The following is a 57,671-nucleotide window of genomic DNA, read 5'->3' on the forward strand; positions in this document are numbered from 1 at the left end:
AATAATAAGCCTTTTATGTGATGTGTATTATTCCAGTTTTCACTCCAACTAAGTACCTCATCTATTTGTTCCGAAGTTAGGTTAATGTCTGCAGTGCTAACATAACTTATTGCGTAATTCATTCCAGTCATTTAGTGTTTCATATAAAAATAATGAAAAATTATGAGTTGTTTAATTAGATCCATACCGTAAAAAGTAAATTTTTTATATTAAAAAACCCCGGTCATCACTCCGGGGTTCATTCATCAATCAAAAAACGAACAGTTACCCCCGATAGATATCGGGACTATACTGTTGTCATCGTCTATGGGATGATTATCCCAAATATGTTTTTAATATTTTACTTCTAGAAGTATGTTTTAATCTTCTAATCGCTTTCTCTTTAATTTGTCTTACACGTTCTCTAGTAAGGTCAAAAGTTTCACCAATTTCTTCCAAGGTCATCGGGTGTTGATCTCCCAATCCAAAGTAAAGACGAATCACATCGGCCTCACGTGGAGTTAAAGTTTCAAGAGCACGTTCTATCTCAGTACGTAAAGATTCATGTAATAATTCTCTGTCTGGGTTTGGAGATTCTCCAGAACGCAATACATCGTAAAGGTTAGAATCTTCCCCTTCTACCAAAGGAGCATCCATAGACACGTGACGTCCAGAGTTCTTCATAGACTCTTTTACGTCATTAATGGTCATATCTAGTTCCTTCGCAATTTCTTCTGCACTTGGTGGACGCTCGTGAGATTGTTCCAAGAAAGCAAAAGTTTTATTGATCTTGTTAATAGATCCAATTTTGTTAAGCGGTAAACGTACAATTCTAGATTGCTCAGCCAAAGCTTGCAAAATAGACTGACGGATCCACCATACAGCGTAAGATATAAATTTGAAACCACGAGTTTCATCAAAACGTTTTGCTGCTTTGATCAAACCTAAGTTACCTTCGTTAATTAGATCGGGAAGAGTTAATCCCTGATTTTGATATTGTTTAGCTACAGATACCACAAAACGTAAATTCGCCTTTGTGAGTTTCTCCAAAGCTCGGTCATCACCCGCTTTAATTCGTTGCGCTAATTCTACCTCTTCATCGGCAGTAATCAGGTCAACTTTACCAATTTCTTGCAAATACTTATCTAGCGAAGCAGTCTCACGGTTGGTAACCTGCTTCGTAATCTTAAGTTGTCTCATCTATCTTCTCCTTGGATTTTTAATTATGAATAGCTCCTGTATTAAGTTATACGTAAAGAGAGCTTGAAATGTTACAAAACTCTTATTATTTTTTATTTGGGCGTTTCCCTACGGGTCGGGCTATGCGCTTCAAGTCCTCGCTCCCTGCAGTCGCTGCGGGCTTTTCGCTGCTATCCCTAACGCAAAAATTAAACAAAAAAAATGCTCTGAAATTTTCAGAGCATTTAATATATTAGAGAAGAAACTAATTAATCGTTTCTGTTTTCTCTTGGTTTTCTGTCATCACGACCTCGGTTGTCTCTAGAACCACCTCTGTTGTCACGACCTCTATCATTTCTATCATTTTCTCTTGGTGGTCTTGGTTGGTAACCTTCTGGTTTTTCCAATAAAGCCTTACGAGAAACTTTTTCTTTGCGTGTTTTTGGATCTACTCCAAAGTATTTAACATCCATAACGTCTCCAATATTTACAATATCAGTTACATTATCGGTACGTTCCCAAGCTAACTCAGAAATGTGTAATAATACTTCGTTTCCTGGTGCATCTATATATTCTACTACCGCTCCAAAATCAAGAACTTTAATAACTTTCACTTCGTAAACGCTACCTTTTTCTGGTTTGAAGGTAATAGATTCTATTTTAGCAAGAACTTTATTGATTCCTTCTTGTCCAGTTCCTAAGATCTCAACAACTCCTTCTTCGGTAACAGGATCTTCGTTAATAACGATAGTTGTTCCTGTAGATTTTTGAAGTTCTTGAATCACTTTTCCTCCTGGTCCAATTAAAGCACCAATAAATTCATTCTTAATACGAACAGATACCATTTTAGGAGCATATTCTTTCACATCTTCGCGTGGAGCAGAGATGGTTTCAGTTAATTTCTCAAGAATGTGTAAACGTCCATCTCTTGCTTGTTTTAATGCACTTACAAGAATTTCGTAAGAAAGTCCTTTTACTTTAATATCCATCTGGCAAGCGGTAATTCCATCTGCCGTTCCGGTTACTTTAAAGTCCATATCTCCTAAGTGATCTTCATCCCCAAGAATATCAGAAAGCACTGCATATTTCCCAGAGTCACCATCAGAAATTAATCCCATTGCAATACCAGAAACAGGTTTCTTCATTTGGATACCTGCATCCATCAATGCCATTGTTCCGGCACAAACAGTTGCCATAGAAGAAGAACCGTTAGATTCTAATACCTCAGAAACAACTCTTACAGTATAAGGACAATCTGAAGGTATCATTCCTTTTAATGCACGTTGAGCTAAATTTCCGTGTCCAACTTCTCTACGGGAAGTACCTCTAATTGGGCGAGCTTCTCCAGTTGAAAAAGGAGGGAAGTTATAATGTAAATAGAATGTTTCTTCACCTTCAAAAGATGGCATATCTATTTGGTTTGCTTCTCTAGAAGTTCCTAAAGTTACCGTAGCCAAAGCTTGAGTTTCCCCACGTGTAAAAATAGAAGATCCGTGTACAGAAGGTAAGTAATCTACTTCACACCAAATTGGTCTAACATCTGTAGTTTTTCTACCATCTAAACGTAATCCTTCATTTAAAGTAAGATCTCTTACCGCAGCCTTTTCAGCTTTGTAATAATATTTAGAAACCATCCCACCATATTCTGAAAGTTCTTCTTCAGAAAATGTTGCTTTGATCTCTTCTTTTATAGTATCGAATGCTGCGCTACGTTCGTGCTTAGCAGAACCTGCTTGAGCTACTGCATAAACTTTATCATAAGCCATATCATGGATCTTTTTCTTAAGATCTTCATTCTCTGGCTCTGCGTCGTATTCTCTAGTTGCTTTTTTACCAACTGCTTCTGCTAATCTTACTTGAGCTGCGCATTGAACTTTAATAGCTTCGTGTGCTGCTTTGATAGCTTCCGTCATTTCTTCTTCAGAAATTTCGTTCATCTCACCTTCAACCATCATAACTGAATCTGCAGATGCACCAATAACCATTTCCAAGTCAGATTCTGCTAGTTGCGCTCTAGATGGGTTAATGATGAATTCACCATTTACTCTACCTACACGTACTTCAGAAATTGGGCATTCAAAAGGAAAGTCTGAAAGTTGAATAGCTGCAGATGCTGCTAATCCTGCCATTGCATCCGGCATCACGTCATCGTCATGAGACATAAGTTGGATCATCACTTGAGTTTCTGCGTGATAATCTTTAGGGAATAATGGTCTTAAAACACGGTCTACTAAACGCATTGTTAAAACTTCACCATCACTAGGGCGTGCTTCTCTCTTAAAGAAACCACCAGGATAACGACCTGCTGCCGCAAATTTTTCGCGATAATCTACCGTTAATGGAAGAAAATCTACATCGCTTTGTTTGTAGTTTGAAACTACAGTACATAACAACATACATTTTCCAGATTGCACAACTACTGAACCATGTGCCTGTTTTGCTAATTTACCGGTTTCGATAGAGATCTCTCTACCATCACCAAGGTCAATAACCTCTTTAAATGTTTTTGGAATCATAATGTTTTTGAATTCTACACCTGTAATAATAAACAGGGATTGTTAAACAAAGGTCTCCCGTGAACTGTCTCATCGGGATTGTGTTGTGTTGTTGTTGTAGTGTTGGTTGACCAATGAAAAACTACTCTTATTCTAATCTAAGAGCGACAATTTTAAGAAAGAACATTAAGCAAATCTACGTGCTTATTATATATAAAAAAAGGGGGCATGAGCCCCCTTTAAAATTTATTTTCTCAATCCTAATTCCTTAACAATAGCACGATATCTCATGATATCTTTTTTCATTAAGTAATCAAGGAGTCTTCTTCTTTTACCTACTAGTAATACTAGAGATCTTTCTGTGTTATAATCTTTACGATTAGTTCTCAGGTGATCTGATAGGTGGGAAATACGGTGAGTAAATAATGCGATTTGCCCTTCAGCAGAACCGGTATCATTTTTACCTTTACCGTGTTTAGCGAATAGATCTTGTTTTTCTTCTATGGATAAATACATTCCAATATTAATTTTAATGATTTTTATGTATAAACAGATTTTCTGTCAAGCGGCAAAGATACTATATTTTTCTTATAAATTATTCTCAAGTCAAATTTTAATATTTCAGCCTTTCTATAGATAGCATTCTGATATATTATTTTCTAACCGGTTGATTAAGAACCAAGTCTAAGTATAAGTTAATCTTATCTTTTAATTCTGATCTTGGAGTTATAAAATCTAAAAATCCATGCTCTTTTAAATACTCTGCAGTCTGAAAATCCTTTGGTAGATCTTGACCTGTAGTATCTTTTACAATCCTTGGTCCAGCAAATCCAATAAGTGCTCCAGGTTCAGAAATATTAATATCTCCTAGCATTGCGAAAGAAGCCGTGGTTCCTCCTGTTGTTGGATCTGTGCATAAAGAAATGTAAGGAATGTTAGCATCTGCCAATTGTGCTAATTTTACAGATGTTTTAGCCATTTGCATTAAAGATAGTGCAGCTTCCATCATTCTTGCCCCTCCAGATTTAGAGATCATCATAAATGGCAATTTGCGTTCTAAAGCATAATCTGCCGCACGAGCAATCTTTTCTCCTACTACAGATCCCATAGAACCTCCAATAAAGCTAAAATCCATACAAGCTATCACTATATCTTTACCTTTAGATTTTCCAACCGCGGTACGAACAGCATCTTTCAATCCGGTTTTTTCTTGTGCTTCTTTTAACCTATCTGTATATTTTTTAGTATCCTCAAAATTTAAGGGATCTTTAGAAGAAATGTTTTTATCTAATTCCTTGAACTTGTTATCATCAAAAAGAATTTTAAAATATTCTACACTTCCAATTCTAACGTGATAACCATCTTCCGGGCTTACATAGAAATTGTTCTCCAGTTGCTCTGCATCTACAATTTTACCTGTTGGAGATTTATACCATAATCCTTTTGGTACATCTTTCTTTTCTTCGGTAGGGGTTTGTATACCTTTTTGAGTTCTTTTAAACCAGGCCATAGTCTTAATTATTTTAAATTTCTTGAGTATATCTAAAAGAGAGATAACTTAATCAAGAAACCTATTAGAAAGAGAACAGCCGGAATAGTATATATTCCAGCTGTCAATAATTTGTTTATTATAAAGTGTTTACGTTATTAAGGTCTTCAAAAGCTTGCTTTAATCTAGCTTTAAAAGTTAATTCGCCTTCACGTAACCATACTCGTGGGTCGTAATGTTTTTTATTTGGTACTTCTGCACCATCAGGATTTCCAATTTGAGCTTTTAAATAATCTTTTTTGTCGCCCATATAATTGCGTATACCTTCTGTAAAAGCATATTGAAGATCTGTATCAATATTCATTTTAATAACTCCGTAACCAATAGCTTCACGAATTTCTTCTAAAGTAGATCCACTACCTCCATGAAATACAAAATCTATGTGGTTTTCTTCAAGGTTATGTTTTTCACTCAAAAATTCCTGAGAGTTTTTCAGAATCTTTGGAGTAAGTTTTACGTTTCCTGGCTTGTAAACTCCATGAACATTTCCAAAAGCAGCAGCAATTGTAAATTGGTCACTTACTTTACTTAATTCTTCGAAAGCATAAGCAACTTCTTCTGGCTGGGTATATAATTTAGAATCGTCTACATCAGAATTGTCTACACCATCTTCTTCACCACCGGTAATTCCCAATTCAATTTCTAAGGTCATTCCCATTTTTTTCATTCTCTCTAAATATTTCTTAGAGATCTCTATGTTCTCTTCAATAGGTTCTTCAGAAAGATCTATCATATGAGAGCTGAATAAAGGAAATCCAAACTGTTCAAAATTCTTTTCACTTGCATCTAGTAAACCATCAATCCAAGGTAAAAGTTTTTTTGCGCAATGGTCTGTATGTAAGATCACAGTAGCACCGTAAACTTTTGCTAATTCATGAATATGTTTAGCTCCTGCAACGCCACCAGCAATTGCAGCTTGTTGATTTTCGTTAGACAGACCTTTCCCTGCATTAAATTGAGCTCCTCCATTTGAGAACTGTATAATTACCGGAGCGTTCAATTCTGCCGCTGTTTCAAGTACAGCATTTATTGTATTAGATCCTGTAACGTTTACTGCGGGTAAAGCAAAACCTTTACTTTTTGCGTATTTAAAGATCTCTTGAACTTCTTTTCCTGTGGCTACACCGGGTTTTATATTGTGACTCATAATATTGTATATCAAATTAAGGTTTACAAAAATAAGAAAATAACTTTGGTTAGAACGGATAATTGATACCTACATTATAAACAGCATGGCTAAAATTATAATTTCTAAACCATCTATTTCCAAGGTCTTGTTCTGGATCATACGTTTTAAAACCTACATCAAACCTTAGAACAAAAAAGTTAAAATCATATCTTAATCCAGCGCCAGATCCTACTGCAATATCTCTAAGATCTGAGAATGATGTGAACGTTGCGGCAGGATCTGTAACTACATCTTCCACATTCCAGATATTTCCTACATCTATAAAAAATGCTGAATTTAGAGCGCCAAATAAGTTGTATCTATATTCTGCATTAAAAGCCAACTTCATGTTTGCTTCATTAAATTCATTTCTTCCACCTGTACTTCCAGGTCCTAGATCGTATGCTTGCCACGCTCTGTTATCATTAGGTCCCCCAGCAAAGAAACTTCTAATAAAAGGGATACTATTGGCATTTCCAAAGGGTACAGCAATACCTCCAAATGCTCGAACGGCAAAAATATTTTTATTTCCAAGGTCCCAATGTTTGATATAATCTATTTCTGTTTTTAGGTATTGTGAGAAATTTACGCCCACTATGCTATAAACTCCATTTTCATCCTTTTGGGCGCCAGATAGTTCTGATAGAGCCCATAAAAAGTTTCCTGCAGACTCAATTTTAAATCGAAATCTTGAGAAATCATTATCGTATAAATTCTCTTTGTTATTGTTGATGTAAGTGAAATTAGTAGCAAAGATCAAATTATTCTCCGTAAGTCTATTTTTTCTCTCGTTGATATTATCGATCTCTTGAATTTGATCTGAATTTAATCCGGTGGTAGAAGAATTCTCTGAGGTAACATCTTTCAAGAAATTATCTGCACCATTAGGGATGCTCAAATTCCCATCACTATTTAAATAATTTGGATTAGTGCTAACCCCAGGAGTATTTATTATTTCATTTAAATTGATGTAAGAATTCTGATACACATTAAAGTAATTATCAGTATTTAAATTCCGAACATATTGAATGTTTAGCAAGTCTAATTTGTCTGAAATATTCTTGGATGGATTCCAGCTATAATTTAAGATCCCATTTAAATTACGTTTGTCTAATCCTATATTATTCTGTGTACTAACTCCCAAACTTAAGCTGGTAAATGGCGACATATATTTTGGAATGATCCTATCTGTTTTTATCGGTAAGAAAATTCTAGGGATTACTAATTTAATGTCTGCTCCCAATTCAGAGATATTGAAGAATTGATCTCTTGAACTTCCCTGTGCTGCATCTGTAGAAGAACCTACACTTCCTCTTCCCGAGATCTCGAAAGTTTCTGCACCTTTAAAGATATTTCGAATAAGCAGGGAACCTCCAAAGCCAATTCCAAAATCTTGAATATTACTTTGAGAAATATCAAAATCAAAGCTCAGTGAATACTTTTGTTGGGGAGTAAGAAAAATATTAGCTACTAGATCTGTATTTGTGCTATCTGTAGGATCTGGAACGTACTCAATATTTGGGTATTTAAAGATTCGTAAAGAACTCATTCGGTTATAAGTTCGGGTTCTATCGGTATCTTTAAAGATCTCGCCGGGTTTTATGAAAATAGCATCTGTAATTGCCTGCGGTTTATAATTTAGTTCATCAAAACTATAGATCTTATACCCCTTATATGAGGCACTATCTGTTACCGGTTTATATCTGTTCTCAAACGTATAATCTGTGAAAACATTTACCTTGCTTATCTTATGAATTTTAAAAGGTACGCGAGAAGTAGTATCGCCACGTTCTACCATTCTATCTTTTACAATGATGGTCGTATTAACTTTATGATCTGTACCAACAGTATCTGCTTCAAAACTCAAATATTCCTGATCAAAATAATACACTCCATTATTTCTGAAAATAGTATTAAGCCTGTCTCTTTCAGCATTATAATCTAAAGTTCTGTATTGAACTCCAGATACAATTTTAGATTCATCCGTATGTAGATTGTATAATGAATCAATAACTTTTGATTGCATTCTTTGTTTGATAGAATCTACAATGTAAGGGTCGTGGCTATTTACAAAAAACTCGATCTCACCTCGTTTTCTATCTTTTGGATTAATGGTGAAATCTGTCTCTGCATTAAACCAACCATTATTGAAATACCAAGATTTTAATCTATTGCTAGATTTTTTGGCAAGTTCTTTATTAATAATAACTGGAGCTTCTCCTGTGTTCTCTATCCATTTATTAATTCCAACATAAGATTCTCGCATGCGCTGAACCTGTTTCTTAGAATAAATGGAATTCAATGTTTCAATTCTATTCGGTTTTTTATTCAACCAATCTATAAATACAGAGTCGGGGTCTGGTTTCGCTAAATTGTAAAAATGGAGCCTTAGAGGTACTCCTAATAATTTTGCGTTAGGTTCTTGATACAGCTGACTGTAGATTCTTGAGTCTTTTGATTTCTCACCATTCAGGAAAATAGTGTTCTCTGTAAGAAGTAATTCATTAGCGTCAACCCTTTTTACCGCGTTGCACGAAACTATTATAACCAGGATTAAAATAAATAACGATATTTTTGCAAGCAAGCGTTTCAATAAGGCAGAATTAAGAATTCAAAAATAGATTATTTGTATGGTAAGCAAAAGCCAAATTAAGTTAATAACAAGTCTTGAGCAAAAAAAAAACCGAACTAAAAATGGCTTATTTGTAGTTGAAGGTAAAAAAGGAATTAACGAGCTTTTAAAATCTAATGTAGCGTTAGATTCTTTATTTACAACAGAATCTATTTTTAATGCTCCAAAGGTTAAAACGCATTTAATTAGCGAGCAAGAACTACAGAAGATTAGTAGACTTAAAACTGCTCAAACAGCGGTAGCCTTGTTTAAAATTCCTGTAGAAATCTCAATTAATTTAGAGGGTCTTGTAGTTGCATTAGATGGGGTAAGAGATCCAGGTAATTTGGGGACAATAATAAGACTTTGCGATTGGTTTGGAATAGAACAGCTGATTTGTTCTGTAGATACGGTAGACTGTTATAATTCAAAAGTAGTGCAAGCCACAATGGGAAGTATTGCAAGAGTAGCTATTTCTTATGTAAATCTTGAAGAATTTTTGAAGGAGCAGAACTCTTCACAGGTGTTGGGTGCTTTTCTAGAGGGAAGAAATATTTATGAAACTAAACTTCCTAAAAAAGGAATTGTAGTATTGGGAAATGAAGCTAATGGAATTTCTTCAGATATAGAAAATCTGGTAACTCAAAAAATTAATATTCCTCAATACGGAAAATCTGAAGAAACTGAAAGTTTGAATGTGGCAACTGCAACGGCTATACTGCTAGGCGAATTTAGACGACAGGAGAATTATTGAAAAGTGAAATTTAAAAATATACCTCTAGACCTCATTTTATCTACATTTCCTGTAAATATACTATTTGGATCTGAATCTCTAACCAGTTCATCATTTATAGCGAAAACACCACGTAGTGAAGGTGAAAGTTTAAAATAATAGAAATAAAGGTCTATGCCAATTCCAACTTCATAGTAGTATGTAAGAGTTTTCATTCTAAACTGTCCTACACTATTATCGTCAGGATTATTTTCATTACTAGAAAGGTTTAAAGATGATGATAATCCTCCCACTACAAATGGTTTGAAATTGTACATCCTATCTGCAGAGAATTTTAGCAATAAAGGAACATGAACATAAGTTGCGTTTATTTCTCTTATGGTATTTTGATCTGCTTTTAAAAGTTGAAAATTTCTACGGTTAAAGCTAACTCCAGGTTCAAGTCTAAGATCTAAATTGTTGTTCAATTTAAGATTTCCAATTAGTCCAACATTAAAACCTATAGTACGTTCTACATTATAGCCTTTATCTTGAAAAGGTTTATTAGGTTGAAACTCTTTAAGGTCAAAATCCAGGTCATACGTGTTAAAACCTAAAAAATATCCCCAGGACCATCTCTTATTATCAAAATTCTCATTATTGATAAGTCCATCAGAAAAGATCTGAGCGTTCCCTTGCAAACTGTATAAGAACAGCGCTATAATGGCAAAAAAATTTTTCATATTAATTTTTAGAAGCAGTGTAAATTGTGGCAACTCCAAATGTTTGAGGTCTATCTTCTACATTTATAAACCCAATTTTGCGCAAAATATTGTTGAACTTTTCACCATATGGAAAAGCGGCAGCACTCTCACTTAGATAAGAATAAGCTACTTTGTCTTTAGAAAATAATTTTCCGATTGCAGGGAGCATAACAGTAGAGTGGAATTTATAGCCTTGTTTGAAAGGAAATTTTGTTGGAACAGAAGTTTCTAGAACCACAAAGATTCCTTTTGGTTTTAGTACTCTATATATTTCTGTGAGCCCTTTTTCAAGATTTTCAAAATTCCTAACCCCAAAGGCTACAGTAATGGCGTCAAAACTATTATCTTCAAATGGTAAAGCTTCAGAATCTGCCTGTACCATTTTAATTTTATCAGATAATTTCTCTGAAGCGATCTTTTTCCTTCCAACAGAGAGCATTCCTTCAGAAATATCTAAGCCTATAATTTCGGTTGCACCAGTTTTTGCTAAGCTTATAGCGAGGTCTCCAGTTCCTGTGGCAATATCTAGTGCAGATTTTGGTTTTGTAGCCTCAACGAGTTTTATCACCTTTTTTCTCCATTTAACATCTATTCCAAAAGAAATAACGCGGTTAAGGCCGTCATAATTCTCAGAAATATTATCAAACATCTGCTCTACTTGCTCTTTTTTGTTGAGGGAAGAACCTTTATAAGGGGTGATTTTTTTTTCCATTGGGGCAAATTTAGCTCAAAGATAATGGATAAGAAATAATTGTACAGATAACTTTCTAACTTTCTTACATCTACAAAGTATAAAAAAATCTAAACATAAGGTATAAATTGATAATACGGTTTTTTCCTCTTCAGAATTAGTTCGTACTAAAAGTCATTTTAGAAAATAGATCCCAAATAACAATTCCAGTACTTACAGAAATATTTAAAGAATGTTTACTACCTAATTGTGGGATCTCAATTACTCCATCACAAAGATTTACCACTTTTTGTTGAACACCTTTTACCTCATTTCCAAACACAATAGCATATTTACTATTAAGATCTGTCTTAAAATTATGTAGCATAGTGGAATTTTCTGCCTGCTCTATGGCATATACTTTTATTCCTTCTTCTTTCAGCTTAAAAATAACATCTAACGTATCTTCAGCATAGCTCCAACTTACGGTTTCGGTTGCTCCAAGTGCTGTTTTGTGAATATCTTTATGAGGAGGTTGTGCCGTTATGCCACACAAATATATTTTCTCAATTAGAAATGCATCAGAAGTTCTAAAAACAGATCCAATATTATTTAAACTTCTAATGTTGTCTAAAATTACGATGATTGGAGTTTTTTTAGCTTCTTTAAATTCAGAAATACTTTTCCTGTCTAACTCGCTATTTTTAAGCTTTCTCTTTTCCATAAGAGCAAAAGTAACAATTATCATTTCAATTTTTCAGAGCAATATCTGCTTTATGATAGTATCGATTATTTAAATTTGATACTACTATATAAAGTGATAATAATCTTATATTTAGGCAACTTTAATCAGCCATACAATGAAGAAATATTATTTTATACTTAGCATTTTGATGCTTACTTCCAACTTAATTTTTGCTCAATCAGAAAAAGAGAAAACTCAACAAACGGTAAATAAAAATGTTATTAAAGGGCATATCTATTTTTTAACAGATGATCTATTAAGAGGTAGGGAAACAGGTACTTCAGAAAATAAAATTGCAGCTTCTTATTTGGCGAACGTGCTAAGAGGTTATGGTGCAAAGCCAAATCCGTTAACCGGAACTTATTATCAAGACGTTATTCTGAAAAAGACAGAAGCACCTATATCTTTTGCTGTTTCTTTAAATAATATGGATAGGAAGGATGCTATTGCATTAGTGCCTGCAAAGCTGGATTTTAACGGTAGAGGTATATATGTAGGACATGGGCTGGAAGAGGATTATAAAGATCTTGATGTAAAAGGGAAGTTGGTTGTTTTGCTCTCCGGAAATTCAAAAAATAATGAATTAAGGACTGCGTTTGGCTTAACATCACAAAAGACAGATTTAGCTAAAGAGGCAGGTGCTATTGGAATTGTAGAAATGGTTAGTAATGGAGAGGATGATTGGAGTGCTATAGCTCATCATTTCAATGCTGATAAATTAGAGAATATTAAGAAAAATGATACCTTAGAAAGGTCTAACGATATACCTTATGTTTGGATCAAAGAATCTGGAGGAGTGCCTTCAGATTTAAAAATTGGGCAAGAGATCGCTGTTAAATTAGAAATAAATGCTCCTAAAGAGACTGAAGTACATTCTCAAAATGTAATTGGGATCATAGAAGGAACAGATCCAAAGTTAAAAAATGAGTACATTATTTATTCTGCACATTATGATCATGTAGGGATTGGTGAGCCAGATGCCACAGGAGATACTATTTATAACGGTGCCAGAGATAACGCTGTAGGTACCACAACCGTTTTAAGTGTTGCAGAAAATCTATCAAAACATCCAACCAAACGTTCCGCTCTGTTTATTTTGTTTACTGGGGAAGAAAAGGGGTTGTTAGGTAGTTCTTACTACACAGAAAATCCGGTTTTACCTTTAAAACAAATGGTATACTGTTTTAATAGTGATAATGGAGGTTATAATGATACTTCTATTGCCACCATTGTTGGTCTGGAAAGAACTACTGCTAATAAAAATATTAAGCAAGCCGCTAAAGAATTTGGACTAACCGCAATAGACGATCCAGCTCCGGAGCAGAATTTATTTGATAGAAGTGATAATGTAAATTTTGCTAAAAAGGGAATTCCTGCTCCAACCTATTCGTTAGGATTTAGATCTTTTGATGGGGAGGTTACTAAATATTATCATCAGGCTGGAGATGAGGCAGAGAGTTTGGACTATGAATATTTACTTAAGTTCTTTCAATCCTATGTTTTATCTGCGAGATTGATTGCTAATGATCCTAAGACACCGTTTTGGATATCGGGAGATAAATATGAAAATGCAGGCAAAGCTCTTTATATTGAATAAAAATGATCGAAATAAAACTTTTTACCTTTTATATCTACATGCTTTTAAAATAAATTTATGAGAAAAATTCTACTAACTTTTGCTCTAATTGGTTTTTCATTTCCTTCAATTAACGCACAGGATAAAACTGTGAGAGAAGTAACCAAAGATGATTATGAAAGAGCTACAAAATATCTCGGAGCCAGTGTAAGAGATCTAGTAACTCATGGAGGTGTAAATCCAAATTGGTTAAAGAATGGAAATTTTTGGTATAATGTGAATACGGCAGATGGAACACAGTATATATTCGTAAATGCTAATAATGGAAAAAAATCTAGTTATAATTCTGTAGAATCGCTCTTAAAAGTCCATTCTCAATCTAAGGAGGAAAAGTCAACGACTGCATCTTATTATGATGTGGTTTCACCAGATGGTACGAAAGCAGCTTTTATAAGAGATTGGAATTTATGGATAAAAGATCTGAATTCAGATGAAGAATTTCAATTAACCACAGATGGAGTTGAAAACTTTGGATATGCTACAGACAATGCCGGATGGCGTAAAAGTGATAGGCCAGTTTTGCTTTGGTCTCCAGATTCAAAGAAAATAGCTACTTATCGGCAAGATCAAAGACATGTGAGCGATATGTATTTGGTTTCTACAAATGTTGGAGCCCCTAAGCTACAGCAATGGAAATACCCAATAGCGGAAGATTCTGCAGTTATTCAGATAAAACGTGTAATTATAGATGTAGAAAATTCCACCATAATACCTTTAAAAGTGGAAAACGATCCTAGAAGAGGAAGTTTATGTGATGATATTTCTTGCTCAGGATCTTTTGATGATAATGAATGGAGTGCAGATTCTAAGCAGCTAGCCTTTGTTTCAACTTCTAGAGATCATAAAATAGCAAAACTAAGAATAGCCAATGCCGCCACAGGAGAAGTACGTGATATTTTTGAAGAAACGGTAGCTACGCAATATGAGTCTGGTCAAGGTGCAATTAATTGGAAATTCTTACCAAAATCAAACGAGATCATCTGGTATTCTGAACGTGATGATTGGGGGCATCTATATTTATATGATGCTAGATCTGGCGAATTAAAAAATCAGATTACCAAGGGAGATTATGTGGTAACAAAGGTTTTAAAGGTAGATACAGATAAACGTGAGATCTATTTTGAAGCTAATGGAAGAGAGAAGGATTCAGATCCATATTTCAGTCATTTCTATAAGATAGATTTTAAAGGTGAAAATTTAAAACTATTAACTCCGGAAAATTCAAATCATTCTATCTCTATTTCTCCTGAAGCACGGTTTTTTGTCGATAATTATTCAACTCCTTCAAAACCAAATACAGCGGTTCTTAGGGACATGAATGGAAAGCTAATTTCTAACTTAGAAAAGGAAGATATTTCTAGTTTAAAGCAAATTGGATGGAAAGCTCCAACACAGATCACTGTAAGATCTAAAAATGATAAATGGGATCTTTATGGATTGATGTTTACTCCATCAGATCTGGATAGTACAAAAACATATCCGGTGGTGAATTATATCTATCCCGGACCGCAAGGAGGCGGAGTTGGAAGTAGATCTTTTTCAGTTTCCAGAAGTGATCATCAAGCTTTAGCCGAGTTGGGTTTTGTGGTAGTAATAATCGATGGAGCCTGTAATCCGGGTAGATCTAAATCTTTTCATGATGCTTGTTATGGTAATATGGCAGATAATACTTTAGAAGATCAAATCTCAGGAATCAAACAATTAGCTAAAAAATATTCATTTTTAGATCTCAATAGCGTTGGAATTTGGGGGCATTCTGGTGGAGGTTTCGCTACTGCAGCCGCAATGTTCAAATATCCTGAATTTTATAAAGTGGGGATTTCAGAATCTGGAAATCATGATAGCAGAAATTATGAAGATGACTGGGGAGAAAGATATATTGGGCTTTTAACTAAGGATGAAGCAGGGAATTCTAATTATGATGATCAGGCTAACGCTAAATTTGCGGAAAATTTAAAAGGGAAATTGTTACTGGCGCATGGGGGATTAGATGATAATGTTCCTCCTTACAACACCTATCTGGTTGTTGATGCTTTGGTAAAAGCTAATAAAGATTTTGATCTGATAATTTTTCCTAATGCCAGACATGGGTTTGGGAAAGATAGCTACTATATGATGCGTAGAAGATGGGATTATTTTGTAGAAAATTTAATGGGGGCAAAACATCCAACTGAATTTAAAATAGAGCCAAATAAAAAATAGAAATTTTCAACAAGTAAGTTTCTGACGATTTCTCGTCTTAATTTTCATTAGATAGGGTGAGAATCAATACTTTTCATCCTATCCTTAATTAAATTAATTCCATTTGCCAAGACAAAAATTATCCATGCAGCCAAATAAGATCAATCTTCGGGAGAGTTTTGCTTCCCTGAAGTTTGTGCCTAGATTCTTTAAAGAGATAAGAAGAGTTAATCCGGGCTTGTTCTATATCAACATCCTATGCAGATTTATCAATGCGATTTTACCGCTAATTTTATTATGGATAGGTAAAATTATTATTGACGAAGTAGTGGTGCAAATGGCTGCTGATCTTAAAGATTATGATAGACTGTGGCTTTTTGTTGGAGCCGAATTTGGCTTAGCAATACTCTCAGATTTAATGAGCAGAGCTATCAATTTAACAGACGCTTTGCTTGGAGACCAATATTCTATTGATACTTCGGTAAGGATCATAAAGAAAACTGCAGAGCTGAATTTAGATCAGTTAGAAGATTCAGAATTCTATGATAAACTGGAAAGGGCACGTCAACAAACTACTGGTCGAGTAGGGTTGATGTCTAATATTCTAACCCAAGCAGAAGATGTGATTGTGATAATCTCATTATTGGGTGGGGTAGTAGTTTTTGAACCTTGGCTGCTCATTCTGCTGGTGGTTTCCATCATTCCAACCATTATCAATGAAATTAAATTCAGCGGAACAAGTTATTCGCTTGCTAGAAGCTGGACACAGGAACGTAGAGAATTAGATTATTTAAGATATGCAGGTGCGAGTGATGTAACTGCCAAAGAGGTGAAATTATTCGGACTTTCGGGATATCTGGCGGAAAGGTTTAAAGAATTATCAGATAAATATTACAAAGAAAGTAAGAAGCTTGCAAAACAACGCGCTAGTTGGGGTTCTATGTTCAACGTAATTGGAACCGGAGCTTATTATGGTGCGTATGTATTTATAGTTTTTAGAACGGTAGCAGGATTTCTAACCTTGGGTGATCTTACTTTCCTTTCCGGATCTTTCAACAGGCTTCGTGCAAAATTACAAGGCTTCTTTACCAGATTTACTGCGATTACGGAAAGTGCCCTTTATCTTCAAGATTACTTCGAATTCTTAGATCTTCAATATGAAGAAAATCAGGTTGATGAAGCTTTGCCTCTTCCGAAGAAGATTCAAAAAGGATTTGAATTCAAAAATGTAGGTTTTAAATATCCAAAGTCTGAAAGATGGGTGGTTAGAAATATTAATTTTGACTTAAGAGCTGGTGAGAAATTAGCTTTTGTAGGTGAAAATGGAGCCGGGAAAACTACATTAATAAAATTGTTGCTTAGATTCTATGAACCTACCGAAGGTGAAATTCTGTTAGATGGAGTTCCAATCAACAAATATCATCAGGCACAATATCAGCAATACTTTGGAGTGATCTTTCAGGATTTTGTAAAATTTGAACTGACCTTGAGAGAGAATATCGCTATGGGAGAGATTTCAGAAATTGGCGATCAGAGTAGGATTGATGGCGCTGCCCAGAAAAGTTTGGCAGATGAGGTGGTTTCAGAATTACCTGGAGGTTATGATCAGCAACTTGGAAAACGGTTCAAGAATGGTAAAGATCTTTCCGGCGGACAGTGGCAAAAGATCGCTATTGCCAGAGCTTACATGAAGAATTCTGAAATTCTTATTCTCGACGAGCCTACTTCAGCCTTAGATGCAAGAGCAGAAACCGAAGCTTTTGACAGATTCATTAAGCTAACCGAAGGAAAAACGGCCGTTATTATTTCGCATAGATTTAGTACGGTGAGAATTGCAGATAGAATTATGGTACTTAAACACGGGGAAGTTCTTGAAATTGGAACTCACGAAGAGTTGATGAAGAATGATAAGCTGTACGCAGAATTATTTAATCTTCAAGCGGCAGGATATCAGTAAAACACATCAGAATTTTATGTAATTTAAAGGAATGGTATTTTATAAATCAATCCTTTACTTAGATATGAAAATTTTAAGCCTTCCGAAGTTATTAGTATTGCTAATTCTTTGTTCTACCACTGTTTTTTCTCAGAACAAATCCGATAGTAAATTAGATTCGAAAACCAGCGATTATCTTACGTATACAGATCCTGAGATAAAATTTACTGGAGGCATCAAGATGATCTCTATCACTACAGATCAAGGCACTTTTAATGTGTATACCAAACAAGTTGGTAATAATCCCACTATGAAAGTGTTGCTGCTTCATGGAGGCCCGGGTGGGACTCATGAATTCTTTGAAAGTTTTGATGGCTTTTTACCTGCAGAAGGAATTGAGTATTTTTATTACGATCAGTTAGGATCTTATTATAGCGATCAGCCTTCAGATAAAAGCCTTTGGACTAATGAAAGATTTGTGGATGAGGTAGAGCAAGTTAGAAAAGCTTTGGGTCTTGATGAGGATAATTTTTATTTGTTCGGACAGTCTTGGGGTGGAATTCTTGCAATGGAATATGCTTTAAAATATCAAGATCATTTAAAAGGACTTATAATTTCCAATATGATGGCCAGTGCGCCGGCGTATAATAAATATTCGGAAGATGTTATAGGGCCACAAATGGATCCTAAAGTTTTAGCTGAAGTGAAAGAGCTAGAAGCGAAAGGAGACTTCGAAAATCCGCGATATATGGAATTGCTTTTAAAACATCATTATGCAGAACACCTGTTAAGAATGCCTATTGAAAAATGGCCAAATTCTATCAACAGAGCTTTTGATCATTTAAATCCGGAAGTGTATGTTTATATGCAGGGTCCGAGTGAATTTGGTATTGCCGGGGATGCTACCTTAAAAGATTGGGATGTATCCAAGAGATTGAAAGAAATTAAAGTACCCACCTTAGTTATTGGTGCAAAATATGACACTATGGATCCTGAGTATATGAAATGGATGTCTATTGAAGTTCAAAATGGGCGTTATTTATATTGTCCCAATGGAAGTCATCTTTCTCAATATGACGATCAAGAACATTTCTTTCCGGGCTTGATAAAATTCATCAAGGATGTAGATTATGGAAACTTCGGTAAATAATTAAATCGTGTAAATTTCCGAAGAGGTGTTCATGGAAAATAAGCGAAAATTTTATAGATGTCAGGTTGAGTATTTCGACTTCGCTCAATACAGGCTATAGTCGAAACCTAAATCTTTACTACCAAATAGTTCTCGACTTCGCTCGAACTGACAATGAAAGATTTACTTTAAAGTTTAAACGAACCTTTTTGTGCATAATTTTAATATAAATGCTTCCGCTTAAATTTCAATTAAAAAATGGAATAAGTACTTTAGCAGCAAATTAATTCATTAGATTTTGGCAGCCAAAAAAGCAAAAGAAACCACCCCGTTAATGAAACAATATAATAGCATCAAGGATAAATATCCCGATGCCTTGCTGTTGTTTCGCGTAGGAGATTTTTATGAAACTTTTGGAGAAGATGCAGTTAAAACCGCTCGTATCTTAAATATAGTTCTTACTAAAAGAGGTAATGGGAGCGAAGTGGAAACCGCTTTGGCAGGATTTCCACATCATGCTTTGAATACTTATTTGCCAAAACTGGTAAAAGCAGGTTTACGTGTGGCCATTTGCGATCAATTAGAAGATCCAAAAATGACCAAAACCATTGTAAAACGTGGTGTTACCGAATTGATCACTCCCGGTGTTTCCATGAATGATGAGGTGTTGAACAGCAAGACCAATAATTTTTTGTGTGCTATTCACTACGGTAAGAAGATCATGGGAATTTCATTTCTTGATGTTTCTACCGGTGAATTCTTAACTGCTCAGGGGAATGCAGAATATATAGATAAGTTGCTTCAAAATTTTGGTCCGAGTGAGGTGCTTGTTCAGAAAAATCATAAGAAAGATTTTACAAAGACCTTCGGAGATTCCTTTCACTGTTTTTATTTGGAAGACTGGATCTTTAAATTGGATTATGCCTATGAATCTTTAAATGAACATTTTCAGACCAAATCTTTAAAAGGTTTTGGAATAGATCATTTAGCGGAAGGCATCATAGCTTCCGGAGCTATTTTATATTATCTAGGAGAAACTCAGCATCACAAACTTCAACATATTGCTTCCATCACAAGAATTGCGGAAGAAGAATATGTATGGATGGATAGATTCACCATCAGAAACTTAGAATTATATCATTCCAACGCCCAAAATGCGGTTACTTTATTAGATGTTATAGACAAGACTATTTCCCCAATGGGAGGGAGAATGATGAAACGCTGGCTGGCACTTCCGCTTAAAAACGTTCAGAAGATAAAGGCAAGGCACAAAGTTGTTGCGCATCTTATAGAGAATAGGGCGGAGCTGGATAATATTCAGAAAAATATTAAAAAGATCAGTGATCTGGAACGTTTGATCTCTAAAGTTGCTACAGGAAAGATCTGTCCGCGGGAAGTACTTCACCTTAAAAATTCATTAGACGCTATTGCTCCGGTAAAAGAGCTGGCTATGAATAGCAATGAAGAAGCTCTAAAAGTTTTAGGAGATAGGTTGCAAAGTTGCGAAGTGCTGAGAAATAAGATTGAAGAAACCTTACATGAAGATGCTCCTGTAAATATTGTAAAAGGAAATGTGGTTGCTAAAGGTTTCCATGAAGAGTTAGATAATTTAAGAAATCTTGCTTTCTCCGGGAAAGATTATTTAGATGGAATGTTGCAAAGAGAAAGTAAGGAAACCGGAATTACTTCTCTTAAAATTGGAAGCAACAATGTTTATGGATATTATATAGAAGTTAGAAATTCTCATAAAGATAAAGTTCCTGAAGCTTGGATACGCAAGCAAACTTTGGTGAATGCCGAAAGATATATCACCGAAGAATTAAAAGAATATGAAGGGAAAATTCTGGGGGCAGAAGAAAAGATCCTTCAGTTAGAACAACAAATATTTGGAGAGCTTGTAACTTGGTTGGCAGATTATATTCAGCCGGTACAACAAAATGCACGATTGATAGGGGAGTTGGATTGTTTGTGTTCTTTTGCTATACATGCAATTACCGAGAAATATTCAAAACCTGAAATTGAAGATTCTTTTGAACTTGACATTAAAGAAGGAAGACATCCGGTTATAGAAAAGCAGTTGCCACACGGGGAAACTTATGTTACCAATAATGTTTTTTTAGACAGAGATGCCCAACAGATCATTATGATCACCGGGCCAAACATGAGTGGTAAGTCTGCTATATTAAGACAAACTGCATTGATAGTGCTTTTGGCTCAAATGGGAAGTTTTGTGCCGGCAGAATCGGCTAGAATTGGTTTGGTAGATAAGATCTTTACCAGAGTAGGAGCCAGCGATAATATTTCTATGGGAGAATCTACGTTTATGGTGGAGATGAATGAGACTGCAAGTATCTTGAATAATATTTCTGAAAGAAGTTTAGTGCTACTTGATGAAATTGGTCGTGGAACTAGTACTTATGATGGAATTTCGATTGCTTGGGCAATCACAGAATATTTACATGAGCATCCTGCACATCCAAAAACTTTATTTGCTACTCATTATCATGAATTGAATGAGATGGGAGAAATCTTTAAGCGGATCAAGAATTATAATGTTTCTGTAAAAGAGTTAAAAGACAATGTTCTTTTTCTAAGAAAATTGACTCCGGGAGGAAGTGAGCATAGTTTTGGAATTCATGTAGCTAAAATGGCGGGAATGCCACAGCAGGTATTGAACAGGGCAAATAAGATCATGAAAAAACTAGAAAAATCTCATCAGATGCAAGATTCGGGAGAAATTTTAAAAAATTCTGCAGAAAAAGATATGCAGTTGAGCTTTTTTAATTTGGACGACCCATTGCTTCAAGATCTTAAAGAAGAATTGTTGCATATTGATATTGATACACTTACGCCTGTGGAAGCTTTAATGAAGCTAAGTGAAATTAAACGCATGCTTACCAGCAAACAAAAAACGAAGGCCTAAAAGTGTATTTTTTTTAAAAAATCCTTTGGTAATACAAGAATTGTATTAAATTTGCAACCGCAATACGCCACAAGGCATTGCGCTCTCAGGGTTATTGAGAGTATGTTCTTACAAATCGCGAAAATAGCTCAGTTGGTAGAGCGCCACCTTGCCAAGGTGGAGGTCGCGGGTTCGAATCCCGTTTTTCGCTCGGAAAGTAGCGAAAAAAGAAAAATTTTCGCAACATATAATATCCACGCTCGGATGGTGGAATTGGTAGACACGTTGGACTTAAAATCCAATGATCAGCAACGGTCGTGCGGGTTCAAGTCCCGCTCCGAGTACTTTAAGCCTTGACAATCTCTTGATTATCAAGGCTTTTTTGTTTTTATAGACCTTCTTTCCCCATATCTTCCCGACTTCTTAAATATTTACTGTTTAATCGTCTTTATTAGCGACATCTCTTGTCTCCTCCATTTTTGATCTTTGAGTATCAAAATTAGGAAGATGAGAAAATCAGAGATCAACCTCACCGAAGAGCAATACCAACACATTGTAGAAGAACGAAGTTACGGCAGCCGTACGAATCTTGCAGGAGAAACCTTTGGGGGTTATGAAATATGCTTGCATGTGCGCTGTCTGGAGGTGTTTCTAGCTACTCTCGAAATAAAAATGATCAACACCATAGATCTGGGAGAAGTGGAATGGGAAATTATTGAATTAAGCTAAGAATGGGACTTAAAGATTTCGCATTTTTTAGAGGCTTGAATAAAACAGGGGCTTTTGCTAGGCTTTCCGAATTTACGGTCAAAGAATGTGTTCTAGCCTGTGTATTGGAAGATTTCGATAATGAATCATTTGTTGTTGAAAACCATCAAGATAAGTGTGTGACATATTCCAATTCAGAAAATTTGATCTTTGTCCTTGTTGAAAAAAATAGGGCTGTTCTTATAGAAATAAATAAAGCTGTTAAAGAGATAAAACATCTCAACACAATTGTAATCCTAATTGAACAGGAAGTAAATGTAGAGATGCCTAAAAATTATTATTGTTTAACGGTGCCGGATATTATAGCTGGCGCTGTAAAAAGAAATATTACCACAAGAAATTTATTCTTGAGTTTTCTTAAAGGGCTTTTTGATTATCCATTTCCTTAAGTTTTATGGGAAACCTCAAATCCCTAAGGAAGATTGCATTATTTTGCACTATATATTTTCAAAGCTTTAAGAAAACATTTAGATTTACTTTCTAAGTGAATTAATACCTGAACCTCCCTACTTCTCAGTTATATTCTCGATACTTCTTTGAAGAATAATAATGCCCCACATTAACATATAACTGTTTATCAGCTATGAAGAAATTTTTTATTATTTATTTATTGATCATAACGAGCATTTCATGTAGTACGAATGATGATACTTCCGCAGCAAAAACTTCAATAAACCCACCAGATTGGATTCACGGTAGTTGGAAGGTCGAAAACGTTACTAATAATACTTCAGGGTTTCAATTTACTTCAAATGACATCATCCTATTATCCGGTTCTGTAAATATTAGCCATAAAGAGCAGATTGCCACCTATTCCAATATAGATTATGATATAAGTGTGAAGGAGTGGATTTCTAATGATGACTATTCAGTAGACTTTAATTATCCTCAAGGGATGAGTGTTATTATTCCTTCTCTAAGATCGATGGTCAGACTATTCAATGGAATAACGCCAGTCTTGGTCCTGTCCTCCTAATAAAACAATAAAATAAAATAGAATTAATATTATTTGTAATGAATCAACAAGTACACAATAAACTCGTTTCTTTTATCTGGTCTATTGCAGACGATTGCTTACGTGATGTCTATGTCCGTGGGAAATACCGCGATGTAATTCTACCAATGGTAGTACTACGCAGATTAGACGCTTTACTGGAACCTACTAAAGATGCCGTGATGGAGGAGCTTGCATTTCAAAGAGATGAAGCGGGTTTTACCGAGTGGGACGAAAGCGGACTAAGAGAAGCATCAGGTTATGTGTTTTACAATACCAGTAAATGGACGCTTCAAAAATTACATGATACTGCTACCAATAGTCAGCAGATATTACAAGCTAACTTCGAGGATTATCTTAATGGTTTCAGCCCGAATGTAAAGGAGATCATAGATAAATTCAAACTGCGAAGTCAAGTGCGGCATATGGCTGCGAAAGATGTGTTATTAAATGTTTTGGAAAAATTCACCTCCTCCTATATAAATGTTACGCCTTTTGAAAAAGAAGATCCTGAAGGCAGAAAACTCCCAGCCCTTACTAATTTAGGGATGGGATATGTTTTTGAGGAATTAATTAGAAAATTTAACGAAGAAAATAACGAAGAAGCAGGAGAACATTTTACACCGCGAGAGGTGATCGATCTGATGACGCATATTATCTTCGATCCTATTAAAGACAACTTGCCGCCGGTAATGACCATTTACGATCCAGCTTGTGGAAGTGGTGGAATGCTTACCGAATCTCAGAATTTTATTAAAGATGAAGAAGGGGTTATTAAAGCCTTGGGAGATGTGTACCTCTACGGAAAAGAGATAAACGATGAGACTTACGCTATCTGTAAGAGTGATATGATGATCAAGGGGAATGATCCTGAAAATATCAGGGTAGGTTCTACGCTTTCTACAGATGAATTTGCCGGAACTACATTCGATTTTATGCTCTCCAATCCACCGTATGGGAAATCCTGGAGCAGCGAACAAAAATATATCAAGGACGGGAAAGATGTAATCGATTCTCGCTTTCAAATTAAACTGAAGAATTATTGGGGTGTGGAAGAAGACGCAGATGCCATTCCAAGATCTTCAGATGGTCAATTATTATTCTTAATGGAGATGGTTTCTAAGATGAAACCCTTAACCCAAAGTGCCTCCGGAACACGTATCGCTTCTGTACATAATGGGTCTAGTTTATTTACAGGAGATGCCGGAGGAGGAGAAAGCAATATTCGCCGTTATATCATAGAAAACGATTGGCTGGAAGCTATTGTACAATTGCCAAACAACCTGTTTTACAATACAGGAATTACCACCTATATCTGGATTCTAAGCAACAATAAACCGGCTAATAGAAAAGGCAAGGTGCAATTAATAGATGCCGGACAGTTGTACAGAAAATTGCGTAAAAATTTAGGAAACAAGAATTGTGAGTTTTCACCCAAACATATTACAACAATAGTAAAAGCATACACCGAGATGAGTGTAGAAGATCGCGAAGGGGATCAAGGTATTTCTGCGCAAGTATTTGATAATAGCGATTTTGGATATTATAAGGCCACTATAGAACGCCCAAAACGTTTAAAAGCACAATTCACGCCAGAGCGAATAGAAATACTGCGTTTCGACAAAACCTTGCAAGAGCCAATGCAATATGCTTTTGAAACTTTTGGAGAAAGTATCTACACCAACATCAAAGAACACGAAAAGGAATTGTTAGATTGGTGTGAGAAAAACGAATTAAATCTTTCTTCTGCCAACAAAAAGAAACTGACTAAAAAGGAAACCTGGCAAAAACATTTACAATTAGTAAAAACAGGAACCACCTTATTAAACACCATTGGAGAAGAAGAATACAGTGACTTTAATAAATTTATAGTTTTAGTAGATGTCGAAATTAAAAAGCTAAAACTATCTGTAAGTGCCAGCGATAAAAAAGCAATTTTAAATGCGGTAAGTTGGTATGATGCGGATGCTGAAAAAGTGATTAAAAAAGTAGAAAAACTAACAGGCGATAAACTAACTAAGCTATTACAACACTTAGATTGCAAAGTTGAAGATTTACCAGATTTCGGTTATTTTCCTAAAGGTCATTCTGAGCTTGTCGAAGAATCTGTCAAAGGATCTTTAAAGAACGGAGAATATATAACCTACGAAACCGAAAGCGATCTTCGCGACACCGAAAATGTCCCTTTAAAAGAAAATATCCATAATTACTTTTTACGTGAAGTACAACCCCATGTTCCAGAAGCTTGGATAAATCTTGATAATACTAAAATTGGCTACGAAATTAGCTTTAATAAATACTTTTACAAGCATACACCTTTACGCAACATAGAAGAAGTGACGGCAGATATTTTAGAGCTGGAAACATTAAGCGATGGTCTAATTGCTGAAATTTTAAATCTAGCTTAATGGTAGAAATAGAAAACAAAGTACAGCGTTACGAAACTTATAAAGATTCTGGTGTGGAATGGTTGGGAGAGATTCCTGAGCATTGGGATTTAACTCGGTTAGGAACTAGGTTTGAACAAAGAAAAACTAAAGTTTCTGATAAAGATTATCCGGCATTATCGGTAACTAAAAATGGAACAATTCCACAATTAGCAAGCGCAGCAAAATCTAACGATGGTGATAATAGAAAGTTAGTTAAAAAAGGGGATTTTGTAATCAATAGTCGATCGGATAGAAAAGGTTCAAGCGGAATAGCTTACCAAGACGGGTCTGTATCATTGATTTACATTGTAATGGAGCCTTTAAATATTCACCCTATTTATTGTAATTATCTCTTAAAATCATACAATTTTATTGAAGAGTTTTACAGAATGGGACATGGAATAGTTGCGGATTTATGGACAACTCGTTATGATGAAATGAAAGCCATTATGGTTGGTATTCCCCCCCTTCAAGAACAAACCGCTATCGCTCAATTTTTGGACGATAAAGCCACAAAAATAGACGAAGCCATTACAATAAAAGAGCAACAAATAAGCTTGCTTAAAGAACGCAAACAAATACTCATACACAAAGCCGTAACGCAAGGTTTAAACCCTAATATAAAATTAAAAGATTCTGGTGTGGAGTGGATAGGGGAGATTCCGGAGCATTGGGAGGTGAAAAAAATAAAACACGTTACAAGTAAAATTGGAAGTGGAATTACACCTTCTGGCGGTGGAACAACATATTTAGAAGAAGGAATACCATTATTAAGAAGTCAGAATATATTTTTTGATAAAATAGAATTAGATGGAGTTGCTTTTATATCTGATAAAGTTCATCAATCTATGAGCAATAGTAAAGTATTTAAAGGAGATGTGCTTTTAAATATTACAGGTGGTTCTATTGGTAGATGTTATTTTGTTAATTCTGATATTCCTTTAAATGTAAATCAACACGTTTGCATATTAAGACCAAATAAAAAAATAACTACACTTTATTTAAATAGATTAATTGCATCACAAGTTGGTCAAAACCAAATTTGGTTTCATCAACAAGGGGGAGGAAGAGAAGGTTTAAATTTTCAAGCTTTAAAGAATTTTATTATACCATTTCCATCACTTTCAGAACAAAAAGAAATTTCAGCATACATAGAAACTGCTTCGCGAAAAATAGAAACTGCCATTCGCTTAAAGCAGCAAGAAATCGCAAAGTTAAAAGAGTATAAAAGCAGTTTAATAAATAGCGTGGTAACGGGGAAGATAAAGGTGTGTTAATCAAATTAATTTTATGAAACCAATAATAGAAAAATACATAGGTAAAAAATCTTTTGAAGAAAAAGTTGAAAAGTTTACTGGAAATATGGAGTATGAGGAAGTTTTCACCTCCTTCTTAGCCAACTTTCTAAAAGATTTGGAAGAAGAAAATGCAATTGAAAACGATGATACTTCCGCTACCTTACTTCAAGTTCCAAACAGTTATATAGATTGTTATATAGATTGTAGACAGAACGGATTTAGCAAGATTTGGTGTACAACACGAGCAAAATTAAGGATAATGCATGATAATAATAACACGGTTATTAGATGCTATGAAAATGTTGCCGAAGTAAATAAAGAGGAGGCTCTAAAAGATCTACATGTCTTTTGCAACCTTCAGAACGGAGATAAACGCTACAGAGATTTTTTGGTTGACTACGTGATCAATAAAGGTTATTCAGAAAGACCTATTGAAGAACTGGCAGCTGATTTTTTCAAAATTTACAAGAAGCAATTAGAAATCGGAAAATCAGAGATCTATGCAAATACATATGCGAGTTTGATAGCTGAAGATCATTATCATGAAATTTATTGTGAAGATTATGCTTTGATATATGATCAATCGCTCACACTTGGTAAAAGTGAAGAATATGCTGAGCAATATGCAAAAAAATATGCCAGCGAACTGGTGGATGTAAAAAGAAGGGCTGGAATTCATGATGATGAAGAAAGTCTTGAATTCGCAAGGGATACAGCCAGAGCCCACATTAATGGATGGGATTACGCAACTCAAAATAATATTAAGGAGAAGGATGCATTTATTGATTGCTATAGCAACTCTTATTTAAATGCCTTGTATTCAGATGAGTTTACAAAACAGGAGCAGTTTGACGAAAAAGTCTTGAAAGTGGCATTGGAGAAGTTTGAGAAACATAGAACCCAAACCCTAAAGAAAACTAAGTTAAATTAAAATTGGGTTGCAACCAGAGTATGTGAGAAGTAATAATCCGTATAAACATTAAGGACAGATGAGTTATAAACAGAAATCTAGAGAAGCAAATTTTAAACAACATTCAAATAAAATTTTTACAGCAATAAGAGAAATAGAACCTCCATATGCTGAAAAAAGAGCTATCTGGGAGTTGTTCCAAAATGCCCTTGATATTGTAGAAAATACAGGTGTCATAAGAATTAAAGAAACGGATATAGGCTTCAAGTTCGAACATAATGGGAGACCTTTTAATGATGGAAACTTAACTGCACTCATCAAGCAATCAAGTGATGGTAAAAAATATGGTTCCAATGAAGAAGAAACTGGGCAGTATGGAACAGGGTTTTTAAGCACCCATGTATATGGTAAAAGAATTTTAATCAATGGAAGCGTTTCTATTGATGGTAGTCTTATAAAGGAGCTTAAAGACTTTGAAATAGATAGAAATGCAGATTCTCCAGAGATGCTTAGTATTAAAATTCAAAAGCAAGATTTGAATGCCGAAAATATTTGCGACGAACCAGGCAATGAATTATCTGAACATAAAGAATTTACCTCTTTTGAATATATAGCTAATAAGGATTCAAGAAATCCTATTCAAAACATGTTCGACTATCTTCCTTCAATACTTCCTTTTGTTTTTGCCTTTAATTCGAAGCTAAACAGAGTCGAAGTTGAAAATAAAAATAAAAAGGTGATATTTCAAAAATCTGAATCAAGTACTTCTGAATCTTTAGTTCTAAATATTAATGAAGAAATTCATGAATTTCAATTACTTAATATTGAGTCAGATGGTGTGAAGATTATATTGCCTCAAAATGAACTGAATTTTGTAGATATTCCAAAAATGTTTTTGTTTTACCCCTTAATGAAAACAGCAGACTCAGGAATAAATTTTTTGATCCATGCCAAGGAACTCAAACCGAATAAGGAACGCGATTATCTATTCTTAGAATCATCAAATTTAGAGTTGAAAAATGATGTTGATACGAATCATACGCTTTTAAGTAAAGCTTTCAAATTAGTAATTGATAAGATATCTTTAGATGATACAGTAGATTTTCTACCTGTGATCGATATTGAGTTCAAAAAAGATGAAGCCTCGTTTTTATACGAAAAAAAGTTAGAATTAGTACTTGCCTTAAAAGACCTGAAGCGAATAAAAGTAAAGGATGATTTTAGGTCTCTAAAAAATATCTCCTACTTGCATGAAGATATTTTAATCCAAGGAGTTGAATGTTTAGAAGATATCTATAAGGTAGTATCTCAATTTTATGAAGTTCCGGAATTCGAAGATTACATTTATTTATCTGAAAGAATAAATAATTGGCAAATTGAGGACTTTACAATCATTAATTATCGGCAAATATTTAATGAAATTGGGAACCAAACCAATAATAATTATTCAAAAGTTAACTTTCAAAAGGGTTATATATTTCTGGTAAAATTGGCTTGTAATAAACCTAACCTTATAAATGAGATAAAAGCTCTTCCTAATATTCATAATGAGTTTAAGACTCAAGGTGAATTAACTAAGTGGGAAATTATTGAGGAGCCATTAATTAGAACAATGGATGAAATCAATGGTGCGGTCAGTAGTTCCTATTTACATCCCGAGTTTTATTTTTTAGAAGGTGTTGGTAATTATTCCAGAGAGGATTTCAAAGATGATTTGAATAAGTTTAATAATTCATTTATAATTGAGTTAGAGAAGTCAGGTGATGTCTGGAAAACTGATTTCGTGAAACCTCATTCTCTGATAAGTACGTTAACCTATTATGTCGGATTAAATAAGACTACTAAAATCAACAAGGAATTTGTTGATTTTTTCAGGTCAGAGTTTGATCTGGAAATTAAAAACAATGACCTTATAGATAAACCGACAGTCGACTTACAATATGATTCATCATTTAAGTTATTAGCCAGATTATATATAATACTACTTAGAGCAGAAGGAAAAGAGTATATTAAAGATAACCTTGGCAAATTGGAAAGTCTAGTCTCTACCCTTTATATGAGTTCCGAACTAAGGAAAAACCTTCTTGATAAACTATCCTGTTTTCCTAATCAATCGTATCAGCTTCGGAGTCAAAATGGTTTAAAATTGGATCATATAAAGGATGAAGAATTTAAGACTACATATTTTAATATACTTAAGGTAGAAATACGTGATCAGTTGCTACTTCCTACTTTTGAAAAATTCATTGATCACAATAATTCGATTTCCGGATTGAGTATAGGAAGCGAAATAGAAACCAAACTAAATGGTAAAAGGGAATTTCTACCACCTCCAGAGAGCCATGAAGAATTCCAGCTTCTTATTAAATTAATAGGCAATATATCTAAAAATGGTTCTAGATGGGGAGAATGGCTGCCTAACATTAGTAAAGTTAAAGAAGAATTACTAATGTCCCGATTCACTTCTGAGAAAACAAGATCAAGTTTGTTTAAGATCCTTTCTGGTGATGATGAAAAGGTAAATATCCTTGGAGAATTATCTGAGATATCAGACTTAACAGCTTTTATTAATGCAGGAAAAGAAAAACAGAAAGAAGAAGCTAGGCAAAAGCATCATTTGATACATATTAATGAAATTGGCTTAAAAATTCAAGATCTTATTCAGGATCAATTAGATTCATCTCTTTCAGAAACCATTAAAATTGCAGAATCTCGATTTGATGAGGAACTGACTACAGAAGAAGAACAAGATGGGCAGGATTTCATTATTTATAAATCCGGATCGCCTATTTATTATATAGAAGTGAAGTCCAGATGGGATCCAAGAGGAATTGTAGCTTTAAGTAAGCGGCAAACAGAATGCTGTGCAAGTAACAAAGAAAATTATGCTGTGATTACTGTTAATGTTGCTGATTATAAGTCAAGAAATAATGTCGTAGACGAAAATATTTCATTTGATGATTTATCTGAAGACGTATATGTAAATACAGACTTAGGAGATAATTTCGAACTTTTGATAAAAGAAAATAAGGAGTTTGAAGCTATTAAGGAAAATACTAAACTTATTGATTTTAGAGGTCATATACCACAAGAAAGGATAAAATTAACTGGAATATCATTTGAAAATTTTATCGATCATTTGAAGAAAATTATTTTACAGAAAAAAGTATATGCATAGTCAAACCAACGAGCAAGCATTAGAAGCAGCAATTGAAAAGCACTTAACTGGCACTTGCCTGGAAGAATTAAAGACTGAAGGTAATAATGATGTGGCAGTAGCAGAGCACAATGTATTTTACCAAACAGGAAAAGGTTATTTTATTGGACAGCCCTCTAATTTTAGTACCCAATTTGCTCTGGATGAACAGTTTTTTTGGAACTTTTTGGAAAGTACCCAAAAAGAAGAATTAGAAAAAATACAAAAACAGAACGACTGGAAGTTAAAGATCCTAAATCGTTTTGACCGGATGATCAAGAAGTATGGAGTATTGCATTTACTGCGTAAAGGTTTAGAAGTTGATGATGCGAATTTTACCTTATTTTATCAGCTTCCATTAGCAAGCAGCAGCAAAACGGTAAAAGATAGTTTTGAGAAAAATAGGTTTAGCATTACCAGACAATTAAGATATTCTATAGACAATCCACGAGAAGAAATAGATCTGGTTCTATTTATAAATGGATTACCGGTTGTAACCATGGAATTAAAAAACCCTTGGACAGGGCAAAATGCTAAAGTTCACGGACAACATCAATACAAGACTCAACGTGATATAAAACAACCTTTATTGCAATTTGCACGTTGTATGGTTCATTTCGCAGTAGATACAGATGAGGCTTACATGACCACCAAACTAAATGGGATGGACACTTTTTTCTTGCCATTTAATAAAGGAAACAAACACGGTAAGGGAAACCCTGAAATTGGTGCTGGGGAATCTGGACACAGGACTAATTATTTATGGGATGAGGTGTTTACAAGGGAAAGTTTAGCCAATATAATTCAACACTTCGTGCGTTTGGATGGAAAAAAGAAAGATCCATTACAAGCTAAAACATTATTCTTTCCGCGATATCACCAAATGGATGTGGTTCGTAAAATAATAGATCATGCCAGTGAAAAGGGAGTAGGACAAACCTATTTAATTCAGCATTCGGCAGGTTCAGGGAAGTCTAACTCCATAACCTGGGCAGCCTATCAATTAATTGAAACCTACCCTAGAAATAATAAGACCCCGGGAAGTAAGAACTTAGAACAGCCTTTATTCGATTCGGTAATTGTAGTTACAGACAGGCGTTTGTTAGACAAGCAAATACGTGAAAACATTGCAGATTTTTCTGAAGTCAAAAATATTGTAGCTCCGGCTTATTCATCCAAGGAATTAAGGGAGAGTTTAGAGCAAGGCAAAAAAATAATTATCACTACAATCCAGAAATTCCCTTTTATTATTGATGGGATTGCAGATCTAAGTGACAAGCGTTTCGCGGTGATAATAGATGAAGCTCACAGTAGTCAAAGTGGATCTGCTCACGATAGCATGAACAGCGCAATGGGGCAGCAGATTACAGACCCCGATGAAATGGATGCTCAAGATAAGATCGTAATGGCAATGCAAGCTCGCAAAATGCGTGGGAATGCATCTTATTTAGCCTTTACAGCGACTCCTAAGCCCATAACCTTAGAAAAGTTTGGTGTTAAACAAGAAGATGGAAAGTTTAAGCCTTTTCATCTCTACTCTATGAAACAAGCCATAGAGGAAGGATTTATACTAGATGTCCTTGCCAATTACACCACCCTTAAAAGCTATTATGAGATAGAAAAATCTATTGAAGATAATCCTTTGTTTGATTCAGTTAAAGCACAAAAAAAATTACGGGCTTATGTGGAGCAGCATCAGGAAACCATACATACCAAGGCAGAAATTATACTAGACCACTTTATTCCTAAAATAGTAAATCAAAAAAAGCTAAAAGGGAAAGCAAAGGCAATGGTGATAACTCAGAGCATAGAATCTGCTATAAATTACTATAAGGCATTAAAGGTAATTCTTAAAGATAAAGGGAACCCATTTAAAATAGCTATCGCTTTTTCTGGAGAGAAAGAATTAAAGGGTATCAAGTATTCTGAAGTTGGATTAAATGGTTTTTCAGAAAAAGAGACAAGCACAAAGTTTAATGAAGATGAATACAGGATATTGGTAGTCGCCAATAAATACCTAACTGGTTTTGATCAGCCGAAATTATGTGCCATGTATGTAGATAAAAAGCTGCAAGGTGTTATGGCAGTTCAAGCATTATCCAGGTTAAACAGAGCTGCAGATAAATTAGGCAAGAAAACTGAAGATATTTTTGTGTTGGATTTTTTTAATTCTACCGATGATATTAAAGCATCTTTTGACCCCTTTTATACAGCAACTTCCTTAAGTGAAGCCACAGATGTTAATGTATTGCATGAGTTAAAACAAGTGTTGGACGATGTAGGTGTATACGAATGGGATGAAGTAGAAGACTTTACCACAAAGTTTTTTAATAAGGAAAATGCACAAGTATTAAGCCCTATCATTGAAAGAGCTGCAGAACGATTTATTAACGAGCTGGAACTAGAAGATGATGATAAAGCCGATTTTAAAATTAAAGCAAAACAGTTTGTGAAAATATATGGCCAGATGGCTTCCATTTTAACTTTTGAGGTTGTGAAGTGGGAGAAGTTATTTTGGTTCTTGAAATTCTTGATCCCTAAGCTGCCTATTAAAGATCCTACTTTAGATGGACTTGATGAATTGTTAGAATCTGTAGATCTATCTACCTATGGCTTAGAGCGAGTTAAATTAAATGAGGTAATTGGATTAGATGATTCTGAAACGGATGTTGATCCACTAAACCCAAACCCTCGTGGTGCTCACGGGACAGATGAGGAGAAAGATCCTTTAGATCTAATTATAAATAGTTTTAATGAACGTTGGTTTCAAGGTTGGGAAGCTACTCCGGAAGAGCAAAGGGTTATGTTTGTGAAGGTGGCAAAATCTATACAGGCCCATAAAGATTTTGATTTTAAAGTCGCAAGAAATTCTGATGAACAAAACAGGAATTTAGCATTTCAAAAAATCTTAGATGAGGTAATTTCAAAAAATCGTAAACAAGGCCTTGATTTCTATCGTTTGTACACAAAAGATGATCCTTTTAAGCAAGCATTTATAGATTCAATGAGGAGGATGGTAAGTCTCTCAAGTAAACAATTGTAGTTATTATTTAAAACGATAAAACCCGCAACAGCGGGTTTTTTAATTTTTTTAGAATTTAATTGAGTGAAATTAAGTTGTATTCTTCTTGAATAAATTCTGGAGAATATTGCTTTTCAAGTCTTTTAACAATAAAATGACCTCTTGCCATATCTTGGAAATGATCAATGAAAAGAAGATTTAAGGTTGCACCAGTAGCTGCTCCAATTACAGGTACTGCCTGAGCAGCAACTTTTTCTGTTACCTGTATTCCAAATCTACTTGCCACGGTTGTAAAAAATTTGACCAAAGCGGGTGCGCCCTCCTTACTTAATCCATTTTTTGCAATATACTCTGCTGCAAAAGTAAGTTGTTGAGTTAATAATGCTCTAGTTATATAATATCCACTTTCGGTACCATCATCGGACTCAGATTTACCTCCTAATGCTAAAACCTCAACGCAAGCTAGTTTGGTTTCAGCATCATCTAGGTTTTGGTTTTCAGATCTTGCTATATCCGCAATAGATCTCATCATTATAGTTGTAGATACCGGTAATTCAACTGCTAAACCAGCAAAGCCAAAAAAACCTCCTGCAACTCCAGATAGTGCAACAGTTGTTTTATGCCAGATGTTAGATGATTTTTCACCTGGTTTATTTTTCATGGTGAACAATGCAGCATCAGCGGATTTAGTAATAGCTTTATGGGTAAGTTTTACAATTTTACTATTCCAGTCATCTGGAAGCAATTCGAAACCTTTTTCTAAAGGCATACCTATATAATTTGTGATCTTGGCAGCCAAACCAGGGTTTTCCAGTAATTTCTTTGCTTCTGTTAATTCTTGAAGATCGGAGTCATGTAATTTCATTGAGTATTTTGGTTAAGTTTAATTTGAAATATTTTTTTAAATCTAAATTTTACTTTGAAGCAAAAAACAATGGTTTAGTTACCGTGCCAATTTAGGAAGTTATCGTTGTACTTATAGATCAATACCATTCAGTCTAAACATTTAAAGTTGCCAGAAAAAAAACATATTTTTTTTACTGAAGACTAATATTTAGGGGAAATGAGTGAAGTGTAAAAAACAGAGATTTATCATTTATTAATTTATTCAATTTTCACAGAGATTAGGAATTTATCTGCATGAGTTATTTACACACTTCTCTAAAATATTCATAGATCATCACCATGGCCAAAGTGTCTAATTCACAATAGCGCAATAAACCATTTCTTATAGCTTCTCTTTCTTCTTGCTTTACATCTGGGAATTGTAATTTTCCATAAGCGAACAATGCAGCTCCTCCATCGTTAATTTCCGAAAGACTATCGGCGATTTGTTCCAGTTGTTCATTATCCCAACCTTCAAAAATGGGAGGTAGGGCTTTGTATGGACTTATTGGAACTCCATTCTCCATTGTCAGAAACACATGAGATGCTTCAAAATTCTTACTTGTAAGATTTAAGTTTGCCAATTGCTGTTGGTATTTCTCCTGAAGATAGTCGCTTGAATATAATACCGCAGGAAGAATCGCTTTGATGGAATTTGATCCATTGGTTATTGGATCGTAATAATAATTCACAACGGTTTTTTGAAGATCTATCATATCCCTCTCACCACACCAAACCTTTGCGTATTTTCCAGTATTATGACTGATTGTTTCTATAAAATCTAAAAGCTCCTGTTTGTCTGCTTCATTAGAATTCCGCAGTTGGTCATAGATCACATTCACAATGGTATTCTCATGATTGTGATACCTGAAAATACTTCCATCATTAATAGAAAGAGAATCTTTTAAAGCTCTGATAAAATCAAAATTGGGAAACACACCAATTCCTGTATTCAAATATTCATTATAATGCTCCACGCGACCGTCTTCAAAAACGATATGATGACTGAATTGAAAAGCTAATTGTTCATATGGGTGCATTCCAGTCATAAATGGAATTGCAACGGCAGTAGTTTCAAAGTCTATAAAGTTGAGAGGGAATTGCCAGGATGCCAGTTCCTCCCGTAAATTGTCCAAGTCGAAATGAGGAGATTGATCTTTATTTATCGTTTTTTCAATTTGCAACCATTGCCGTTCAGACCTGCTTATTTTTCCTGCCTCCGGGCGAATGTTGAGGTCGTTCTCTGATAATTCATGCATAAAGAACCTCCCTTCTTCCAATACTTTTTTAGCAGGATTAAACCAGACATCATATACTTTAGGCTGATTAATTTCCGAAACAGAAAGTTGCAATTGTGAGGTCCAGCATTCATGGAAACCACTCTTTTCTTCTGTGGTTGGATTGTCTTGTTTGAATTCGCATCCTCTACAATGGGAACCAATTTCAGTAAATATTTTGGTGTCGCTTTGATAATGCTTCCGAAAATAATTCATCAATTCAGGGAACGATCTGGTTTCATCTGTCGGATTTTGAGATAGAATTAAGTCTATTTCTTCATCCACATTTATAGTACATAAAATGGAGTCTCCCAGATCTTCTCTTTTAAGTCCTTCTTTCTTAGAGATCCCCGTTCTTAAGTCGGAACTTGAAACTATTTTAAAACAGGTATGCAACCCATCAACACTGGTGGTGGCATCTTTGTCTACAAGTTTCAATGAGGAAGTTATCTCCCATTCCGGATAACATAGCTGCATCACATATTTTTGAAAAGCGATATCATATAAATAACTATTCCAACCACCACCCAGATTGCCTTTGGAGTTTATAAATGAATTATGTGAGTTGCTACTAATAGACTTCGCCTTGACTTCCAGTAGTTGTATTCGATTTCCTTTTTTTACCAAAATATCCACCCGAATGAAAAGCCCATCGATTAGAAAAGCAGGCTCAAAAATTGTTACGTTTTCTTGTTTTAATAGCTCCAAAGTCCTGTTGACTACTATTTGGTAGTTATAGTCGTCTCCAGTGATCGCAATCCCATTAGGATGTTCCATTCTAGCTAATTCCTCTACTTGAAATCCACCTTGCGCCAAACCTTCCAAAAAAGAATCGGTATTACTCTGATTCTCATACTCACTCTTACGGGTATAGTAGAGCTTGGTTGGGCAATCTAAGGCAAGTTTAAAGCGGGATTTGGTAAGGAGACGTGGGTTTTTCAAAGTAGGTGCTGTTTGGATTATTTCAATTTAAATACTTTGTAAGGATCATTACAATTCAAAATATTATTGAGTTAAAACTATGCATAATTTGAATTTTATGATAATATAAAACAAGAAACTACCTTGACAGTATTTCCTTTACTTTCTTCTGAATTCCTTTATCAGCTTCAGCTATAACATTTTTAGTTAATTCAAAGTTTATTCCGTTTTTAGAACAATTCATGGGGTTTGATATCCAATCTTCCATTCTCATTTTTCCTTTCGACTGATTAATAATACGTAAAGTGACTGCTACATTTTCAGGGCAATTTACTACCTCTGCAATTTCCAAATTACTTAAGCGATCGCGAAGTGACACAAATATTGCTTCAGAAGAGCGGATATGTTCATAATCATAGCGATCACCACCACGTAATATTTTTCCTGTGTAGCAATCAGTGTATAACGCTTTACCATCTCCACTTCTCTCCAGGGCTTTTTGATGCATTTTCGCTTTAGCCTTAGTGAATAATAAGTCTATCTCTGCACGATGGTAGGGGCGGTTTAGGTTATGCATTTAAAATATTATAATTTGAAGTTCAGATTGCAACTTATTTATTTTACGCCTCAACAAAAGTTCTTCTAGCTGTGTTCCCAATTATATTTGTAGTGACACTATCAAAAGTTAAACCAATAATACCACCAATTAAAGGTACTGCTCGACCTAGATTTATTGCTCCTTTTTGTCCAAATTTAGTTAGTAATCTAAAACCTAACTTTTGATTGATTGCAGATATAGTTTTACCTGAAATATTCGATATCATTCTTTGCGTTAATTTTTGTCCAACAACAATACCTATATCCTTTAAAATATCTTTAGCTCCGTTTCCAGCCATACAAACAAACACAAGTGACTTTACTCTATCGTCTCTTAAGTCATGTCCACCCATATACGCTATCGCGGCAATCATCCTTATTTGCACATACATAACACTTGCTAAATTTGCCGGAATCGCTACAGGCATTGTTATAAGCCCTCCCAAACCTGTTAGAAATCCACTTGTTCCGGCTTTAGTATTTTGCCATCTAATTAACGAATCACAATTTTTATTTTGATCATTACAATTACTCATATAGTTCTCGGCCATTTCCTGTGCTGAATCAAAACCTGGAATTCCGTTTATAGCTTTATCATAAGCATAATCTAATGCTTTCATAATCATTCCTTGATCTATTTTTTTAGATTTTGTTTTTAGTTCCATAATTTGGGTTTAAAGCAATTAATTGTTTTATAAGATTATTAAAAAATCACAACTATAATTTTTATTAAATGTAAATTTTATGTTAAACCAATTAGAAGTCGTTTAGTAAACGTAGGAATTTGATTAGTAAACGTTAAAATTTAAAGTGTGGTTCAGCATATTATCTCACAAATTTTTAGATAAAACATTTCAGAATTGGATAATATCTAAAGTTAGATTGGCTCTTACTCTTAAGAGAAAATCAGTATTCCATCATGAAGAAGTAAAGAGTCCTAGAAATCAAAAAAAATCTCAGCTTAATTATCGAAAATTGGATTTGCATCAGAGTATTGATCTCCTAGTATTTTCGCAAACTCATAGCCTTATTATTTAATAATGTTTGTGACAATCATGAGCGTCATGCCTTGTCATCCGTGTTGTTTATTATTGCTGTAAATAATAGTAGAATGAATACACATTTCGAAAATCACACACTATATAATATTTCTGAAGTATACAATACTTCGGTGAAAAGTAAATTGTCCGCTCAGGTCTTTCAAAAGATAGATGGAGAGTTAAAATATCTTTCAAGCAAACTTAAGCTATCAAAAGAGGAAGCTTTTATATTTTCTATGATCTTCACTCTAAATTTGGAAGATTCAACTGCATCTTTCTCTTCAATTAGCAAAGTTTTAAAATGTAATGTAATCGATTTGATGCCCTATGCTAGCTTCTTTAAATCGTTACAGGAAAAGCAGTTGATAATTGAAAAAAAAGAAAAGGGAAATTTTGGTAAGACCTTTCATCAATTTATTATTTCAGATGCTATCCAAGAGGCAGTAATAAATAATGAATTCCCATTAAAGCCCCAGATAAATGTAATAAAAAGTGCTATTGAGGTATTGGAAAAAATCTATGAATTTTCTGCACAGCATAATCAAGAAGAAATATCAAGTTTTGAACTATTCATGAGAACTGATGAATTGCTTGAAAGGTATGGTGATTTCCCAATTATAAAAAACATTGACGAGTTCAAATTAAGTAACATCGACAAAGGAATATTACTTTATGTATTATGGAAAACTATAACAGGATCTGAAACAGTATTTATGTCTGTAGCTTTGGAAGGTATTATAAAAAATACCCCATATAGAATCCAATTTAGTCAGAAATTAATTTCAGGCGATAATGAATTGATTAAGAAAAACTTAATAGAACTTGAAAAAGCCACGTTCTTTAATGATTCAGATTTGAAACTTTCAGAAAAGGGTAGAGGTCTTCTTGAAAAAGAGGGGATAAAAATAGGTGAGATTGATAAAAAGGATATTGTGAGCTGTGAGAAAATACGTAGCAAATCACTATACTATAATGAGAAAGAAAACCAAAGTATAAGCTTACTTTCCAAAGCTCTTGAAGCAAAAAGGTTTCACGAAATTCAGGATTTATTGGAGTCTAAAAGTCTGCCTATTGGATTAAATTGTATTTTTTATGGACCACCTGGAACCGGTAAAACGGAGGGGGTTTTACAAATGGCAAAAACTACTGGAAGGGATCTTATGAGGGTTGATATAAGCGAGACAAAATCTAAATGGTTTGGAGATAGTGAGAAACTAATAAAGAAAATTTTCACGAGGTACGAAGGGATACGGACTTCACAGGAAATGACTCCAATATTACTGTTTAACGAAGCAGACGCGATATTATCAAGGCGAACTGGAAATTCAGATTCTAATGTAGATCAAACAAAGAACACCATTCAAAATATACTTCTGGAAGAGCTTGAAAATTTTAAAGGCATTTTTATAGCGACCACCAATTTGATAGAAAATCTTGATTCCGCTTTTGAGAGAAGATTTTTGTTTAAAATTCAGATAGAAAGTCCAGGATTAATCGCGAGAGAGAAAATTTGGCAGCAAAAGTTAGATTTCCTGTCTCCAAATCAATACTTGGAATTAGCACAAAGTTTTCAGTTATCTGGTGGTGAAATAGATAATATAACCCGTAAGATTTTAATGCATGAAATCCTTAACGATGAAAAAATTGAATTCAAAAAGATTCTGGAGTTTTGTAATCAGGAAAAGTTTGAATTTAATTCAGAAACGAATTTTAAAGGGAAGAAAAATACAATCCGAGGATTCCGAAATAATAAAAATGAAAGAACTTCTATGGCTCGATGATATACGAGACCCATTAGAACTTAAGTTAGATTGGCTGGCTTATAGTCCTATTGGAAAAGAGGTAGAAGTAAGCTGGGTAAAAAACAAGAAAGATTTTGTTTGCTGGATTCAAAAAAATGGATTGCCAGATGCTATTTGTTTTGATCATGACCTAGGGGAAAACGAGCCTACTGGATATGATTGCGCCAAATGGTTAGTTGAATACTGCTTAGATCATAAAGTATTACCTCCAATATGGGGATGTCAGAGCGCAAACCCGGTTGGTAAGGTTAATATCAATGGATTGTTACGAAACTTTATGATAAGATTTCAAAAGACCTATTGTTAATAGAGGTTTAAGGCATTTTCTAAGTTTTCCATTATAGTTTGTTTCAGACTTACGGGCTGGATTACTTTTACTTGATCTCCATAAGAAAGTAGCTCCATTTTAAAATCATAAGTAGGTTTTATATAATAGCTATATCTAATCTCCTCCTTATTTTCAAGGATTATTTTTTGACTGTCATGAAGGGGTAGAGATTTAATATATCTTCCTTGTTGTAACGAAAAGGATAATATTACCTCAATTGCCTTTTCATCAGTTCCGTTGATAATCCCAAAACTTTCTTTGAACTCTTTGTGAGCATTATAGTTTACAGGTTTAAATTTGAGAAGCGTGATATTTAGTTCCTGAATGCGGTCTAAAGAAAAGTTTTTGATAGTACCATCCTTTTCATCCATAGCTATCAAATACCAGCGATTCCTTGCTTCTTTCAATGATAGCGGTTTTACTTTTCTAATGCTATGAGATCCATCCCAAAATTTGTGGTAATTAAACTCTACAAAAATGTTATTTTGAATAGCATGGATCAAACCGGCCATGTGCTCTGTCCCTAGGTGTCTTCGGTTTTCGAAAATTAATGTATTTCCAAAACCTTTAGACATTTTTATGGCGTTAACGATCTCAAAATTTTCTCGAAGTCTTTTCGTTTGTATATCTTCAATATCATCTTTGATGTAATACTTATTGCTGGAAGAATCTGATTCAATCTCTATTTCATAAATAGAAGCAATTGCTTTGATATCTCTTTGTAAGGTACGTTGAGAGGTTTGTAATTTCTCTTCTATTGCATCCGGATCATTCAACATTTCATCCTGAATTTCTTGAAAACTCATTGGTCTTCTTCTTAAAAGTGAAATGATCTTTGTATATCTTTTTATTGTTTGGCGTACGGACATGATTTTATATTTTAAAAGCAGAGTTTAGAGAAGAAGATTTTGGTTTGTTCCTTATATAATTGCAATGGGATTCTGTGACCTAGTTTAGGGTCTATATGGATGTCTATTTCTTCTTTACTCGTATTGTTACTTAAGAATGATAAAGTCTCTTTAGGATCTACTATATCATCAACTCCACCAAGCGCAAGCTGTTTAAAAGAATTCCCTTTAATGTAATTAGTCTGGAATTTATGATCTCCTTCGTGTTTAGATAAAGGTGGATTAAATAATAAGCATGGCCGACCAATTACATCTGAAATTATGTAAGAATTAAGTGCTCCCATACTACTTCCGATAACTACATTAATCTCAGTTTCTTTTACCTTTTCAAGTATGAGCTCTGGTAGGATGTGCTTTAGATTGTAGTCCAAATCTGGTGCATAAACGGTTCCATACTTTTCAAGTACTTGTCTTTTTTGATCGCTCAGTTTGCTCTTAAGGCCATGTAGATATAGAATATTCATTCCGTAATTTATTGATTAATGGCTAATAGACAAAAATTAAGCGACAAAATATGTCGTTTTACGGATGAGTATAAAATTTGTGTTAATAGCTCTTATTTTCCCGATCTGCTTCAATAGAAGACCTTAGTCTGATAAATATAGCATATGGAAATAAATTTATATTATTTGGGATCTGCAGGGAATCTAAATGTGACCATAATTGTCTGTAATCCTTTCCTTTTGTGAACTCTTTTAAGTCACCTTTAGTTAAAACTAAGCCAGTTTGGAAAACTTCTTCTAGCTGATCAAGGTTTTTGAATGAGCCATCTTTATCCTTGAAATGCTTTAATACAAAATTGTTCCATATATTTAGGTATTCCATGAGATTAAACTTTTTCTTAAAGGTGTTATCTTCATTTTTACTAAGATTTAAATTAAAGAATTTGAGCCACTTTTTAAATGTTCGATTATCTCTCATTTCTAATTCCTCTCTTGTATCTTTTATGGAAAATGTAATTTGAGGTGCAATGTTATTAATTATTTTATTTAGATCGAAAATACCTGAAGATTCAAAATCTTCACCAGATATATTTCGTATTTCTAGATCAAAATTTTTATATATCTTATAAAGAGTATTGATCTCATTTGTTGTTAGACCAGTTTTAAACGAACCATTTTTAATTTCATTGATTCTTCTGAAGAGTTCAGAAACAGAATCTATACCTTCAAAAACTGTGAGAAACTTCTTTATAGTATGATAACTTAAACTTTTTTTGATTTGCTGTTCTCTTTGTTTATCGGTACTGTTTTCTCTTATGATTTCTTGGATGAAATTTTCTGCTTTTTTTCTACTACCAAACACGGCAATTAGAAAGATATCAGTTATTTTAGTGATTGTTTTATCAGATTGTCTTTTTAAATAAGCATTTATTCCAATAAGTAGTTTTCCTGTCATAGTATAAAATTATAAAAAAAAGGGCAATGATTTCATTGCCCTTTTTTCTAATCTTCTCTCGAATGCCAATATTCATCATTGTTAGGATTTAATTGATTAGAATGATTGTCTAAATCTGCTTGGTTAGAATCTTCTCTTTTGTTTTTCATCACATTTAAAATTATAATTGTCTATGTTTCCAGGTCTAGACTTTTACCTTGAGTAGACAAATTTAAATAGTTAGATTTTAATTGATGTAAATGAATGCAGTATAGAGGAAGATATTGAAAACATTTTATTTTACTGGAAAATATAAAACATTTCGAGTAGTTGAGTCAAAGAATGGTCGCTCTCCACGAGCGTTAGTCGGCATGTTATTTACATGCTGATACCGCTCCTGTATTTTAGATACCAAGTCTTGAATATCTTTCTTAGTAGCAGGCTTATTTTCTGGTCTAGTCAATATTGCTTTAGAAAGCTCTACAGCTCCTGCTCCAATAGCAGAATTTATTATCCCGGCAGTATTAACTTTTTCTTTATAACTGTTATGTATGTAATCGTCATCTTTTGATTGATGAGGGAGTTCAATTCCTTTAACTTTTTGCCGGAGCTTAAATGCATTTACCCTACAACTTGTACTACAAAATTTCTGAATTCCTCTTTTCTTTGGTTTGTATTCTGCGCTGCAATAATTGCATATATATAGATGATTGTCCATGTTTTTTCCGTTAGTATAACGTTACCCTTACGGATAACTTCAATAATTTTAAGTTTCAGTTGTGGTTTATTGTCTCAAGCTTTCGCCTTCCCATTTGATAATATTGAACATTTCTGCTAAACGATCTCCAATTCTTGCACCGTATTTTTCAGAAATTTCTTTAGGGCTGAGATTCGTGGTTACGAATGATAATGCATGATTTCTGTATCTTTCAAATAATAGTTCTCCTATCAATTCATGATTATTAAACGCCTTCTTTTCAAAACCTAGATCATCTATATATAAATTTCCTTGTCTATATGCATCTAAATTGAATGTGCTTAAATTATCTTTAGTTGACTTCATGTATTGATCGACGAATGATCCAGTAGATATTTTTGGGAACCAAAAATCTTTGTTATTTAAGCCATATAGAAATTTTCCCATACGATGAAGGATCTCAAACAACATACTTTTTCCAACTCCTAAGTCACCATAGAGTAAAATTCCTTTATCTAAGCTAGCACGATTTTTTATCAGATTATGATTATTAAAAGTGGGCAACTTAATGAAATAGGGAAGAAGGGTCAAAACTATCTTTTCATTATCATCATTCAATATATATCCCTTAGGTTTGAAACGATGAAATAGCTTCCATATAAAGATTTTATAATCTTCCATTTCTTTCCCTTCAATTGTATAAATAGGTTTTCTTAAATTAGATTTGTCTATGATCTTTAATGTCTCTTTTATGTGTAAACTATTCATAGCTTTCAAGTCTTGAGGTTAAAGAATCATTAGTGGTGATTTTACCAACATTAGTTTTTTTTGAAGAATTAATCTCAGATAGTATCTGAGAACTATTCTTTCTTAAAACTGTAGTGCTTAAAATGGTTTTGCGCCAAAATTCACTGCTTGGATTTCTTAGATAATTAATGATGTCTTTTAAGTGCTTTTCTGAAATCTTGTCTTTCTGTAACATAAACCTTAAAGGTTCAAGCCAATTTTTATATTTGGCATCTTCAACTTTTTTTATCGGAATATTTTTTTGACTTGCATTGTCTAGTATAACTTTTCGTAATTCGATTCCATATTTATAAATTACTAAATCAACTATGGGGACTTCTGAAATTTCAATTTCAGATATCTTTTTGTGGTTTAGAGTTTTATTTGTTTGTGGTTTAATTATATCTACACTGCTTCGACTATGGTTCATTATTGCTTTATCAAGTGCTTTGTTATTTGCTTCTGCACTTTTGCATAATGCGATGACATTAGCAGAATGTTGATTTTTACTTTTGGTGATTAATTCAATAAACCCCCATTCGATTAAATCATTTAATGTATTCTTATAGGTATTGTAGTTACCAATGCCTACTGCTTCCATAGTCGAAACAGTTGGAATTCCGAACTTCCTTTTCCAACCTAGTCTATTACATAAATCGGCACTAAATAAATATAATGCTGTGTGCCTTGGTTTTACCTTATCGGGATTGGCAAAGCTGAAATCGAACCAATTCCGGGTTAATTCGTATCCTGTCATGATTACAATTTTAGAGTTTCCAATTGAACTATAGCATTTTCTACCTCACTTTGCTTGTAATAGACCCTCTTTCCAATACCGTATTTGATAAGAATTCCAGATTTAGTCCAATGGTGAAGTGTGGAAAGATCAATCTTAAGTAATTTTGCTACTTCTTGTCTAGTCAATAGCTCTTTGCTGGATGAAGATTGTTTTTCATTACGAAGCTCAATGACTTCTCTTTTTAACTCATTAAGAGCGTTAATTAGTGCTTTAATTTCTGTGTCTTGCATATTGAATTATTTTAGATTCAATGCAAAACAATTGCATGTCATTCCATGATATTTGCATAGGAGGTTATCAGGATGGAACTATTTTAACATTATTTCACACTTCGATTCCATTTTTCAAGTGCATCTTCTAAATTAATTAGAAACGGCGTTATATCTTTTGTTCTACTCCCAATGGTATCTAATTTTTGTTTTTTATTAGTTTCACCTAATTGGAGAAATGCCGCCATTTCTTCGTAAATGAATTTTTCTGATTTACCTCTAAGTTTTTTAGCCGCAATTAATGATTTGATCAATTCAGCAAACTCCAATTCAGTACCCATAAATTCTATTCCTGAATTTTGAATTTGATTTTTCTCATCGCTTTTCGTTGTATCATCTTTTTTATGTAATTCTTTAATAATTTGATCTACACTAGTGCTCAGAACTCTCTCAGCTTGATCAAATCTGTTGAAATGGCCTGGGAAAAAAAGATCACAAAACTCATGAACTTCAGCATCGAAAATCTCTTCATGTTTCTCGATTTCTGTCGTTTCTTCAATGGTTTTTTCAAAATTGGTAATTAATGGAATGTGTTCTTTATTCAATTGCATCGTTATAAACATTGGATTTGTTTGTGCTTTATTGATGTTATCATTAACAAATCGTTTTTTAAACTCTAGAAAGTCTAATTTTAAGAGTAAAAGTTTCTCTAATTCAAACCTTGTAGACTGCTCAATATAATTGTAAACGTCTATAGTAGTGAATTCTCCTTTTTGACACTTTTTAAGAAAGACTTTGTTTGATTTAATCTTCATTTCTCCTGATTTTGATTTCTGTAAAATTGATCAATTTGTTCAGCATAGTCGTAGCTAGTTTTACCTATGTAATTCTGAAACATTTTTTCGGTACTATGACCTGTTATTTGCATAATTAGTGGTGTAGGAAGAATACCGTATTGATTGGTGGCAAAACTTCTTCGGCAAACATGGGATGTTATGAGTTTCCATTTTTCATACGTTCCCTCTACTTTTCTCTTATCTTGGTGATTTACTTTCTCATTTTCCTTTTTAGGTATCATGCTGCCTTCAATTAATTCATTGATCTTAGCCTCTTCACATACTTCCTTTATATAGGTGTTAAAATTTTGCATACTTATTTTATGAGGCAATCCTTCTTTCAAAATCTCTTTTGTGGTGGGTAAAATTGGAATTGTAATTTGCTTTCCAGTTTTTTGTTGTTGCAGTTCAATGACTTCTAATCTATTTCTCTTAACGAAATTATCTTGCGTTAAGTTTAGGAGATCTCCACCTCGTTGACCAATGTTACAACCCAATAGTAACCATTTTCTTGCGTTTTTTAAATAGCTCTTTTCGTAAGTATGATTTTTTATTTTTTCTAATTCTTGAGGACTTAAATATATAATATACTTGCTCTTGCTTTTTCCTCCTTTAACCTTTCTCAACTGCGGACTTATTTTCAATCCTTGAATCTGAGCGTCATTACATACAGTTTTGATATCATCAACTTTTTTCCTTGCATAGCTCTCTGCATATTTTTTCTCATTTAACATCCAGCCTAAAAATTTTCTCCCAAAATTAATATCTATTTCACTAACCTTAATCTTCTTCTTACCCTGATACTCATTTATAATTCTTTTCAAATTTTTATAAGAATTAATTCTGCTATTAGACAACCCAAGGCCGCCTTTAGAATTTTCTCTAGAATTTGCAGTATCAATGATATGTTGAATATTGTCGATTAGTAGATCGCTTATAACGTTATCACTTTCAGAGTTTGTCGGATTGGAATCATTATTAAATGTTTTAATAATTTTTTCAAGCCATTCATCATCGATATCGTCAACATTAGATTCATTAAATCCTTCTTTAATTTTGATGGAAAGGTTTTGAAGTTTTACATCTAGATTTCTTAAGTGTGGGTTTCTAAGATGTGGTGATTTTTTAACAGAGCTCCAATCTACTGGCGAAATTGTTTTCTGGGTACTTTTAGAAATATCAAATCTTCTGCCATGTCTAAATCGGACATATATAGTTGCTGGATCCTTTTTACCTTTAATTAAATATGTTATTGTAGCCATTTCTTAAACTTTATACAAACTTAAATATTGTCGGGAAACTTTCCCCGAAATCATCTAATTATTTCCCCACATTATAGAAGTGTAGTTCAATTGCATGAGATTGAAATGAATTGAAAAATTAAATAAATCTTTATTGATAAGGCTTTTAAGAGATTGAATAGAGATGATATTAATAGTATGAGATTGTTTCCCGTGTATAAAAGTTAGTCCCGCTCCGAGTACAAAAACCCTCTTTATCTTTATGATTTAGAGGGTTTTCTGTTTTATAGAATTAAAGTTCTCTCATCGCTCCTGTAATATTTCAAACCATTGAGAAGAGATAATGCCAATTTGAGCATTAAAGGAGGCAATCACAGGAATACTGCGATAGCCGATTTTTAGCGTCTTATCTAAATAATGTTTTTAGACAACCTTTTGGATCCTGATTTTTACGGATTTGCTTATCGGGGTATTGCTTCTTTCAGCGAAGTGATTGAAAGGTACTAATGGGTTAGTTTCTGGAAAATATGCAGCCACATTGCCAAATGGAATTTTATATGGTAAAACTTTGAACTTATAAGCCATCCTCTTCTTATTATCATAAGTACTGGACAAGTCTACAATGTCAAATTTCTTTAAATTTCTTCTATCCATATCGGCCTGGTTCATAAAAATAACGCGGCGCTCATTATAAACTCCACGATATCTATCATCTAGACCATAAATTGTGGTATTAAACTGGTCATGACTTCTAATAGTCATCAGCATAAGTTCATCTTCTTGTAATTTATGGTCGGGAAGTCTGTTTATGCTAATCTGAGCCTTTCCATTGGGAAGCATGCTAAAATCTCTATGGCGAGAATTATTAGGTAGATAATAACCAAAACCTTTAGATTGTTTGCTGGTCTTTTCAAAACCTTTAGCTACCAGGTCTATTTTCTCCCTTATAAGCTCATAATCTTCACCCATAGCCTTCCAAGACACGGGATGATCTTGCTTAAAGAAAGTATGCCCTAGGTTTCCAATAATTTCTGGTTCACTCATGATATTTGAAGAGGCCGGTTTTAACACACCTTTAGATTGTCTTACGCGCCCCATGCTACTTTCCATAGTTAGAAAACGAGTATTGCCGTTCTTCTCATCTTTTTCAGACCTACCAAAAGTTGGTAATATTAATGCGGTTTTACCTGTAACCAGATGAGATCGATTTAATTTTGTACTTATTTGAACTGTTAATTTACAATTGTTCAAAGCCTCTGCAGTATAATCTGTGTCTGATGCAGCCATTAAGAAATTACCACCCAAAGCCACAAAAATACTCGCTTTCCCGGAATGCATTGCCTCCATAGATTCTACCACATCAATTCCTTTTTTGGTTGGTGGGTTAAACCCCATGTGCTTTTTAATACGTTCATTAAAATCTTCATCTATGTAGTGCATAATCCCTACGCTGCGATCTCCTTGAACATTACTATGTCCACGAACAGGGCAGGTACCTGTATTAGGTTTTCCTATTGCACCTTTTAAAAGCAATAGATTTACGTATTCTCTAATGGTCTCAACACCATTTTTATGTTGGGTTAAACCCATAGCCCAGCAAATAATGATCTTAGATTTTTTAGCTAATATTTCTACAGCCTGATTAATTTTTTCGTTAGATACACCAGTCATCATTAATAATTCTTCCTCATCAAAAGATTTGAGATCTTCTATCAATTCTGAATAGCCCTGTGTATAGTCATTTAAAAATTCATGATCAAAAACAGATTCATCTAAAACATCTCTTTCAGCTAAACGTTTTAAGATGAGCTTTACTAAAGGAATATCCTGATTGATATTTACAGCTAAATGTAAATCTGCAATGTCTTGGCCCGTACCCACCAATCCTTTTAAATTTTTAGGATTTTTGAAATTCACAAGTCCGGTTTCCTCAAGTGGATTTATTGCAATGATGTATCCACCGTTTTCCTTACATTTTTCTAAAGCCGTTAACATTCTAGGGTGATTGGTACCAGGATTTTGTCCTGCTATAATGATAACCTCTGCCTCGTAAAAATCTTCTAATTTTGTACTTCCTTTTCCTATTCCTAATGTTTCGGTTAATGCAACACCACTAGATTCATGGCACATATTACTGCAATCTGGCATATTATTGGTTCCGTAAGCACGTACAAACATTCCGTATAAAAATGCTGCCTCATTACTGGAGCGACCAGAAGTGTAAAAAATTGCTTCATTTGGAGACTCAAGTTCACCTAATTCTTTAGAAATAAGATCGAATGCCCCTTGCCATGAAATAGGTTCGTAATGTATCTTTCCTTCTCTTAAAACCAGCGGCTCTACTAATCTTCCAAATTTGTTTAGTTGAAAATCTGTTAATTCAGATAGTTCTTCAATGGAGTATTTCTTAAAAAATTTTGCATCTATATGACTGTGAGTTGCTTCATCTGCCAATGCTTTTGCACCGTTCTCACAATATTCTCCAATTTTAGAAGGGTTTTCAGGATCTGGCCATGCGCAACTTGGGCAATCAAATCCATCTTGTTGGTTAATTGTAAATAGACCACGCATAGAATCTACCACGCCCATTTCTTTAAATGTATGTTTGATGGTTTCCTTTATCGCAAGTTTTCCCGCAGCATGGGTAACAGGATCACTAAATTTTAGATCTCGAAATTCTGTAGGACCTCTATGATTTACTTTTCTATTGTTCTTATTTTCCATGTTAATGCGCTAGAGATTTAGGGTTAGGATAATTATTAGATTCATCTTCGCCTCTATCTTCCAGGCACGTGAAATCTTTTTCTAGTAGAATATCTATTGTTCTATTATTATTGGTTGGGGCAGTATGGGAAAAATCAACTTTGTTGTTAAAATACCATCCTTCTATAAGTTTTTCAGGAACGTGTAAGAAGATTTTATTGTTCGTAAAATCTATGGCTAATACTTTAACATCAGATACAACCACAGCGTAACTAAAATCTATACTCGGGAAGTTAGTTATTTCTTCTATGTAGTTGGTTCTACATAAAATTTCTACTTCATCTTTAGTCAATCTAAAACGCACAGAATTTCCACGAATTCTTATTTTCATTGCAACTTTCTTTAAATTAAAACTGAATTTTCATCAGCTACTCTTTAAAGTTAAATGATTTCAGTTAAAAATTTTACAAAAGTGGTACAATTTGAGAATACTTTAATAACCTTTTAAGCTTCAATAAAACTTAGCTTCTATTCAAGGTATTTTCTGAAAGGCTTTATAAGATTTTTAATTTGAAATTACAGTCTAGCTTTAAGTCACAGATAGGTATGAAATATGGAATATTTAAACGCTAATTACAATCAGGAAATAATATGTAGCTTCTAGAAAATGCATAAATTTATCATAGAAATTAGGTATTTTATATAACAGTATATCGGTTTTTTAAAAAAAAAATCTAGAGAAATATACTTACACAATATTTATGATGAGATCAGATTTAGAAGTCTTCATTTTAGCCGGAGGAAAAAGTAGAAGGATGGGTTCTGAGAAAGGGCTTGTAAATTTTCATGGAGAACCCATGATAGTGCGTATACTAAAGGTACTTGAAAAATTAGATCTTCCAGTGCGTATTATTAGCAGTAATAGTGATTATTTAGAATTTGGAACTCCGGTATATCAAGATCTTATTCCAGATAAGGGGCCTCTTGGAGGTTTGTATACGGCATTAGAAATATCAAGCGCTCCAAAGATCATTTTGCTTGCTTGTGATATGCCATCTATTAATATTGAAGCACTTCACAAACTTATAGAAATGTCTAATTCCGAAGAATTGATTGTAGCTACAGATGGTAAGACTATTTCTCCATTTTTTGCATGTTATCCCAATTCTATTAAAGCCGATGTTAAAAGAGCAATATTAGAAGATAAGCTAAAGATGCTGGATTTTATTTATAATCATCCACATAAGATATTGAATTTAATAGCCGTTGGAGAAAGAGAAGTGTTGCAAAATTTGAACACTATGAAAGAATTAAACGAAGCAGAAAATAATATTAAATAAAACAAGACAACAGAAGAAATACAGCTAATTAAGAATGCTAAATTGAAGATATGATTGTAAATACTACTAATGAGGGTTGGGAAATTTTTTCTCATTCTGCTCATGGTTTATTAGCGGGAAATATTGCAAATCATCTTGCTGAAAAATTTAAACATGAAAATTGGATTGCAACATTAACTGCTATTATTGAGCATGATGATAGGCAATTAAATTTTGAAGAAAAGAATTATCTTACTGAAATAGGCACTCCTTTAGATTTTCTTGATGAGCACAGAACAACCCATGATATTTTGAGTAGGTCTCAAAGACTTTTAGATGAAGCACAGAAAAAGTCTACGTGGGTAGCAATATTTATTATGCATCATCTACAATTTATATATAGTGAGGATGCTAAAGAGAGCAAAAGGGTTTCTAAGTTCTTGTCTAATCTGGAAGCAAAGAAAAAGAACTTTATGAGCAACTATAAACTAAGTTCTAGTGATGTAGATAGTATATATCAAATCATGGTTTTTGCAGATAGGTGCTCATTAATAATGTGTCAGAACGGAATACCATCTCTAGGTAGAAAGTTAGAAATAAATACTAGTATTGGGGGTAAAACCTATTTTATAATGCAAAATGAAGCTGAGCAAGTTAAGATTGAACCATGGATTTTTGAACCCTCAGAATTTAAAATTACCTGCGAATATAAATTATTAGAAAAAAGTTCTTTTTCTAGTAATAAGCAATTTGAAACCGAATTAGAAAAGTCTTCTATAAGAATTAAAGAGTGGACACTTAAAAAATAATTTGCGTACTTAAGAACAATTTCACATCTACACGTAATTTAAAGTTAAATCTATTTTATAGCATTTCGCTCTGAATGAAATGGAGTAATTTTTAATTTTGAAATGTAAAAATTTAATAACTAAACATCATTAATATGAGATCTGTTTGGAATGGAAGTATTGGGTTTGGATTGGTATCAATTCCGGTAAAATTATATTCAGCTTCAGAGGAGCGGGGGCTAGATCTAGACATGTTGGACGTTCATGATGAGGCTCATATAAAATATAAGCGTGTAAATGAAAAAACCGGAAAAGAGGTTAAATGGAAAGATATTGTAAAGGGCTATAAGTTAGATGATAAGTATGTTATTCTAGAGGACGAAGATTTTGACAATGCGAATATCAAAAAGAGTAAGACCATAGATATAGAGTCTTTTGTAGAGGATACAGAAGTTGCAGATGTGCTTTTTAAAAAACCTTATTTTATTGAACCTCAAAAGGAGAGTGGGAAATCCTACAATTTACTTCGTAATGCTTTAAAGAAAACGGGTAAATTAGGAGTCGCAACTTTTGTGATGCGTCAAAAAGAGAACCTATGTCTTATAGGGGTTTATAAAGACGTTTTGGTATTGCATGTAATAAGATTTTCTCATGAGATAAGAGATGCTGAAGAGCTTAATATACCTAAAACAAAGGTGCTTAAGAAAGAAGCCGAGATGGCAGAGTCTTTAATAGAACAATACACAGAAAAGTTCGACTTTAAAAAATACAAAGATGTGTATAATACGCAGTTATTAAAGATCATCAAACAAAAGTCTAAAGGCAAAAAGAGCAAAATAGATAAAGTAGAAGATACGCCTACAGCAGCTAAAGATCTAATGGCTCAATTAAAGGCTAGTCTTGAGCGTAAAAATTCCAAAGCATCTTAACGTGGGCCTCGATAAATATAATAATAAGAGAGACTTTAAAAATACCCGAGAACCCGAAGGAAGATTAGATAATTCAAATTTAAATAGATTTGTAGTGCAGCGTCATAAGGCGAGTTCTTTGCATTACGATGTGCGTTTAGAAATGGGTGGTGCCCTTAAAAGTTGGGCGGTGCCAAAAGGGCCTTCGATGAATCCAGAAGATAAGAGACTTGCTGTAGCAACCGAAGATCATCCTGTTGAATATCTCACTTTTGAAGGTGTTATTCCTAAAGGTAATTATGGAGCAGGGTTTATGAGTATTTGGGATGAAGGAACTTACAGCACAAAATCTGATGCAATAGAAGAATATGAAGCTGGAAAATTGAATGTTCATTTTTCTGGACGAAAGCTGAAAGGATTATTTTCTTTAGTGAAAACCTCCTATCAGGGGAAAGAAAATCAATGGTTATTAATAAAAACATCGGATGCTTATTCCTTAGAACAGACTTATGATGCAGAGATATATAAAGAGGAGCTCAGTCTGGATCATAACTTATCTCAAAGAACTTCCCTTTTAGATAGTACTATCAAACCAATGTTAGCAGCACCGGGTTTAGAGGTTTTTAATAGCCCAGATTGGATCTATGAAATTAAATATGATGGTTACAGGGTTATCGCACATCTACATGAAGGTGAAGTTTTATTGCAATCACGAAATGGGATTGTACTTAATAATAAATTTCCAGAAGTAGTAGACGAGCTAAAGAGTTATATGCATAATTCGGTTTTAGATGGTGAGGTAATATTTGTAGATAATAATGGAATTCCTCAATTTCAGGAGTTACAAAATTATCCAGAAACTACTAAAAAAGGAACTTTGCAGTTTATGGTTTTTGATTTGCTATACCTTAACGGACATAATACAATACATCTACCTTTAATAGATAGAAAATCTTTATTAAAAGATCTTATTGCTGAAAGTAATACAATTGTTTATTGTGAACATATCTCGGGCATGGGCAAGGCTTTGTATAATAGAGCTGTAGATCTTGGAATGGAGGGCATTATTGCGAAAAAAGCAAGTTCTACCTATGAACCTGGTTATAGAAGTGAAGATTGGTTGAAAATAAAACCAACAAAAAGTAGTGAGGCTATAATATGCGGTTATACAGTTTCAGACAAAAATAATAGAGCTTTTGGATCTTTAATTCTTGGGATGGTTAATGATGAAAAATTGGTTTACGTAGGGAATTGCGGAACTGGTTTTTCTGATAAAAATTTACAGGAAATTAAAAGTAAATTAGATCCTTATATAGTAAAAGAACATCCATTTGAAACTAGCCCTAATTTAAAAGGAAGAAATGCTATTTGGGTAAAACCAGTTCTTATTGGTGAGATCACTTTTTCAGAATGGACCAAAGATCACAAATTGCGGCATCCGGTTTTTAAAGGTTTGAGGCAAGATAAGGAACTTCCAGATACAATTATAGCTCCATCAATTCTGAAAGAATCAGGAACTTATTATTCACCAGACTCAAAAATAAAAGCTAGTGATGAGAATGTCTTAGCACTTAATGGAGTTCATGTTCCTATCTCAAATTTAGAAAAAGTTTATTGGCCAGAAAGCGGCTTGCTAAAATATGATCTAATAGATTATTATCTTCAAATAGAAGAATACATAGTTCCTTATTTAAAAAACCGACCTCAAAATTTACACAGACATCCCAATGGAATAACAAAGCCAGGTTTTTATCAAAAAGATAATGAATATCTACCAAGATGGATAGCTACAGAAAAGATAGAGTCTAAAGCTGCAAAGAAGACAATAGAATATCTTTTATGTCAAAATGAGGCAAGTTTATTATATATGGCCAATTTAGGGTGTATAGAGATCAACCCGTGGCATTCTACCATTCAGCATTTAAATAATCCAGATTATTGCATTATAGATCTAGATCCTTCAGAAAAAAATTCTTTTCAGGAAGTATTAGAGACTACACGTGTAGTAGGATCAATATTGCAACAAGCAGAGATCCCAGCTTTTTATAAAACTTCAGGATCTAGTGGTATGCACATTTATATACCATTAGGTGCTCAATATACGTATGGAGAATCTGTGAATTTTGCGAAACTCATTTGCATTTATATTCAGGAGCAGCTTCCTTTACTAACAACGTTAGAGCGTAGTTTGAGAAAGCGCGGACCAAAAATATACTTAGATTATCTGCAAAATAGAAAGGGACAGACCATAGTAGCACCATACAGTGCAAGACCAAAGCCGGGAGCTACTGTTTCTGCACCTGTAACCTGGCAAGAAGTAGAAGCCGGATTTAATATTATAGATTTTCACATCAAAAATATGCCTCAACGTTTAGCGCAAAAAGGAGATCTATTTAAAAACCTGTTAACAGAATCATTAGATATGGGAACGGCTTTAATAAAATTAGATGGCATATTTAATTAAAGATTTTTAAAAGTATAAAGGCGGAAACTTATATCGGTTGAAGCTGTAGTTTGAGAATATCTATTTTGAAACTACTATGGCTTAGAAGCAACGGAAGAAAATAATGCCGACAAGTTTCCAACAAATAAGCCCTACCCAATTTGTCTTTCACCAGCCGGCACCTTTTCATTTTACAAAATAACTTGCACGATTAGTGAAAGTTTATAATCAAATTCAAGCTTAAAGTAAAGATGTTTCACATCTCTATGAACTAAAAACAGAATCTTATTTTTACAAAATGGTTATACATTGCTCATATTGAATGAGTAACAATATATGATGTAATTAGCAGGACAAAAGGTAGGGTTCTTCCTAGGGCGAAAATAAGCAAAAACAGATAATCTTTGTTAGAAAAATGAGAATTTTGTATAATTTTAATTGATTATGATAGTAATTTCATTTTTAAAACACTTAGCATTGGTTATTGAATTGTTCTGATTTGGAACATCATAAAATAAAAAAAGGTCATGAAAATGATTTCATGACCTTGAGGATATAATGTAAAATTAATTTATTGAGGCTAATTTCTTTTAGCTCGTTTATATTGATTTGGCCATTCTAAATCCATTTTCAATTCTTTAGCAGCTTCTAATGGGAAATAGGGAGTTCTCAAAAATTCTCTAGCCATTAAAATAAGATCTGCCTTCTTGTTTTCTAATATTTCTTCTGCTTGCTGAGGTTCAACAATTAATCCTACGGCGCCTGTAAGAATATTGGCTTCACGTTTAATTCTTTCTGCAAAACCAACTTGATATCCTTTTTCAGCAGGAATTACAGCATCTGGTATCAATCCTCCAGAAGAACAATCTATAAGATCTACACCTTCTTCTTTTAAGAGCTTAGATAATTTTACAGATTCTTCAATGTTCCATCCGCCATCTGCCCAATCTGTAGCAGAAATTCTAACAAATAAAGGGAGTTCTTTTGGCCATACTTTTCTTATTTCTTTGGTAACTTCTAATACCAATCTACTTCTGTTCTCAAAAGATCCTCCATATTCGTCGGTTCTTTTATTGCTTAATGGTGATAAAAATTCATGTAATAAATATCCATGAGCAGCATGGATCTCAACCACTTTAAATCCTGCTTTATAAGATCTCTCTGCAGCTTCTTTGAAATCTGATATTACTTTATTTATTCCTTTTTTATCTAACTCTATAGGAGCAGGATCATTTTCATTAAAAGGAACGGCACTAGGTGCTACAGTTTCCCATCCACCATTTTCTGGTTGTACTCTGTTACCACCTTCCCAAGGTGGAGCACAAGAGGCCTTTCTTCCAGCATGCGCTAGTTGAATCCCAATTTGTGTGCCTTGAGCTTCTACAAAATCTACAATTTCTGCAAGTCCTTCTATATGTTCATCTTTCCAGATTCCCATATCTCTTGGAGTAATTCTTCCTTCAGGAGAGATTGATGCTGCTTCGGTAAGTATAAGACCGGCACCTCCCACAGCTCGGCTACCTAAATGTACCAA

The 57,671-nt window shown here is 33.9% G+C and carries 46 protein-coding genes and 2 tRNA genes (2 of these 48 only partly in view); 22 read left to right on the forward strand and 26 right to left on the reverse strand.

Annotated features, from left to right (window positions below; genetic code table 11):
• The 7 genes from P163_RS08470 to P163_RS08500 form a co-directional block, all read right to left on the reverse strand.
• On the reverse strand, window positions 1-122 hold the start of the coding sequence (locus tag P163_RS08470) for a BLUF domain-containing protein (protein ID WP_034894136.1). Its footprint begins 280 nt before the window's first position; only the first 122 of its 402 coding nucleotides appear in the window; the start codon lies at window positions 120-122; its stop codon lies beyond the left edge, outside the window.
• A gap of 193 nt (window positions 123-315) precedes the next feature.
• Window positions 316-1,179 carry an RNA polymerase sigma factor RpoD/SigA gene (locus tag P163_RS08475; RefSeq protein WP_029035204.1) on the reverse strand — a complete coding sequence of 288 codons (864 nt, stop codon included), beginning with the start codon at window positions 1,177-1,179 and terminating at the stop codon, window positions 316-318.
• Window positions 1,180-1,427: 248 nt separating this feature from the next.
• Entirely contained in the window at window positions 1,428-3,674 is a 2,247-nt protein-coding gene (locus P163_RS08480) for a polyribonucleotide nucleotidyltransferase (RefSeq protein WP_034889584.1), read from the reverse strand.
• A gap of 225 nt (window positions 3,675-3,899) precedes the next feature.
• Complete coding sequence (rpsO, locus tag P163_RS08485; RefSeq protein WP_034889587.1) at window positions 3,900-4,169, reverse strand: 30S ribosomal protein S15; 270 nt, start codon at window positions 4,167-4,169, stop codon at window positions 3,900-3,902.
• A gap of 136 nt (window positions 4,170-4,305) precedes the next feature.
• Window positions 4,306-5,163 carry an acetyl-CoA carboxylase, carboxyltransferase subunit beta gene (gene accD, locus P163_RS08490; RefSeq protein WP_034889589.1) on the reverse strand — a complete coding sequence of 286 codons (858 nt, stop codon included), beginning with the start codon at window positions 5,161-5,163 and terminating at the stop codon, window positions 4,306-4,308.
• A 118-nt stretch (window positions 5,164-5,281) separates the two neighbouring features.
• Window positions 5,282-6,349, reverse strand: a complete 1,068-nt coding sequence (gene fbaA, locus P163_RS08495; RefSeq protein ID WP_034889592.1) for a class II fructose-bisphosphate aldolase — start codon at window positions 6,347-6,349, stop codon at window positions 5,282-5,284.
• 49 nt (window positions 6,350-6,398) lie between these two features.
• Window positions 6,399-8,963, reverse strand: a complete 2,565-nt coding sequence (locus tag P163_RS08500) for a BamA/TamA family outer membrane protein (protein ID WP_034889595.1) — start codon at window positions 8,961-8,963, stop codon at window positions 6,399-6,401.
• A 37-nt stretch (window positions 8,964-9,000) separates the two neighbouring features.
• Between P163_RS08500 and P163_RS08505 the strand changes: the two genes are divergently transcribed.
• Complete coding sequence (locus P163_RS08505; protein WP_034889599.1) at window positions 9,001-9,735, forward strand: TrmH family RNA methyltransferase; 735 nt, start codon at window positions 9,001-9,003, stop codon at window positions 9,733-9,735.
• Here P163_RS08505 and P163_RS08510 read toward each other — a convergent pair.
• From P163_RS08510 to P163_RS08520, 3 genes are all read right to left on the reverse strand, one after another.
• The gene (locus P163_RS08510) at window positions 9,729-10,436 is read right to left on the reverse strand and encodes an outer membrane beta-barrel protein (protein WP_034889602.1); all 708 of its coding nucleotides are present in this window, start codon (window positions 10,434-10,436) and stop codon (window positions 9,729-9,731) included. The genes P163_RS08505 and P163_RS08510 overlap by 7 nt on opposite strands.
• Window position 10,437: 1 nt before the next feature.
• Window positions 10,438-11,169, reverse strand: coding sequence for a bifunctional demethylmenaquinone methyltransferase/2-methoxy-6-polyprenyl-1,4-benzoquinol methylase UbiE (gene ubiE, locus P163_RS08515; RefSeq protein WP_034889605.1), 732 nt, complete (start codon window positions 11,167-11,169; stop codon window positions 10,438-10,440).
• 136 nt (window positions 11,170-11,305) lie between these two features.
• Entirely contained in the window at window positions 11,306-11,851 is a 546-nt protein-coding gene (locus tag P163_RS08520) for an RNA methyltransferase (protein ID WP_034894139.1), read from the reverse strand.
• Window positions 11,852-11,987: 136 nt separating this feature from the next.
• On the opposite strand from P163_RS08520, the gene P163_RS08525 reads away from it, so the two are divergent.
• The 15 genes from P163_RS08525 to P163_RS08595 all read left to right on the forward strand — a co-directional run bounded on the left by P163_RS08525 (window position 11,988) and on the right by P163_RS08595 (window position 34,294).
• A complete protein-coding gene (locus P163_RS08525; RefSeq protein ID WP_034889608.1) occupies window positions 11,988-13,469 on the forward strand; it encodes a M28 family peptidase in 1,482 nt (493 codons plus the stop codon).
• Window positions 13,470-13,526: 57 nt separating this feature from the next.
• Window positions 13,527-15,710 carry a S9 family peptidase gene (locus P163_RS08530; RefSeq protein ID WP_034889611.1) on the forward strand — a complete coding sequence of 728 codons (2,184 nt, stop codon included), beginning with the start codon at window positions 13,527-13,529 and terminating at the stop codon, window positions 15,708-15,710.
• 124 nt (window positions 15,711-15,834) lie between these two features.
• Window positions 15,835-17,646, forward strand: a complete 1,812-nt coding sequence (locus tag P163_RS08535; RefSeq protein ID WP_410503402.1) for an ABC transporter ATP-binding protein — start codon at window positions 15,835-15,837, stop codon at window positions 17,644-17,646.
• Between the two features lie 64 nt (window positions 17,647-17,710).
• Entirely contained in the window at window positions 17,711-18,775 is a 1,065-nt protein-coding gene (locus tag P163_RS08540; protein ID WP_034894142.1) for a proline iminopeptidase-family hydrolase, read from the forward strand.
• A gap of 313 nt (window positions 18,776-19,088) precedes the next feature.
• On the forward strand, window positions 19,089-21,677 hold the full coding sequence (mutS, locus tag P163_RS08545) for a DNA mismatch repair protein MutS (RefSeq protein WP_034894145.1): 2,589 nt from the start codon (window positions 19,089-19,091) through the stop codon (window positions 21,675-21,677).
• 117 nt (window positions 21,678-21,794) lie between these two features.
• Window positions 21,795-21,867: transfer RNA gene (locus P163_RS08550), tRNA-Gly, on the forward strand.
• Window positions 21,868-21,914: 47 nt separating this feature from the next.
• Window positions 21,915-22,000, forward strand: a tRNA-Leu gene (locus tag P163_RS08555).
• A gap of 163 nt (window positions 22,001-22,163) precedes the next feature.
• Window positions 22,164-22,385, forward strand: a complete 222-nt coding sequence (locus tag P163_RS08560) for a hypothetical protein (protein ID WP_034889617.1) — start codon at window positions 22,164-22,166, stop codon at window positions 22,383-22,385.
• Window positions 22,386-22,387: 2 nt separating this feature from the next.
• Window positions 22,388-22,813 (forward strand): hypothetical protein, encoded by a 426-nt coding sequence (locus P163_RS08565; RefSeq protein ID WP_034889619.1) that lies wholly within the window; start codon window positions 22,388-22,390, stop codon window positions 22,811-22,813.
• 194 nt (window positions 22,814-23,007) lie between these two features.
• Complete coding sequence (locus tag P163_RS08570) at window positions 23,008-23,400, forward strand: hypothetical protein (RefSeq protein WP_034889622.1); 393 nt, start codon at window positions 23,008-23,010, stop codon at window positions 23,398-23,400.
• A gap of 38 nt (window positions 23,401-23,438) precedes the next feature.
• Window positions 23,439-25,826 carry a class I SAM-dependent DNA methyltransferase gene (locus P163_RS08575; RefSeq protein ID WP_034889624.1) on the forward strand — a complete coding sequence of 796 codons (2,388 nt, stop codon included), beginning with the start codon at window positions 23,439-23,441 and terminating at the stop codon, window positions 25,824-25,826.
• Window positions 25,826-27,124 carry a restriction endonuclease subunit S gene (locus P163_RS08580; protein WP_034889627.1) on the forward strand — a complete coding sequence of 433 codons (1,299 nt, stop codon included), beginning with the start codon at window positions 25,826-25,828 and terminating at the stop codon, window positions 27,122-27,124. Before P163_RS08575 ends, P163_RS08580 begins: the two co-directional genes overlap by 1 nt.
• Window positions 27,125-27,137: 13 nt before the next feature.
• Window positions 27,138-28,076 carry a hypothetical protein gene (locus P163_RS08585; RefSeq protein WP_034889630.1) on the forward strand — a complete coding sequence of 313 codons (939 nt, stop codon included), beginning with the start codon at window positions 27,138-27,140 and terminating at the stop codon, window positions 28,074-28,076.
• Between the two features lie 58 nt (window positions 28,077-28,134).
• Window positions 28,135-31,233, forward strand: a complete 3,099-nt coding sequence (locus tag P163_RS08590; protein ID WP_034889633.1) for a sacsin N-terminal ATP-binding-like domain-containing protein — start codon at window positions 28,135-28,137, stop codon at window positions 31,231-31,233.
• Window positions 31,226-34,294 carry a type I restriction endonuclease subunit R gene (locus P163_RS08595; protein ID WP_034889636.1) on the forward strand — a complete coding sequence of 1,023 codons (3,069 nt, stop codon included), beginning with the start codon at window positions 31,226-31,228 and terminating at the stop codon, window positions 34,292-34,294. Before P163_RS08590 ends, P163_RS08595 begins: the two co-directional genes overlap by 8 nt.
• A gap of 55 nt (window positions 34,295-34,349) precedes the next feature.
• On the opposite strand, the gene P163_RS08600 is transcribed toward P163_RS08595, so the two are convergent.
• From P163_RS08600 to P163_RS08615, 4 genes are all read right to left on the reverse strand, one after another.
• On the reverse strand, window positions 34,350-35,138 hold the full coding sequence (locus P163_RS08600) for an EcsC family protein (protein ID WP_034889639.1): 789 nt from the start codon (window positions 35,136-35,138) through the stop codon (window positions 34,350-34,352).
• Between the two features lie 280 nt (window positions 35,139-35,418).
• Window positions 35,419-37,377 (reverse strand): DUF2779 domain-containing protein, encoded by a 1,959-nt coding sequence (locus P163_RS08605; protein WP_034889642.1) that lies wholly within the window; start codon window positions 37,375-37,377, stop codon window positions 35,419-35,421.
• Between the two features lie 118 nt (window positions 37,378-37,495).
• Window positions 37,496-37,933, reverse strand: coding sequence for a hypothetical protein (locus tag P163_RS08610; protein ID WP_051931190.1), 438 nt, complete (start codon window positions 37,931-37,933; stop codon window positions 37,496-37,498).
• A 43-nt stretch (window positions 37,934-37,976) separates the two neighbouring features.
• Entirely contained in the window at window positions 37,977-38,618 is a 642-nt protein-coding gene (locus tag P163_RS08615; RefSeq protein ID WP_034889646.1) for an EcsC family protein, read from the reverse strand.
• Between the two features lie 446 nt (window positions 38,619-39,064).
• Between P163_RS08615 and P163_RS08620 the strand changes: the two genes are divergently transcribed.
• Both P163_RS08620 and P163_RS08625 read left to right on the forward strand, forming a co-directional pair.
• Window positions 39,065-40,774 carry an AAA family ATPase gene (locus P163_RS08620; RefSeq protein WP_156100675.1) on the forward strand — a complete coding sequence of 570 codons (1,710 nt, stop codon included), beginning with the start codon at window positions 39,065-39,067 and terminating at the stop codon, window positions 40,772-40,774.
• The gene (locus tag P163_RS08625; RefSeq protein ID WP_034889648.1) at window positions 40,749-41,102 is read left to right on the forward strand and encodes a cyclic-phosphate processing receiver domain-containing protein; all 354 of its coding nucleotides are present in this window, start codon (window positions 40,749-40,751) and stop codon (window positions 41,100-41,102) included. The genes P163_RS08620 and P163_RS08625 overlap by 26 nt, the downstream gene beginning before the upstream one ends.
• Here P163_RS08625 and P163_RS08630 read toward each other — a convergent pair.
• From P163_RS08630 to P163_RS08680, 11 genes are all read right to left on the reverse strand, one after another.
• Window positions 41,099-41,992, reverse strand: a complete 894-nt coding sequence (locus P163_RS08630) for a helix-turn-helix transcriptional regulator (protein ID WP_034889651.1) — start codon at window positions 41,990-41,992, stop codon at window positions 41,099-41,101. The genes P163_RS08625 and P163_RS08630 overlap by 4 nt on opposite strands.
• Before the next feature lie 11 nt (window positions 41,993-42,003).
• Window positions 42,004-42,495 (reverse strand): YqiA/YcfP family alpha/beta fold hydrolase, encoded by a 492-nt coding sequence (locus P163_RS08635; RefSeq protein ID WP_034889654.1) that lies wholly within the window; start codon window positions 42,493-42,495, stop codon window positions 42,004-42,006.
• Between the two features lie 82 nt (window positions 42,496-42,577).
• Window positions 42,578-43,429, reverse strand: coding sequence for a hypothetical protein (locus P163_RS08640; RefSeq protein ID WP_034889657.1), 852 nt, complete (start codon window positions 43,427-43,429; stop codon window positions 42,578-42,580).
• 274 nt (window positions 43,430-43,703) lie between these two features.
• Window positions 43,704-44,126: a hypothetical protein gene (locus P163_RS08645; RefSeq protein ID WP_034889660.1), complete on the reverse strand. Its 423-nt coding sequence runs from the start codon at window positions 44,124-44,126 to the stop codon at window positions 43,704-43,706.
• 66 nt (window positions 44,127-44,192) lie between these two features.
• Window positions 44,193-44,873 carry a hypothetical protein gene (locus tag P163_RS08650; protein WP_034889663.1) on the reverse strand — a complete coding sequence of 227 codons (681 nt, stop codon included), beginning with the start codon at window positions 44,871-44,873 and terminating at the stop codon, window positions 44,193-44,195.
• Complete coding sequence (locus tag P163_RS08655) at window positions 44,866-45,648, reverse strand: hypothetical protein (RefSeq protein ID WP_034889665.1); 783 nt, start codon at window positions 45,646-45,648, stop codon at window positions 44,866-44,868. The genes P163_RS08650 and P163_RS08655 overlap by 8 nt, the downstream gene beginning before the upstream one ends.
• A 2-nt stretch (window positions 45,649-45,650) precedes the next feature.
• Window positions 45,651-45,920: a helix-turn-helix domain-containing protein gene (locus P163_RS08660; RefSeq protein ID WP_034889667.1), complete on the reverse strand. Its 270-nt coding sequence runs from the start codon at window positions 45,918-45,920 to the stop codon at window positions 45,651-45,653.
• A gap of 89 nt (window positions 45,921-46,009) precedes the next feature.
• Window positions 46,010-46,714, reverse strand: a complete 705-nt coding sequence (locus P163_RS08665; RefSeq protein ID WP_034889669.1) for a hypothetical protein — start codon at window positions 46,712-46,714, stop codon at window positions 46,010-46,012.
• Window positions 46,711-47,997 carry a phage integrase SAM-like domain-containing protein gene (locus P163_RS08670; protein WP_034889671.1) on the reverse strand — a complete coding sequence of 429 codons (1,287 nt, stop codon included), beginning with the start codon at window positions 47,995-47,997 and terminating at the stop codon, window positions 46,711-46,713. The genes P163_RS08665 and P163_RS08670 overlap by 4 nt, the downstream gene beginning before the upstream one ends.
• A gap of 402 nt (window positions 47,998-48,399) precedes the next feature.
• Window positions 48,400-50,700 carry an FdhF/YdeP family oxidoreductase gene (locus P163_RS08675; RefSeq protein WP_034889674.1) on the reverse strand — a complete coding sequence of 767 codons (2,301 nt, stop codon included), beginning with the start codon at window positions 50,698-50,700 and terminating at the stop codon, window positions 48,400-48,402.
• A gap of 1 nt (window position 50,701) precedes the next feature.
• Window positions 50,702-51,070, reverse strand: coding sequence for a DUF7009 family protein (locus P163_RS08680; protein ID WP_034889678.1), 369 nt, complete (start codon window positions 51,068-51,070; stop codon window positions 50,702-50,704).
• Between the two features lie 370 nt (window positions 51,071-51,440).
• Between P163_RS08680 and P163_RS08685 the strand changes: the two genes are divergently transcribed.
• From P163_RS08685 to ligD, 4 genes are all read left to right on the forward strand, one after another.
• On the forward strand, window positions 51,441-52,019 hold the full coding sequence (locus tag P163_RS08685; protein WP_081891318.1) for a molybdenum cofactor guanylyltransferase: 579 nt from the start codon (window positions 51,441-51,443) through the stop codon (window positions 52,017-52,019).
• Between the two features lie 50 nt (window positions 52,020-52,069).
• Complete coding sequence (locus P163_RS08690; protein ID WP_034889684.1) at window positions 52,070-52,807, forward strand: DUF3891 family protein; 738 nt, start codon at window positions 52,070-52,072, stop codon at window positions 52,805-52,807.
• A 134-nt stretch (window positions 52,808-52,941) separates the two neighbouring features.
• The gene (locus P163_RS08695; protein ID WP_034889686.1) at window positions 52,942-53,715 is read left to right on the forward strand and encodes a Ku protein; all 774 of its coding nucleotides are present in this window, start codon (window positions 52,942-52,944) and stop codon (window positions 53,713-53,715) included.
• A complete protein-coding gene (gene ligD / locus P163_RS08700; protein WP_231556179.1) occupies window positions 53,687-56,158 on the forward strand; it encodes a DNA ligase D in 2,472 nt (823 codons plus the stop codon). Before P163_RS08695 ends, ligD begins: the two co-directional genes overlap by 29 nt.
• A gap of 559 nt (window positions 56,159-56,717) precedes the next feature.
• Here ligD and namA read toward each other — a convergent pair.
• A protein-coding gene (gene namA, locus P163_RS08705; protein WP_034889692.1) for an NADPH dehydrogenase NamA crosses the window boundary here: on the reverse strand, window positions 56,718-57,671 show its 3' portion. The gene runs 126 nt beyond the window's last position; the window shows 954 of its 1,080 coding nt (coding positions 127-1,080); the start codon falls outside the window, past its right edge — the gene reads right to left on this strand; it ends in the stop codon at window positions 56,718-56,720.

It is taken from the genome of Gillisia sp. Hel_I_29 (assembly GCF_000744275.1).
Classification (GTDB): domain Bacteria; phylum Bacteroidota; class Bacteroidia; order Flavobacteriales; family Flavobacteriaceae; genus Gillisia.

Excerpts from the sequence above, each read along its gene's own strand:
- P163_RS08475 (WP_029035204.1), bottom strand. The coding sequence starts at position 1,179 with ATGAGACAACTTAAGATTACGAAGCAGGTTACCAACCGTGAGACTGCT.
- P163_RS08480 (WP_034889584.1), bottom strand. The coding sequence starts at position 3,674 with ATGATTCCAAAAACATTTAAAGAGGTTATTGACCTTGGTGATGGTAGA.
- rpsO (WP_034889587.1), bottom strand. The coding sequence starts at position 4,169 with ATGTATTTATCCATAGAAGAAAAACAAGATCTATTCGCTAAACACGGT.
- accD (WP_034889589.1), bottom strand. The coding sequence starts at position 5,163 with ATGGCCTGGTTTAAAAGAACTCAAAAAGGTATACAAACCCCTACCGAA.
- fbaA (WP_034889592.1), bottom strand. The coding sequence starts at position 6,349 with ATGAGTCACAATATAAAACCCGGTGTAGCCACAGGAAAAGAAGTTCAA.
- P163_RS08505 (WP_034889599.1), top strand. The coding sequence starts at position 9,001 with ATGGTAAGCAAAAGCCAAATTAAGTTAATAACAAGTCTTGAGCAAAAA.
- P163_RS08510 (WP_034889602.1), bottom strand. The coding sequence starts at position 10,436 with ATGAAAAATTTTTTTGCCATTATAGCGCTGTTCTTATACAGTTTGCAA.
- ubiE (WP_034889605.1), bottom strand. The coding sequence starts at position 11,169 with ATGGAAAAAAAAATCACCCCTTATAAAGGTTCTTCCCTCAACAAAAAA.
- P163_RS08520 (WP_034894139.1), bottom strand. The coding sequence starts at position 11,851 with ATGGAAAAGAGAAAGCTTAAAAATAGCGAGTTAGACAGGAAAAGTATT.
- P163_RS08525 (WP_034889608.1), top strand. The coding sequence starts at position 11,988 with ATGAAGAAATATTATTTTATACTTAGCATTTTGATGCTTACTTCCAAC.
- P163_RS08530 (WP_034889611.1), top strand. The coding sequence starts at position 13,527 with ATGAGAAAAATTCTACTAACTTTTGCTCTAATTGGTTTTTCATTTCCT.
- P163_RS08535 (WP_410503402.1), top strand. The coding sequence starts at position 15,835 with ATGCAGCCAAATAAGATCAATCTTCGGGAGAGTTTTGCTTCCCTGAAG.
- P163_RS08540 (WP_034894142.1), top strand. The coding sequence starts at position 17,711 with ATGAAAATTTTAAGCCTTCCGAAGTTATTAGTATTGCTAATTCTTTGT.
- mutS (WP_034894145.1), top strand. The coding sequence starts at position 19,089 with ATGAAACAATATAATAGCATCAAGGATAAATATCCCGATGCCTTGCTG.
- P163_RS08560 (WP_034889617.1), top strand. The coding sequence starts at position 22,164 with ATGAGAAAATCAGAGATCAACCTCACCGAAGAGCAATACCAACACATT.
- P163_RS08565 (WP_034889619.1), top strand. The coding sequence starts at position 22,388 with ATGGGACTTAAAGATTTCGCATTTTTTAGAGGCTTGAATAAAACAGGG.
- P163_RS08570 (WP_034889622.1), top strand. The coding sequence starts at position 23,008 with ATGAAGAAATTTTTTATTATTTATTTATTGATCATAACGAGCATTTCA.
- P163_RS08575 (WP_034889624.1), top strand. The coding sequence starts at position 23,439 with ATGAATCAACAAGTACACAATAAACTCGTTTCTTTTATCTGGTCTATT.
- P163_RS08580 (WP_034889627.1), top strand. The coding sequence starts at position 25,826 with ATGGTAGAAATAGAAAACAAAGTACAGCGTTACGAAACTTATAAAGAT.
- P163_RS08585 (WP_034889630.1), top strand. The coding sequence starts at position 27,138 with ATGAAACCAATAATAGAAAAATACATAGGTAAAAAATCTTTTGAAGAA.
- P163_RS08590 (WP_034889633.1), top strand. The coding sequence starts at position 28,135 with ATGAGTTATAAACAGAAATCTAGAGAAGCAAATTTTAAACAACATTCA.
- P163_RS08595 (WP_034889636.1), top strand. The coding sequence starts at position 31,226 with ATGCATAGTCAAACCAACGAGCAAGCATTAGAAGCAGCAATTGAAAAG.
- P163_RS08600 (WP_034889639.1), bottom strand. The coding sequence starts at position 35,138 with ATGAAATTACATGACTCCGATCTTCAAGAATTAACAGAAGCAAAGAAA.
- P163_RS08610 (WP_051931190.1), bottom strand. The coding sequence starts at position 37,933 with ATGCATAACCTAAACCGCCCCTACCATCGTGCAGAGATAGACTTATTA.
- P163_RS08615 (WP_034889646.1), bottom strand. The coding sequence starts at position 38,618 with ATGGAACTAAAAACAAAATCTAAAAAAATAGATCAAGGAATGATTATG.
- P163_RS08620 (WP_156100675.1), top strand. The coding sequence starts at position 39,065 with ATGAATACACATTTCGAAAATCACACACTATATAATATTTCTGAAGTA.
- P163_RS08625 (WP_034889648.1), top strand. The coding sequence starts at position 40,749 with ATGAAAGAACTTCTATGGCTCGATGATATACGAGACCCATTAGAACTT.
- P163_RS08630 (WP_034889651.1), bottom strand. The coding sequence starts at position 41,992 with ATGTCCGTACGCCAAACAATAAAAAGATATACAAAGATCATTTCACTT.
- P163_RS08635 (WP_034889654.1), bottom strand. The coding sequence starts at position 42,495 with ATGAATATTCTATATCTACATGGCCTTAAGAGCAAACTGAGCGATCAA.
- P163_RS08640 (WP_034889657.1), bottom strand. The coding sequence starts at position 43,429 with ATGACAGGAAAACTACTTATTGGAATAAATGCTTATTTAAAAAGACAA.
- P163_RS08645 (WP_034889660.1), bottom strand. The coding sequence starts at position 44,126 with ATGGACAATCATCTATATATATGCAATTATTGCAGCGCAGAATACAAA.
- P163_RS08650 (WP_034889663.1), bottom strand. The coding sequence starts at position 44,873 with ATGAATAGTTTACACATAAAAGAGACATTAAAGATCATAGACAAATCT.
- P163_RS08655 (WP_034889665.1), bottom strand. The coding sequence starts at position 45,648 with ATGACAGGATACGAATTAACCCGGAATTGGTTCGATTTCAGCTTTGCC.
- P163_RS08660 (WP_034889667.1), bottom strand. The coding sequence starts at position 45,920 with ATGCAAGACACAGAAATTAAAGCACTAATTAACGCTCTTAATGAGTTA.
- P163_RS08665 (WP_034889669.1), bottom strand. The coding sequence starts at position 46,714 with ATGAAGATTAAATCAAACAAAGTCTTTCTTAAAAAGTGTCAAAAAGGA.
- P163_RS08670 (WP_034889671.1), bottom strand. The coding sequence starts at position 47,997 with ATGGCTACAATAACATATTTAATTAAAGGTAAAAAGGATCCAGCAACT.
- P163_RS08675 (WP_034889674.1), bottom strand. The coding sequence starts at position 50,700 with ATGGAAAATAAGAACAATAGAAAAGTAAATCATAGAGGTCCTACAGAA.
- P163_RS08680 (WP_034889678.1), bottom strand. The coding sequence starts at position 51,070 with ATGAAAATAAGAATTCGTGGAAATTCTGTGCGTTTTAGATTGACTAAA.
- P163_RS08685 (WP_081891318.1), top strand. The coding sequence starts at position 51,441 with ATGATGAGATCAGATTTAGAAGTCTTCATTTTAGCCGGAGGAAAAAGT.
- P163_RS08690 (WP_034889684.1), top strand. The coding sequence starts at position 52,070 with ATGATTGTAAATACTACTAATGAGGGTTGGGAAATTTTTTCTCATTCT.
- P163_RS08695 (WP_034889686.1), top strand. The coding sequence starts at position 52,942 with ATGAGATCTGTTTGGAATGGAAGTATTGGGTTTGGATTGGTATCAATT.